Consider the following 56,783-nt stretch of genomic DNA (forward strand, 5'->3'; position numbering starts at 1 on the left):
CTCAGCGGGGGACTTGCCGTTATGCATCCATTCATTGGCAAAGTGCGCTACGAAGCAGTCCCCAGAACCTACCTTCCAGACATGACCGGTACGGAAGGCCGGTACTTGGGTTGTCCCAGTTGCAGTCCAGACAAACGCACCGTGAGGCCCCATCTTGACGACGACGACCTCAGCACCTTGCTGATGCGCCAGGGCCGGCGCCGTCATACTCGGATGCTCGCCAGGCATGCCCGCCATGTGACCGGCTTCCCACGAGTTCATGACCAACGCCAGATGGTTCGCTCTTGAGCCATTCGCCCCGAAAGGCTTGCCCTTACGAACATTTTGAGGGTCGTAAACAGCCCAGTCCGCATTAACAACCGCGTCGCCCTCCAGCATGCCGAAGCGCACAACCTTGTCTGCATCGACCTGAAGAGGCGGGTATTCGACGTCAGGTACGCCCGAAATGACTGGGACGTCCAAGTCATACAGGTATCGGAAGGCTACGATGCCGTCCACTTTCGTCGGCATCGTCGAAAAGCCCTCAAGCCATGCGGCGCGTTCCTCGAACACATCGATAGCGTGCTGCCCCATGTACGAATGCAAGACCACATCGGTTCCCATGTTCGCGATGGCCATTGCAGCGCGTCCAGCCGAACCATAGATGTCGTTCCAGCGCGGATGGACACAGTACTCACGGTAAACACCACCGACGACGTTGAGTGCCATTATTTGTGCTGGACGCGAACGCGCACTTGACCACCGTTCACGCTCACAACAATTGCGTTGTACGTGTGCCCTTGGTCGACGCAGTTGCGTAGTCGAGTTGCTTCCGGCCCCGTCAGCCCCCCAGCAACCTGTCCATCGCTAAGCACTTGAACGACGACTTGTCCACGCATATTCGTGACGACAACACTGAGAACATCGCCTTGGCTAAGCCTCCCCACAATAGCGGGTTGAGGGCTCGTTAATTGCGCATTGAACGCAAGCGTCTCACACGGCGAATCGTCTCGAGTACCGCCCCCACCGCTACCACCCCCACCACCAGACATAGGCCCCCCCTGTCTTTTATGCTGACGGCATGCATCAGAAAAATTCGGAATCTATTGACCTCACAATAGATTCAAATGGTCTCTTGTGCGCGCCTACCAAACAACATCCCTGAATGTGCTGTTTACCTCTCCAGCTTTGCGAACCAAGTGCCTTCGGTCAACTCGCTCACGTCGGCCAAACGAATGGGCCTTTGTGCGAAACGAGCACTGCGCTGCGAACAAGCGCCCAATAGGCCTTCGTCAGACATGTAAAGCACGAATATTTTTCAAACTCTAAGAGAGTAAGTGGCTTTTTCAAATGCCTGGACCAATTTGTCCACTGCAAAGCAGCATCTCCGCCCGCTGCGTCACTTAGCGTAGCAGCGGGCGCCTGGCTTTGAGTACGCAGTCCGGCAATACCCGGCACGAAGCATTTTTTGGGAATTCGACGCAGGGCAATTAGCACCAGGATATTGGCAGAGCCAACAACACATCGCGACTGCAAGACTCCATCGGAATTAAGCAAATAAGGCATTCGAAGACCTACTTTTTCGGTACTCGGAATAGCCGTCCGCACTGGCTTAGCAACCTACCGACTGCGCATCATCCTAAAAGACCCCGGCAATTTCTACATAGCAAATCGGGCATCTATAAAAACGCCATCTCCCGGTTCATCGGATGCTCCGATTGGCCAACCTTTTACGCCAACACATCTAAAATCTGATGTCTACCCGATTTCATTCACTTGGAGTCGGGTATGGAATGGGTCTGTGGATTTGCAATGGAGGCAGGGCGTCTTAAGGCTGTTGCAGTGAACGAAGACAGGCAGCGTACGACCATCAGCCTCGGGGAGCTGCATCGACAAGGCGTGCCGACGGCATCGCGTACCTCACGCGCCAAGGTGTGCGTGAACTTTCAGGCGTTTCGTGCGGGCTCAGGTCACGAGTACCGACAGTGCTTCGGTATCGAACTCCCGGAAGACATCCGCGACAATCATCAGGTATTCGAATTCAAGGAAAACAACAACATATATTTCGTGCCGGCGCTTGTGCTGATGCGCGCTCTATTTCAGCCAGCAATCCTCGTTCTGCCGGACATTTTTCTCAACAATGCACTTGAGCGGGCGTGCCATTTATCATGGAAATCCCATGATGTCGCGCCAGAACTCATAATTCATGCCTCTTGGGCTTATCCAAGCTATAAGCATCGCTATGCGAACTGGGAAAATCCCTTTCGATGGTTCATGGCTCATCCAAGCGCAACACATATGGTTGACAGTGTGCATCAGCATGCAATTGAAGCCAGATGCGCAATGGCACTACCCGAAGCAGAACTCGAAGCAAACATCAATTTTGTAGAATACGCAGGGCGACGGTTCGTCACGAACTTCAAAATTATCTCTATCACTCCACTTGACAAGCCCATCCATGAACTCAAGCAGCTTAAATCAGCTATTCGCTACCATGATGGCCACGACAATTGTGAACGCGCGCAACATCGACACGACCTGCCGACCATCCCTCGCCATGCCGACTCAAGTACGGATGTCAACGATGACGAATGGCAAATCATTGAACCGCTCATCACCAACCACTTAGGTCGACCCACAACAGACTTGCGACAACGGCTGAATAGCGTTATTGGAAAGCTAGCGACCGGCTTGAGCTGGAAAAGTTATCCATACACACGTGGTACATGGAACGACGCATCGCAGGCTTACAGACGCTGGAAAAAATGCGGGGACCTCGAACTCATTTTGTCGGTTATTAGGGAACGACGTACTGCCACCACCGAATAACATCGACCACTTCACCCGGCAAGTCGCGGTTCGAAAAGCGATTTAGTTGGCTTAGAGCCTGCTTGAATACTCCATTGGTCTTCAAAAGAAAATCTTGACACAGCTGCACACGCCGCTGGAATGCGGCTGGGTTGCCGCCGTTGGGTAACTGCTTTGGAGTTTTAGCCAAGCATCTAAAGAATGCCTGCAAAACCCATGTTTGAGCCTGCTGCCCCTCAATAAATTCAAAGATTTACGACGACAGGAACGGGGTTTTGCAGACTTTCCCTAAGAGTGTTGATACCCTTAAGCTGAGTCCAAGTGAGGCCCCTGCAAGCCCTTGCTGCTGCAACTCAGTTTCTTGACCAAACTCGACTTCTGTAGCCGTGAAGCGCCATGCTTCAGAGTTGGGACGAGCGAGGAAGGCTAGGCATCAATCCGGTCGTATGCCCGTGACACAAGCCATTTTGTCGGCTTGACCCGGTCGATGACGAGCAGAGTCATCCGCCAGACGAAACGGCATTCGCCCGGCTGCTTAGTGAATAAACGACAAAAATCGAATTTTCTTAGTGACTGGACGACAATTTGGCCTCGGGAATACCGATTTCTTAGTGACTTAGCACAATAAACAAGCCAGCCAATCATTCGAGTCTGGGTGTGCTAATCCAGCGCCCTGTACATTCTGAATCCGGAAGCTACCCCATTCAGAATCAGGTTCTCGCTCTTCAAGCGATGCTCAATGAGCTGACTAGACGGCGGGACGCACACGCCGTCCAGGAGTGGCGACATATCACTGCGCAGAGACTTACACACGCCGTATGACGATTGCCCGCTGCGAATCACGGAAATTAGAGCGTCGTCGAGCTGGATAAACGCGTCTTCCGCCACTATGGCGAATTCACGGGCTTACGAGTAGCTTCCCTGGCAATCGCCTCAGAAGCACTGAGCAGCCTAAGCAGGGAGAAAAGCAAGATGGCGGTTACGAATGAACTGGCTTTTCCAGAGACCGAAGACCAGTTTGAAGAGATGTGCTTTCACCTCTATCGCATGGAGTGGAAGGACCCAACATGCACTCGCTTGGGCGGGGTGGGCCAAGGTCAGTTTGGCTTAGACATCATCGGCACTCACGGGTCACAGCAGATTGGTATTCAGTGCAAGCACTACGTCAAGAAGCCATTCACGCTCGGCACGATTGAAGCTGATATTCAGAAGGCCGACGACGCGGGCTTGGTGATAGACCACGTCATATTCGCTACCTCGGCGCCCAACAAGTCCGACCTCGTACTAAAGATTCGCGCGCTGAGCAATGCTCGAAAGAACGCCGGTAAATTCACCGTCTCCGTTGCGTTCTGGCAGGAACTATCCGGAATGCTCAGGCTCAACAAAGAGGTGGCGCGCGAATACATCCCCGGCTTCCCGGGTGGGACCCTACTGGCGACTAAGGAAGCGGCCGAGCAAACACTAGCCATTGTTCGAAGCAGCGATGAACGCGACTCGGAATTTCAGGCCGACATGCGCTTACAGCTCACCGGCATCAACGACCGCGTGTCGAGCATGGCAACCGCAGGCAGCCTGCCTGAGTCGCGCGGCACGGAAGCCGAACCGCTAATTGCTAACAGCCTAGACTTTGTCCGCAGCAAACTACTGGAAGGTCGGCCGAAGGAAGCGTTTGAGCTTCTTGATTTATTGGGCAATCCGGACCGATTCACCGACACGTACTCGCAGTTTCGTTGGCACACCAATCGTGCCGCCGCACTCCTGCTCGAGGGCAAGAAGTCCGACGCCGCACGTGAGTATTTGGTCGCAGCCGCGATAGACCCTAAGTTGGAGAAGGCCTGGAGCAATCGGGTACACGGCTACCTTCTGCTCGACGACGCGAGCGCTGCGCTAGCCGCCGCACGTGAGGGACTAGCCGCCTTTCCCGAGAGCGCCACGCTTTGGGCGCTCCATGTGGCGGCCAAACAGCTTTCAGGTGATGCGGAACCCGAACGTGATGTGCCGAAGCACATCCGTGACACCGATGACGTCCGGTTTGCGCTTTCGAATGTTCGATACCAGCAGGGGCATCTGGAAGAGTCGCTCGACCTCATCCAGCTCTGTGCGAATGCGGTAACACCGTCGCTTGAAGTTCGGCGCTGCTACCTCGCAGCAGCAATCTCTTGGGCGGTCGTGGACCCTGTAGCCGCGCGCTACGACCAGTTGCTGCCGAAGCAGCGCGAGGCTCTGTCAGGCGCGCTCCGACTACTCGAGCCCCTAGAGGCGACCATTTCGGCACTTCAGCCGGACAGCCTTTCAGAGGAACTGAACAACAACGTGTGCGTGGCTCTCCTGCTAACGAATAACCGGCCCCGCGCACAGGCTATCGCAGCTACCGGCCTCACACGACACCCAAACTTGGACGGGCTGCTTGGAATCCGGGTGAACGAGTTGGCCGCCAAGGAGGACTTCATTGGCCTGCATCAGCTCACTGATGGGCGCTACGCCGAGCTGGCGACCTCCACGCTGGCCGCCTTGGCCGAAGTCTCCGCAAATAAGGGGGATTTGGACTGGCATCAGGCAGTGATGGCGGTTCTTGAAACACGTGTGCAAACTGCGCCGCAGACAGCGGAACTCCGTGCCCTGACCAGTCATGCGTACTGGGAAGCTGGGGATAAGGACGAGGCGTTTCGGCTCGCCAAGGACTTGCTGGCGGAACAGCCAAACCATGTCTTGACACACGTTATGTTGAGTAGGCAGCTGATGCACAAGGGCGAGCTTGTGCCCGCTGCACAGCAGGCAAACCTTGCAGTGCAAGCGCTACGGCCGGACAGCCCTACGGGCGATGTGCTCTACGTGGCGGACTTGTTGTTCGACCGAAACCTGTATCTCGAAGCTGCCGCCCTGTACGAACGCGTGGTGACTTCGCCAACAGGGAACGGGCTGACGCAACGTTTTCTCGTCTGCCTCATTGAAAGCAGTCAGCGCCGAAAGGTGCGCGCAATTCTTGATGCACTCGCCCCCGAGGTCCGAGACACGCCGGCCTTCCGTCGCATTGAATCGAACTTGGCGCGACGGATGGGAGACTGGCCGCGCATGCGCGACGTCCTCAAGCAGGAACTTGACCGCGTGCCGACCGACTCTGGCGTCGCTGTTGGCTATATCGGGGCGCTGCATCGCATACCGACCGAGAAAGAAACCTTAGCGGCATACCTTGCCAGTGACCCAACCTTCGACGGAAAACAGCCCTTCAACGAAGTTGAGGTCGCCAAGTATCAGCGGGAGCACGGGCTTCTGAACATGGCTCTCAAGCGGGTGTACAGGCTGTTCCGCTCACACCCGAACGACTCAGCCATCGGGGGCTACTTCCTGGCGCAGGTGCTGATTGGAACAGCGGTGCCTGAACTAGCGCATGTACCTACGGCGGTAACTGCTGGCGTTGCTGTGAGCTTGCGCGCGGGTGCCGAAGCTCGTGATATCGCGATTGACTTCGACGACGCCATTGAAGGCGCAACTTGGCCGGAGTTAGTAACGCCCGACTCCGACTTAGCCGGCAAGCTCCTAGGGAAGGTGATTGGCGACAAAGTTGCGCTTTCCCGAGGTATTGGCGACGTCGAGTACGAGGTTGTTGAACTGGTGTCTCTTTATGGGTTTGCAGCAACAAAGGTCCACAAGCTGCTTGCTGAAACCGCCAACCCCGGTGGCCCTATGTGGAGTGTCAACCTCGCAAAGGCAGATGGGTCGTTCGATTTCGAGCCGTTATTCGCAATGGCGCGGCACAAGTCCGCACGTGTCGCCGAGGCCTTAAGGAATTACACGCAGTTCCGCTTTCCTCTTGCGACGCTGGCGCAGCTTGTCGGCACTGAGTCCCTGACGTTGATGCTGGATTGGCCCTGTTCGAAGGCTTCCCTCTTCGTCAGCATTGGAACGCAGGAAGAGCGTGACGCTGCCTTGGGGTTGCTCGCGGCCGGCGGCAAACGGTTCGTGATTGACCTCCCAACCTTGGGTGAACTAGTCGCAACCGGTGTGCTTCGAAAGGTCGCTCCTTTGCTTGGCCGGCCGTTGGTGGCGCAAACCGCAAGGGAAGAGCTAACGAACATCATCCGGTCCCAGGAAGCCATTCCTTCGGGCATGTCGCTGCGGGAGGAAGACGGGCACTACATCCGGGAAGAGGCGACGGGAGAAGAGCTGGACCGTCGACTGACCTTGCTGCGAGAAATGCTGGACTGCATCGACGAACTTTGCGAAGTAACGCCCGTTCTTGGCCCAACAAACATCACTGACAACCACAGGACGCTGGAGCGCATTCTCAATGATGCGACATTGGACGCTGTCTACTTGGCTCTTGAACGTGACGCGGTACTGCTAAGCGACGACGGCGGCCTTCGGTTGGCCGTGCCCTCCGTTGGTCTGACCGAGGCCATCGCTGTTCAACCGCTGCTAATGTTTGCCCAAGAGAAAGGTGCGCTTGAGCATTCTCTCTACGTTGATGTGGTCATAGGGAAGGTCGCACGCAATCACAACTTCATCAGCTTTAGCGCCGAGGACTTGGTCGCCCTTGCTTGCCGGGATGCCGCCACGGTGGCAGCCGGCATCGTAAGTGCGTTTGACACCCTCCGAAGCCAAACCTTGGACCTCGCTTCAGGCGTGCGGGTTGGCGCGGAATTCTTGGCTAGCGTGGTACCCGTGTGCCCGCCGAGCATCACGGCGGAATACTTCAAAATTGCCTTGGAGGTGCTCCAACAAGGTCGCCCAGAACAGGCAGGGGCCGTTCATCGTGCTTTGGCTGCCGGGGTGACGCGCGGAATGACGAACCTCCCAAAGAAGCAAGTCAGTCAGCTTCGCCGCCAGATGGGTGCTCTTTTGAAACCTCCTGAACAAGAGGCGAGGCGCTTCCAGCTGACCCCCGTAGTGCGAGCAGTCAAGGAACTCATCTTGCGCATGCAGCGGTATGACGAGTGCACGCGGCAGGAATAAGCCGGCATTCTTCATTAACACCCCAGGACGTCGATAAGGAGTGCGGTGCCTTTAGACATCCCGCTCTTGCTCGGCGCAAAAACGTCTATTTCTCCGGCAAAACATCTACTTTTCTGCCGTCCATCAAAAAAACAGCTACAGCGCTAACGAATAGGACAAATAAGACCAATGTGCCGGCGCTCGCTCAAGTCATAGCTCAAAGCACATGCGCGCGACGCAGTTCTTAGCCGGTCAGGCTGTACTGCGACTGATTTTCCGAATGTTTTTGCGACGAGCCGGGGAGCAAGCCAAATGCGCGAATCTCTAGGTAAGCCGGAAGGTTCCATGCGGCAAACAGCCTTGTGCAGCGCAGCATGGCTGCCTTCAGTTCACGACATATTTGTCAATTTCTCTTTGCCTCAGAAATTTTCAGTTCACGAGTTATTTGTCAATTTCGAAGGGCCGCAAAGCCTTTGCCCTAGGGAAGTCAGTTCACGAGTTATTTGTCACTCTCCAGATGCCGCGCTGCTCGCCGGTGACGAGCGCGGCGATCACGCCCGCATGGCGCGCGCCGGCCAGCGCGCGGCCGATATGGGCGTCGATCGCATAGCGCAGGCGGTCGATGGTCAGGCCGGCGTAGTCGCCGCTGCCGGGCAGGCGGCGGTTGGCGCCGTCGGCGTTGCGCACGCTGCCGCTCGCGCGCAGGCCCTGTTCGAGCAGGCGGTAGTCGGCATCGGGGCCATGCGGGTTGAGCCGCGCATGCGGCCGGCGCAGTCGCGCGCGCAGCTGCCAGCGCTCGCCGGGTGCCAGCGCCGGCACCTCGCCCGACGCGCCCTTGCGCCGGCTGCCGTACCACGCAAGCGCGAGCCGGCGCGGCACCGTCACCGGCCGGCCGTCGAGCGCCGCCGTCTCGACGATGAACTCGAAGCGCAGCCCCTCCGCGCCGAAGCCCGCCGTCGCCAGCGGCAGGCCGGCGACCGTGCCGGTCAGGTCGAGATCGCGCAGTTCCAGCTCGGGCGGCAGCGCCTCGGCGAGCCGGCGCTCGGCGCGGAAATCGGCCCAGCCGTGGCCGAGCGCGAAGGCGACCGCCATCCATGCGGCGGCAAGCCCGACGCCGCGCGGTCCGTCGCGCCAGCCCGCGCGCCGCGCGAAACGCGGCCAGACCGTGATGCGCCCTCCCCCGCTGCCCGCCGGAGCACGAGTCCGGCCCCACGTGACGAGCAGCAGACCCAGCGCCGCCGCCACGCTCGCCGGCCAGAGCCAGTCGGGGCCGAGCGCGGCTTGCGCCTGCAGCAGCGCGACGCCCGCCGCGAAGGCGAGCGCAAGCGGCACGGTCATCGCGCGGCGACTCCATCGGGGCCGGCCAAGGCGTCCGGGCCGGCGCGATCGGCCGGCGCATCGACACGCCGAGCGGACGCCATGTCGGGCGTGGCCGTCGCCGCATCGGCCGCGTCCATCACCGCCGCCAGCCTCGGCAGCACCGCGCGCGCGTTCGCCGTCGTCGCGGCGGCGATCTCGTCCACGCCGATGCCGCGCAGCCCGGCCAGCACCGCGCCGATGCGCGCGGTCGCCGCCGGCACGTTGCGGCCGGGCCGGATCCAGCTCGGCGCGATGTCGGGCGCGTCGGTTTCGAGCACCAGGCTGTCGAGCGGCATCTCGGTGGCGATGCGGCGGATGCGCAGCGCGCGCTCGAAGGTGAGTTCGCCGCCCATGCCGAGCCGCATGCCCAGCTTCACGAACTCCGCCGCCTGCTGGAGGCTGCCGTTGAACGCATGCGCGATGCCCGCCGGCACCGGCACGCGCCTCAGCTCGCGCAGCACCGGGTCCTGGGCGCGGCGGATGTGCATCAGCACCGGCAGCCCGAATTCCGCCGCGATGCGCAGCTGGCCCCGGAAGACTTCCAGCTGCGTCTCCCAAGCCGCCTTGGCGCGCTCGTCGAACAGGTCGAGCCCGATCTCGCCGATGCCGACGAACAGGGGATCGGCCAGCGCCGCGCCCACCTGCTCGCGCAGCGCGTCGAGGTCGTCCGGCCCCGCGTCGGCCGCGAACAGCGGATGGATGCCGAGCGCGTACACAGCGCCCGGCGTGCGCGCGGCCAGCTCGCGCACGGTGGCGAAATTGACGCGCCCGATCGCCGGGATCACCTGCCAGCCCACGCCGGCCGCGCGCGCGGCGGCGGCGACCGAGTCGCGGTCGGGCGTGAACTCCGCCGCGTCGAGATGGCAGTGCGTGTCGATGAACATGCACGGATTATCAACACCGGCGCGGCACAATCGGCGCCCCTGTTTCCCCCCATCACCAGCGAGCCAGACCATGACCAAGCCAGCCACCGCCGTCCCGCCCCACCTCGCGCTGCCGGTGGTGGAACTCGTGGCCGCCGACGGCGCGCGCTGCACCATCGCCCAGCAGGGCGCGCACGTGCTGAGCTGGACGCCGGCCGGCGGCGCCGAGCGCCTGTTCCTGAGCCAGAAGGCCGAGTACGCGGCCGGCGTCGCGATCCGTGGCGGCATCCCGGTCATCTTTCCGCAGTTCGCGGGCGAAGGGCCGATGCCCAAGCACGGCTTCGCGCGCACCGCGCAATGGAAGTTCGAGCGCATCGAGCAGGCCGAGGATGGCGCCGGCATCGCGCATTTCTCGCTCACGCACGAGCAGGCGACGCATGCGCTCTGGCCGCATCACTATGCGGCGACGCTCACGGTGCGCGTGGGCGGCGAGCGGCTCGCGGTCACGCTCGGCGTGCGCAATACCGGGCCGAAGAGCTTCAGCTTCACCGCCGCGCTCCACACCTATCTGCGCGTGAGCGACATCGCGCTGGTGCAGGTCATGGGCCTCGACGGCCTGAGCTACCGCGACACCGCCGACGGCGGCGCGCTCAAGACCGCCGGCCTCGGCCCGGTGGAAATCAGCGGCGAGGTCGATCGCATCTACCTCAACGCGCCCTCGCCGCTCGTGCTGCGCGAACAGGGCGGCGACCTGCATGTGCACAGCGAGGGCTTTGCCGACGCGGTGGTGTGGAATCCGGGCGCGGTGAAGGGCGCGGCGCTGGCCGACCTCGACGCCGGCGGCTATGCGCGCTTCCTGTGCATCGAGTCGGCGGCGATCGGCAAGCCGGTCAAGCTCGCGGCCGGCGCGCGCTGGACCGGCACGCAGACGCTCGTGGCGCGCTGAGCGAAGGGGCGGGCTGCCCAGCCTGCTGACAGCCGCCGGCAGCAGCCCCCGCTAAGCTCGCGGCCATGTCCGCCGACCGCGTCATCGCCCACCTCGACATGGATGCCTTCTACGCATCCGTCGAACTGCTGCGCTATCCCGAGCTGCGCGGCCTGCCCGTCGTGGTGGGCGGCGGGCGCGACCATGCGCCGCGCGAAACCGTCCTGCCCGACGGCACGGTCAGGCGCGAATTCCGCCGCCTCGGCGGCTATGCCGGGCGCGGCGTCGTCACCACCGCCACCTACGAGGCCCGCGCGCTCGGCGTGAACTCGGCGCTCGGCATGATGAAGGCCGCCGCCCTCGCGCCCGACGCCATCCTGCTGCCGACCGACTTCGACCAGTACCGGCGCCATTCGCGGCTGTTCAAGGCCGCCGTCACCGCCATCGCGCCGCGCATGGAAGACCGCGGCATCGACGAGATCTACCTCGACCTCACCGACCTGACCGGCACCGGCCCAGACCGCTGGGACCGCGCCCGCGACCTCGGCCGCCAGCTCAAGCAGGCCGTGCGCGACGCGACGGGCGGCCTGACCTGCTCGGTCGGCCTCACGCCCAACAAGCTGCTCAGCAAGCTCGCGAGCGAGTTCGACAAGCCCGACGGCCTCACGGTGCTGACGACCGCCGAGATCGAGGCGCGCATCTGGCCGCTCGCGGCGCGCAAGCTCAACGGCATCGGCCCGAAGGCGGCAGCGAAGCTGGAAGCGATCGGCATCCGCACCCTCGGCGACCTCGCCCGGCGCGACCCGGCAGAACTCGTCGAGCGCTTCGGCCGCAGCTACGGCCTGTGGCTGCATCACAGCGCCCACGGCCGCGACGAGCGCCCCGTCGTGACCGAAAGCGAGCCCAAGTCGATCAGCCGCGAGACCACCTTCGAGCGCGACCTGCATCCGCGCGCCGACCGCGAACTGCTCGGCGCGATCTTCACCAGGCTGTGCGAACGCGTCGCCGACGACCTCGCGCGCAAGGGCTACGCCGGCCGCACCATCGGCCTCAAGCTGCGCTACGACGACTTCCGCACCGTGACGCGCGACGCCAGCCTGCCGCTGCCGGTGACCGACGCAAAGTCGATCCGCCGCGCCGCCGGCGAATGCCTCAAGCGCGTGCCGCTCGACCGCAAGCTGCGGCTGCTGGGCGTGCGCGTGTCGGCGCTGCTGCCGGCCGCCGAGGCCGCCGCGCTGCTGGAACAGGCGCAGGTGCAACGCGGCGTGACGCCCGATCTGTTCGCGCAGACCGACACCGCCGGCTGAACGCCGACCGCGGCCCGCGCCGCGTCATTGCGCCGGCCCCGCGCACCGACAGCGCATGAAACCCGCCGCCGCACCCGCCGCCTGACAACCGGTCACGCCCGGCAATCCAGCCGCAAGCCCGGAGCGGGTACAGTCGCGCCCTTCGCCTGAACCCCTTCCCCCGCCGCCGCCCATGCTCGCCTACCGCCACGCCTTTCACGCGGGCAATCACGCCGACGTCCTCAAGCATCTCGTGCTCGTCCAGGTCATGCAGTACCTGGCGCAGAAGGACACGCCCTACTGGCTCATCGACACCCACGCGGGCGCCGGCGCCTATTCGCTCGCGTCCAGCGAGGCGCAGAAGCACGGCGAATACAAGGACGGCATCGGCCGCCTGTGGGAACGCAGCGACCTGCCCGAACCCGTCGCCGACTATCTGCGCATCGTGCGCGACTTCAACAACGGCGGCGCCCTGCGCGACTACCCCGGCTCGCCGGCCTTCGCCCACATGCTGCTGCGCGACCAGGACCGTCTGCGCATGTACGAGCTGCACCCGACCGACTACCGCGCGCTCGCCGGCATGTTCAAGGGCCAGAAGCACACCGAGGTGCACAAGGCCGACGGCTTCGAAAGCCTCAAGAGCCAGCTCCCGCCGCCGAGCAAGCGCGCCTGCGTGCTGATCGACCCGCCCTACGAACTGCGCAAGGATTACGACGCCGTCGTCAGCACGCTCAAGGACGCGATGACGCGCTTCCCGATCGGCACCTACCTGGTCTGGTACCCCAAGCTCAAGCGGCGCGACACGGTGATGCTGCCCGACCGCCTCAAGCGCCTCGCGCCCAAGGGCTGGCTGCATGCCGAGCTGACGGTCGCGCCACCGGGCGAGGACGGCTACGGCCTGCTCGGCAGCGGCATGTTCGTCATCAACCCGCCGTGGACGCTGCATGCCCAGCTCCAGGCCACCCTGCCCTGGCTCAAGGCCACGCTCGCGCAATACCCGGGCGCGTCGTGGAAGCTGGACCAGCACGCGGTCTGACAGCGGCAGCAACGGCGAGGCAGGCCAGATGAGCGCCGTCTTCATCCCGCCCGGCGATCCCGATGCCGACGGCTGGAAGCGGCTCGGGCGCATCAATCCGCTCGGGCTCGGCATCGCGCTGTCGCTGCTGCTGCATGCGGGCGTGCTGCTCTGGGTGCAGACCCATCCGCCGCTGCACAACGAGGCGCATTCGGGCGCGAGCGCGCCGATCGCCATCCGCATCGCGCCGCGCACGCCGCCCCAGCCCGAGGCCGCCCGGCCGGAGCCGCGCCCGGCGCCGCCGCGTCCGGCGCCCGAACCGCGCCCCGCGCCCCGGCCCGCGCCGCGCCAGCCCGACGCGCCGCCGCGCGTGATCGCCGTGCCCGCGCCGCAGGCGCCGCTCGCCGCCGACCGCACCCGCGTGCCGCCACCCGCGCCGCGCCCGCTGCCGCCCCTGCCCCCGCTGCCGCCCGACACGCCCGAGGCCCCCGCGCCCAGGGACGACATGTTCAGCCAGCTCCAGGCCCGCCGCGCCCAGCGCGACAACCCGGCGCCGGCCGCCCCGGCCCAGCGCAGCGAAGCCGAGATCGCCAACGACAACGCGCGCCGCAACCTCGCCGGCATCACCGGGCGCGGGCCCGATCCGGTCGACCAGACCGGCGGCGTGTTCCAGGTCACGCGCGTCACCTCGCGCGAGGGCGAAATCCTGTTCAGGGGCTGGAACCAGAACTTCAAGCGCAACTGGAGCGAGAGCGTGCAGGTCACGCTCGGCGACGCGCCCGACATGCGTACCGCCATCGTGCGCAAGATGATCGAGATCATCCGGCGCTACGAGAAAGGCGACTTCACCTGGGAGAGCTACCGGCTCGGCAAGACGCTCAACCTGAGCGCCCGGCCCCAGGACCAGGCCGAACTCGAACGCTTCCTGCTGGCGGAGTTCTTCTCGCTGCGCTGAGGCAGCGCGCCGGACTCAGGCCCAGCCGCGCAGCAGATCGTCCACGTCGACCTCGGCCTCGACCCGGGCGTCGAGCACATAGCCCACGCCGCGCACCGTGCGGATGAGCGTCTGCGCATCGTCGTCGCCGAGCTTCTGGCGCAGCCGCGACACCAGCGCGTCGATGCTGCGCGCCACGCCCAGTCCGGCACGCCCGCGCGACTCGGCGAGCAGCTGCTCGCGGCTCACGATGCGGCGCGGCCGGCGCACGAAGATCGCCAGCAAGGTGAGCTCCGCCTTCGACAGGGCCACGCCACGCCCGTCCGGGCCGGTCACGCGGCGATGGTCGGGGTCGAACTCCCAGTGGCCGAAGCGCAGCGTGCGCGCCGGCCCCGCCGCCGGCTCGACGGGCCGCCGACGCAGCACGGCGCGGATGCGCGCCACCAGCTCGCGCCGATCGACCGGCCGGCGCAGATAGTCGTCGGCACCCATCTCCAGCCCGACCACGCAATCGACCACCTCGCTCGGCTCGGCGATGACGATGACCGGCAGGCCGTGCTCCTCGTTGAGCCGGCGCGTGATGCCGAGCAGCTCGACATCGGCGCAGGCGGCCGACAGCAGCACCAGGTCATGCCGGCGCTCGTCCACCGCCCGCCACAGCGCCGCCATGTCGCCGGCGATGCGGCCGTCGAGCCCGAAACGCGCGAAGTAGCGCCCCAGTTCCAGCGCCTGCGCCATGTCGGGCTCGACGATCAGCACGCGCGCCGCGCGGCGCGTTCCGGCGGCGGTAATGGCTGATTGGGTCATTTCGCTCGAAAAGGAAACCAAATCGGCGATTGTTTCGAGACAGATTTCCACAATGTTCCCGCGCTGTTTCCCGGATCGAAAAGCCACATTCACCGCGATCACCAGACCGAGAAATAATTGGTCAGATAACGCTGGACCCAGTTGCGCGAGGCCGAATCCTGCAAGTCGCCCTTGCCGCCCACATCGAATTTCGCATTGATCACATTGGCCGAAGCCACGATGTTGCCGCTCTGGATATCGCCCGGATTCACCACGCCGGCAAATCGCAGCACGCTCGCATTGCCGCCCATGCTGATCGACTTCTCGCCCGCCACCACCAGATTCCCGTTCGGCAGCACATTGATGACCGACACCGCCAGCTTGCCGGTGAAGCTGCTCGAATCGCCGGCCGCGCCGCTGCCCTTGAAGCTGTCGCTGCCCGAGGCCGAGGCATTCAGGTTGAGGATGCGATCGAAGATGCCGACGCCCGAACCCGAACCGCCCGGCCCCTTCTGGCTCATCGCGTTCTCGCGGCTCGTGTCGGTCGTGACCTTGCGCGTCGCGGCCAGGTTCTCGGCGATGTCGACCTTGAGCGTGTCGCCGATGTAGCGCGGCTTGCGCTCGCTCGTGAACAGCGAATTCGATTGCAGCCCGGCCTGGTAGATCGCGCCGTTGTTCGGCCGCTCGATCTGGTCGGGCAGGCCGGACGGCCGGATCGCGTAGGGCGGCGGCGCGGTCAGCATGGGCGTCTGGGCGCAGCCGGCCATCAGCGCGGCGGCCAAGGCGATCAGCAGCAGGTTGAGCAGCAACAGCATCGGGCTGCGGCGGTCGGCGGGGACGCGGAGCGGCGCTCTCATGTCGGTTCTCCTGGCGAGGCGTGGGTTCATTTCTCGAAGCCGGTGATGAGCACCTTCACCGCGGGACCGAGCTTGGCGTAGGTATCGGCCCACTTGCCGTTGCCGAACGCGCCTTCCGCGGCGTAGGTGCTGGATGCGAGCAGGCTGCCGTCGCGCGCGTAGAGCGAGAGCGTGGCCAGATACAGATAGGGCTGGTACTGCCGACCGAGCGGCGGCACGTCCCAGTCGAGCTGGGTGCGGTAGCGCAGCCAGCCTTCGCACTGGTCGGCGCGCGTCGCCGGGTCGTAGATGCGGCTGCGCACCTGGTTGTCGGCCAGCGCGCGTTGCAGCGCGGGCAGGAAGTCGCGCGCCTGGTTCTGGTCGTTGAACTCGATGCACACGCTGCCCAGCGGCGCATGCGAGTGGTAGACGACGTCGCTGGCGCTGGCCGGCCCCTGGGACAGCGCGCTGCCCGCCAGGGTGCCGCCGGCCTTCGTCAACTCCCACAGCGGCATGGGACTGAAGACGCTGCAAGCGTTTGCAAGCAGGCAGACGGGCAGCAAGGCGAGGGGCAGGCGCATCGCGGTCTCCGGGGCCGGGGCATCAGACGGCGGTGTTGACGAGCTGGCCCACCGCCGAGGTCGCGGCGGCGGCGTAGCCGGCGATGTCGCTCGTCACCGACTTGACGCCGTCGTAGAAGTCGGACGTTGCCTCCTCGATGCCATCGACACCCGCGTCGATCCAGTCCTCGACCGTGCTCTCGGCCGACTTGAGCGCATTGCCGACCTCCTCGACGGCATGGCCGATGCCGGTGGCGACCTCGTTCACGCTGCTCGCCACCGAGTCGTAGAAACGCGTGCTCTCGCCCGCGAGCTTGCTGATCGCCTCCTTGCTGAGCGTGAGGCTGGAACTGGCGGCATCGCCGATCGCGTCGCCGATGCCGATCACGGTGGCGACCGCCGGACCGTATTGACCTGAATTGAATTCGAAAGGACTCAAGTTCTGGCGCTGCGGCGCCGAAATCTGGCCTGAATAGGGCGAATAGCCGCCGGACGGGATCGTGGTCATGGATTGGGCTCCTGGTTGAGACGGAAGCCATCCTAGAAATTCATCCCGCCAGCCCTCCGCCGATAAATCGCCCACGCCGCGCGCATATCGCCGGCTGATTGCAGCCATTCGCCGCCGGGCTGTCATTCATTCCGATATTCCGTACACGTAACGCGGAAATGGAAAACCTGCCGGCAATGCCGGCAGAAAATGCGAAACATTTTCCTGTGCGCATTCCGGGATGGCCACCGGGGCTTTCAGCCCTCAATCAGCTTTCAAGGGAAAGCGCGAAGCCGTCCGGCCGACGGGCAGGCACCGGCGCGCGGCATAGTCGCGCCCGGACAGCGACCGGGCGCCGTCCATTTCCCCCAATGAATCCGGGCCGCCAGCCGGCCCGGGCACGCCCCGATCGAGGGCGAGGAGACGACATGTCAGCTTCACAGCAGGCGGCCAGCGCGCCGCTGCATCACGGCGACGCCGGCTTCCTGAGCAAGGAACGCATCATCGCCAGCCCGGGCTTCAACCGCTGGCTCGTGCCGCCGGCGGCACTTGCCATCCATCTGTGCATCGGCATGGCCTACGGCTTCTCGGTTTTCTGGCTGCCGCTGTCGAAGGCGCTCGGCGGCAGCAAGCCGATCGACTGCGGGCCGGACGCAAGCTTCTTCACCGAGCTGTTCACCACGAGCTGCGACTGGAAGGTCTCCACGCTCGGCTGGATCTACACGCTGTTCTTCGTGCTGCTGGGCAGCTCGGCCGCGATCTGGGGCGGCTGGCTGGAGCGCGTCGGGCCGCGCCGCGCGGGCGTGGTCAGCGCCTGCTGCTGGTGCGGCGGCATGGTGGTGTCGGCGCTGGGCGTCCACTGGCACCAGTTCTGGCTGATGCTGCTCGGCTCGGGCGTGATCGGCGGCATCGGCCTGGGGCTGGGCTACATCTCGCCCGTGAGCACGCTCATCAAGTGGTTTCCGGACCGGCGCGGCATGGCGACGGGCATGGCGATCATGGGCTTCGGCGGCGGCGCGATGATCGGCTCGCCGCTCGCGGCCGATCTCATGAAAGCGTTTGCAACGCCCGACGATCCGGGCGTGTTCCAGACCTTCCTGGTCATGGCCGCCGTGTACTTCGTGTTCATGATGGCCGGCGCCCTCGGCTACCGCGTGCCGCCCTCGGGCTGGACGCCGGCCGGCTGGACGCCGCCCGCCCCCGGCGCGCAGAAGAAGCTCGTCACCCACGGCCATGTGCATGTGCGCAAGGTGTGGGGCATCCCGCAGTTCTGGCTCGTGTGGATGGTGCTGTGCATGAACGTGTCGGCCGGCATCGGCGTGATCGGCATGGCCAGCCCGATGCTTCAGGAAGTGTTCGGCGGCAGCCTGATCGGCGTGCCGGCGAAGTTCGGCGAACTCGACAAGGGCCAGCTCACGGCGATCGCGGGCGTGGCGGCGGGCTTCACCGCGCTGCTGAGCCTGTTCAACATCGGCGGGCGCTTCTTCTGGGCCAGCCTGTCGGACAAGCTGGGCCGCAAGCTGACCTACATCGTGTTCTTCGTGCTGGGCGGGCTGCTGTACGCGAGCGTGCCGGGCAGCGCCGGCGCGGGCAGCAAGCTGCTGTTCGTCGGCGCCTTCTGCGTGATTTTGAGCATGTACGGCGGCGGCTTTGCGACGGTGCCGGCCTACCTGGCCGACTTGTTCGGCACGCAGATGGTGGGCGCCATCCACGGCCGGCTGCTCACCGCCTGGGCCACGGCCGGCATCCTCGGGCCGGTGGTCGTCAACTACATGCGCGACTGGCAGCTCGGCATGGGCATCCCGCGCGAGCAGGTCTACAACCAGACGATGTTCATCCTCGTGGGAATGCTGATGGTCGGCCTCGTGTGCAACCTGCTCGTGCGGCCGGTGGCGGACAAGCACTTCATGACCGACGCCGAACTGGCCGAGGAAAAGCGCCTCGCGCATGACAAGGCGGCGGCGAACGAAGCCGGCGCGGTGACGATGAGCTTTCACCGGAGCAATCCGGCGGGGGCGGTGCTGGCGTGGGTGGCGGTGGGCATCCCGCTCGGCTGGGGCGTGTACCGCACGTTTGTGAGTGCGGCGAAGTTCTTCAACTGATCGCGCGCTCCCGTCGGGCGATGTCCGACGGGCCTGGAAAGGTCGTGGTTTGCAAGGGTTTGCAAGCCACGGCCTTGCAAAGCAGGCCTCAGCCAGCCACGAGTGCGCGCGTCGCCACCCTGATCTCCTCCAGCACCCCCGCATCCTCGATCGTCGCCGGCACCGCCACTTCCTTTCCGTCGGCAATCCCCGCCATCGTCGCGCGCAGGATCTTTCCCGAGCGCGTCTTGGGCAGGCGCTCGACCACCAGCGCCTGACGGAAGGCCGCGACCGGCCCGATGCGATCGCGCACCGCCGCCACCACTTCGGCCGCGACCGCCGCATGCGCACGCGCGACGCCCTTCTTCAGCACCACGAAGCCCACCGGCACCTGGCCCTTGAGCGCGTCGGCCATGCCGATCACCGCGCACTCGGCCACGTCGGGATGGGCGGCGAGCACTTCCTCGATCGCGCCGGTCGAGAGGCGGTGGCCGGCCACGTTGATGACGTCGTCCACCCGGCTCATCACGAAGATGTAGCCGTCGGCGTCGATGCAGCCGGCGTCGCCGGTCTTGTACCAGCCGGGCAGGTCGCGGAAGTAGGCGCGCTCGAAGCGCTCGTCGGCGTTCCAGATGGTCGTGGCGGCGCCGGGCGGCAGCGGCAGGCGCACCGCGAGCAGGCCGGTTTCGCCGGGCGCGACTTCGCGGCCGTCGGCGTCGAGGGCGTGGATGTCCCAGCCGGGCACGGCGCGCGTGGGCGAGCCGTGCTTGACCGGCAGGCGCTCGATACCGAGCGGGTCGGCGGCGATGGGCCAGCCGGTTTCGGTCTGCCACCAGTGATCGACCACGGGCACGCGCAGATGGGTCTCGGCCCAGCGCAGGGTGTCGGCGTCGCTGCGCTCGCCGGCGAGGAAGAGCGCGCGGAAGTCGGGCAGGTCGAGGCCGCGCAGCAGGGCGCCGTCGGGGTCTTCGCGGCGGATGGCGCGAATGGCGGTGGGCGCGGTGAGCAGCACCTTGACGCGGTGCTCGCGCAGCACGCGCCAGAAGGCGCCGGCGTCGGGCGTGCCGACCGGCTTGCCCTCGTAGAGCAGCGCGGTCGCGCCGGCGAGCAGCGGGCCGTAGGTGATGTAGCTGTGGCCGACCTGCCAGCCGATGTCCGACGCGGCCCAGAACACGTCGCCGGGGTCGATGTCGTACACGGCCTTGACGCTCCAGAGCAGCGCGACGGCGTGGCCGCCGTTGTCGCGCACGATGCCCTTGGGCTGGCCGGTGGTGCCCGAGGTGTAGAGGATGTAGAGCGGGTCGGTGGCCTCGACGGGCACGCAGTCGGCGGGCGTGGCGCGGGCGTCGAGCGCCTGCCAGTCGTGGTCGCGGCCGGGCGTCATCGCGGCGGCGCATTGCGGGCGCTGGAGCACGACGACGGCGGGCACGGCATGGCGCGCGCGGGCGAGCGCGGCGTCGAGCAGCGGCTTGTATTCGACGACGCGGCCGGGCTCGATGCCGCAGGACGCGGTGACGACGGCCTTCGGCGTGCAGTCGTCGATGCGCGTGGCCAGCTCGGGCGCCGCGAAGCCGCCGAACACCACCGAATGCACGGCGCCGAGGCGGGCGCAGGCGAGCATCGCCACCACCGCCTCGACCACCATCGGCATGTAGATGACGACGCGGTCGCCGCGCCCGACGCCGAGGTCGCGCAGCACGCCGGCGAAGCGCGCGGTGCGGGCGAGCAGCTCGGCGTAGCTCACGCGCGTGGCGCGGCCGTCGTAGGCGCTGTCGTGGATGAGCGCGGTGCGCGCGCCGTGGCCGGCGAGCACATGGCGGTCGAGCGCGTTGAAGCAGGTGTTGAGCTGGCCGCCGGGGAACCAGCGGTTGAAGGGTGCGCGGCTGGCGTCGAGCGCCGCGTCCCAGGGGCGCAGCCAGTCGATCGCGGCGGCGCGCTCGGCCCAGAAGGCGGCGGGGTTGGCGCGGGCGGCGTGCTGGAGGCGGTCGAGCGCGCCGGTGTTCGGGGCGGCGGCGGGCGCGGGCGGCACAGGCGTGGCGTCGGCGGCGGGCGTTTCGCGGGCGCGAGCGGGGGCCGCTGCCTCGGTGGACAGTTCCATGGTCGTCTCCTCTGGTGCTGCGGTGTGGGTGTCGCGCCGGTCTGCCGCCGGCGTCGGTGGCCGTCGCGGACGGGCCGCGACGACGGGGAGCCGGGGCGCCGCCCGGCCAGCGGAGGTCAGCCGATGTCGCGGCCGAGTTCGCGCGCGATCAGCATTCGCTGGATCTCGCTCGTGCCTTCGTAGATCTGCGTAATGCGCGCGTCGCGGTAGTAGCGCTCGACGGCGTAGTCGGCGAGGTAGCCGTAGCCGCCGTGGATCTGCACCGCCGCCGAGCACACGCGCTCGGCCATCTCCGACGCGAACAGCTTGGCCTGCGAGGCTTCGGACAGGCAGGGCAGGCCGGCCTGCTTGAGCCGCGCCGCGTGCAGCACGAGCAGGCGCGCGGCGTTGATCTGCACCTTCATGTCGGCGAGCTTCTCGGCGATAGGCGCGTGCTCGTGGATCGGCCGGCCGAACTGCACCCGCTCACGCGAATAGCGCAGCGCCGCCTCGAAGGCCGCGCGCGCGATGCCGAGCGCCTGCGCGCCGATGCCGATGCGCCCGCCCTCCAGGTTGGACAGCGCGATCGACAGCCCGCGGTTGCGCTCGCCGAGCAGATTGGCCGCCGGCACGCGCACGCCGTCGAGCGCGACCGCGCAGGTGTCCGATGCGCGGATCCCCATCTTGTGTTCGACGCGCTGGATGGCGAAGCCGGGCGTGTCGGTCGGCACGAGGAAGGCCGACAACCCCTTCTTGCCCAGCTCCGGATCGGTCACCGCGAAGACGATGGCGAGCTTCGCCCGCTTGGCGTTGCTGACGAACTGCTTGGCGCCGTCGATCACCCAGTCGCCGTTGCGCAGCACGGCGCGGGTGCGCAGGTTGTGCGCCTCCGAGCCGGCCTGCGGCTCGGTCAGGCAGAAGCAGCCGATGGCCTCGCCGCGCGCGAGCTGCGGCAGCCAGGCGCGGCGCTGCTCGTCGTTGCCATGGGCGAGCAGCGGCCCGCAGCCGACCGAGTTGTGGATGCTCATGAGCGCGCCGAGCGCGCCGTCGCCGGCCGAGATTTCCTCGACCGCGAGCGCGTAGGACACGTAGTCGGTGCCGGCGCCGCCCCAGTGCTCGGGCACGACCATGCCGAGCAGGCCCAGCCCGCCCATGCGCGCGACGGTGTTGCCGTCGATCCAGCCGTCGCGCTCCCAGGCCTCGGCGCGCGGCGCGACCTCGTTGCGCGCGAAGTCGCGCGCCATGTCGCGCACCATGCGCTGCTCGTCGGTGAGTTCGATGTCATGCATGCGGCACCTCGGCGGTGGCGGGTTGGAAGAAGGCCGCGACCTCGGCATCGGTCACGTCCTCGATGCGGGCGTGGCGCCAGCGCGGCGCGTTGTCCTTGTCCACGAGCAGCGCGCGCACGCCCTCGATGAAATCGCCGTGATCGAGCCAGCGGTCTGTCAGCGCGAGTTCCATCGCGAAGCAGTCGGCGATCGGCAGCGTCCGGCCGCGCCGCAGCTGCTCGAAGGTGACGCGCACCGCGAGCGGGGAGCGGTCGCGCAGCAGGGCGAGGGTGTCGCGGGACCAGGTGGCTTCGGCTTCGGTGACGGCGGGCGTGGTGGCCGCGCCCTCGCCGCTCGCGGACGCGGTGGTTTCCGGGGCACCGACCCGCGCGGCGGCCGCCAGCGAGGCGAGGATGCCGGCCACGTCGGAGCGGCCGAAGTGCCGGTCGATCGCATCGCGCAGCGCGGGCAGTTGCGCGCCGTCGGGCGGCGGCGCCTCGTCGAGCGCGATCGCGCGCGCGGTCGGCCCGAGGCGTTCGGCCAGCTCGCGCAACAGGAGGGCGTCGGGCACGGCGCCCCAGGGCTGGGTCGCGAGCAGCGTGACGAGCGCGTCGCCGTCGATGTCGCCGGCGAGGCAGTCCGCGAGGCCGGCGACGATCGCATCCGCGCCGCCCACCGCGCGCCCCGTCAGGCCGAGGTAGAGCCCGAGCGCCCCCGGCAGTCGCGGCAGGAACCAGCTCCCGCCCACATCCGGAAAGAAGCCGATGCCCACCTCCGGCATCGCGATGCGCGTGCGCGGCGTGGCAATGCGCAGCCGCGCGCCCTGCGCCAGCCCCATGCCGCCGCCCATGACGATGCCGTCCATCCAGCACACGACGGGCTTGGCGAAGCGGTGGATCGCGAGGTCGAGCCGGTACTCGCGCGCGAAGAACAGCTGCGGCTCGTCGCCGCCCGCGAGATGCGCCGCCCGCAGCGCGCGCACGTCGCCGCCCGCGCAGAAGGCCTTGCCGCCCGCGCCGCGCATCAGCACGGCCTTGACCGACGCATCCGCCGCGAAGCCGTCGAACGCCGTCTGCAACGCCCGCACCATGCCGAGCGTGAGCGCATTGAGCGCCGCCGGCCGGTCGAGCGTGACGATGCCGAGCGGCCCGTGGCGCTCGACGCGCACCGCCGGGTCGAGGGCGGTGGTCATGCCTCGCCCCCGCGCCGGTAGTTGCGCACGATGGCCGAGAAGTCGAGCCCGCCATGCCCCGCATGGCTGAAGCCCTGATAGAGCTGCTGCGCGAGCGCGCCGAGCGGCACCGGCTGGCGCGCAAGCTTCGCGGCCTCGGTGGCGAGGCCCAGGTCCTTGAGCATGAGGTCGGTGCCGAAGCCGCCGCTGTAGCCGCGCGCGGCCGGCGCGGTCGGCACCACGCCCGGCCAGGGGTTGTAAACCTCGCTGCTCCAGCAGCGCCCGCTCGACGTGTTGATGATGCCGGCGAGCGTGACCGGGTCCATGCCCAGCGACACACCCAGCGCCATCGCCTCGGCCACGCCGGCCATCGTGATGCCAAGCAGCATGTTGTTGGCGATCTTGGCGACCTGGCCGTTGCCGCCCGCGCCGCAATGCACGAGGTTGCGGCCCATCGCCGCGAGCACCGGCTTGGCCCGCGCGAAGTCCTCCTCGGCGCCGCCGACCATGAAGGTGAGCGTGCCCGCCTCCGCGCCGCCGGTGCCGCCCGATACCGGCGCGTCCAGCATCGCGTGGCCGGCGCGCGCCGCCTCGGCGGCGACGGCGCGCGCGCTGTGCGGATCGATCGTCGAGCTGTCGATGAACAGCCGGCCGCGCGGCGCGCGCGCCAGCAGCCCGTCGGCGCCGAGGTACACCTCGCGCACCTGCGCGGCGGCCGGCAGCATCGTGATGATGATGTCGGCGCCCGACGTTGCAATCGCTTGCAAGCCGCTCACCGCCTCGCCGCCCGCCTGCGCGAAAGCCTCGCGCGCGGCGGGCGCCGGGTCGAAGCCGATCACCTCGTGGCCGGCCTTCAGCAGGTTGCGCGCCATCGGGCCGCCCATGTTGCCGAGGCCCAGGAATCCGATCTTCATCGCGTGCTCCTCCGCCGCTTCACTTGAGGCTGATGGTGGTGTTGACGCCGGTGGTCGTGTCGTCGTCGAACCAGCGCTGCGTGACCGTCTTGGTCTGCGTGTAGAACAGGATCACCTGCTTGCCGTAGGGGCCGAGATCGCCCAGCTTCGACGCGCGCGAACCGCTGAACGAGAACAGCGGCACCGGCACCGGAATCGGCACGTTGATGCCCACCTGCCCCACGTCGATCTCCTCCTGAAAGCGCCTTGCCGCCGCGCCCGATTGCGTGAACACCGCCGTGCCGTTGCCGTTGGGATTGGCGTTGATGAAAGCGATTGCATCGTCGAGCGTGTCGGCCTCGGCCAGCAGCAGCACCGGGCCGAAGATTTCCTGGTCGTAGATCGCCATGCCCGGCTTCACGCCCGAGAAGATCGTCGGGCCGACGAAGTTGCCCGCCGCGTCGCCGGCCACCTCGGGCGAGCGGCCGTCGAGTTCGAGCGTCGCGCCCTCGGCCAAGCCCTGCTCGATCAGCCCGAGCACGCGCGCCTTGGCCGCGCGCGACACCAGCGGCCCCACGTCGATGCCGGGCCGGTCGCCCGCGCCCACGCGCAGCGTGCGGGCCTTGGCCACGAGGTCGGGAATCCAGTTGCGCGCCGCGCCCACGAGCACCACGGTGGTCAGCGCCATGCAGCGCTGGCCCGCCGCGCCGAAGGCCGCGCCGGCGATGGCGTTGAGCGTCTGCTCGCGATGGGCGTCGGGCAGCACGACGCCGTGGTTCTTCGCGCCCATCATGCATTGCACGCGCTTGCCGGCGAGGCTCGCGCGGTGGTGCACATGGGTGCCGACGCCCGTCGAGCCGACGAAGGAAACGGCCTTGATGTCGGGGTGGTCGCAGATGGCGTTGACGGCGTCCTCGCCGCCGTGGATGACGTTGAGCACGCCGGGCGGAATGCCGGCTTCGAGCGCGAGTTCGGCCAGGCGCATCGTCACCATCGGGTCCTGCTCCGAGGGCTTGAGCACGAAGGTGTTGCCGCAGGCGATCGCCATCGGAAACATCCACAGCGGGATCATCGCGGGGAAGTTGAACGGCGTGATGCCGGCGCACACGCCGATCGGCTGGAGCAGCGTGTAGGTATCGACGCCGCCCGCGACGTTGTTGGCCAGCTCGCCGAGTTGCAGGTTGCCGATCGACGCCGCGTGCTCCACCACCTCCAGGCCGCGGAACACGTCGCCCTCGGCGTCGGGCAGCGTCTTGCCCTGCTCGGCGGTGAGGATCGCGGCCAGCTCCTTCATGTGCTCGCGGATGAGCTGCTGGTACTTGAGGAAGATGCGCGCCCGGGCGCCGATGGCGGTCGCGCGCCAGGTCTTGAACGCGGTCTTCGCGCTCTCGACGGCAAGGGCGATCTCGTCGGCGGTGGCGTAGGGCACGCGGGCGAGCACCTGCTGGGTCGCGGGGTTGACCACGTCGCGCCAGACGGTCGTCTTCGATTCGACGAAGCGGCCGCCGATCAGCAGCTTGACGGTGGGCACGGCCGCCTCGGCGGCGCTGGCGGCGCGCTCGGGCGCGGCGAGTTCGTTGGGCATCGCGGTCTCCTCGTTGATGGTGACGGCCATGCTAGGTGGGCAAATTTCCAGACACAACGCGGCCCGATGCAGGTCTGATCTGCAAAAATCCACAGCCGATTCGGCCATTCACGAGGGAAAGCGCGCATGGACTGGGACAACCTCCGCTACTTCCTGGAGCTGTCGCGCAGCGGCCGGCTCGCGGTGGCCGCGCGCCGGCTCGGCGTCGATCACACGACCGTCTCGCGCCGCGTGCAGGCGCTGGAGACGGCCGTCGGCCAGCCGCTGTTCGTGCGTGAGGCCGGCGGCCATGTGCTGACCGAGGCCGGCCGGCGCCTGCTGCCCCAGGCCGAGGTGATGGAAAGCGCCTGCCTCGCGATCGAGCCGCAGCCGGGCGCGGCGGCGCTCGACGACCGGCTGTCGGGGCTGGTGCGCATCGGCGCGACCGAGGGCTTCGGCACGCGGGTGCTGGCGCCGGCGCTCGCCGCCTTCGGGCAACGCCATCCGCATGTGGCGGTGGACCTGCTCGCGGTGCCGCGCCTCGTGAGCCTGTCGCGCCGCGAGGCCGACATCGTCGTCACGCTCGAACGCCCGGCGCGCGGCCCCTATGTGCTCACCCGCCTGACCGACTACGCGCTGCGCGCCTATGCCTCGCCCGGCTATCTGGCCGCGCACGCGCCCATCAAGGGGGTGGACGACCTGCGCCGCCACGCCTTCGTAGGCTATGTGGACGACCTGCTGTTCAGCCGCGAGCTGCACTTTCTCGACGACCTGTGCCGGCCCGAGCGCTTCGCGCTGCGCAGCACCAGCGTGCTCGCCCAGCACGAGGCGGCGGCCAATGGCGCGGGCGTCGCGATCCTTCCCGCCTTCCTCGCCGACGGCGACGCCCGCCTCGTGCCCGTGCTGCCCGCGCAAACACGAGTGATCCGCACCTTCTGGATGACGATGCCGGAGGAAATCCGGCATCTCGCGCGGATGCGGGCGGTGTGGGAGTTTTTGAAGGGGACGGTGGAGGGGCAGCGGGGGCGGTTGCTGGCGGAGGGGTGATCACCTTCCGACCCGCACGGCAAACTCGCTCCTTGAATATGCCGTCGGACTCGCAAGCACAAAGTCGGCACCAACCTTCCGACGAGTTCAAAGGAATTTGCTCGATCAATCAGGCACGCGGCATGAACGACGCCCGGATTCATTCGGCGCGATTCATTCGAACCGCTCACAAGGCCGGAAGCTGTCGCCCGAACCCTTCAGAGCACTTTTTCCGAACGACTGTGAAATTGCCCGACCTTCCGATTGAATGAAAATTCACCCGATCGAATCTAGAGCACTCTCCACTTCAGCTTCCAAGCCGCGTCGAGAAAACGCTCTTCACATCATCAGGAAGTACCGACCAATCATCGGAGTTTCCGTAAAACCGTGATGACACGCGCTCTTTCGAGCGATTGAACAACGCTACCCAGAGTCTCCCATCGGGCTCGCTGAACACGAGAACGGCAAAATCGGCAGAACACTCGTGCGGCCTGCATTTCTCGACGATCAGATACCCACCCGTCCTCCGCACCGGGGTTTCGACATCGAATTCCGAAAGAGTCTTGAGTTCGTGCCGAGGCAGCAATTGACCGAGCGCAGCCTTGATCTCGGGAATCGACAACATGGTTCTCCCGGAAGGCGCAATGCGGTCCGAGGGGTACTTTCCGATCCAATCGGATAAATCAGGCAAGGCGAGAACAGCATGCGATGGCAGCCACGCTCCGCTCAGCGCAAGAAAAATAAAGGACGAGGCAATCTTCTTCATGAGGATCACATGTGAATCTTGTGAAGAGCCACCATCGGATGTTCGGAGTCATTTTTCAGGCAGTCTTCGCAAACTGTTATTGATTTCGTGTAGCCCTTTCCGGTTCCGAAACTGACGTCAACGCCACCAAGCCTGTTTTTGGCAATGTCAAGATAATACGTACCACATTGAATTGCCTTGGCAGCGTCGGTCATCTCCGCATGCTCGAAGTGAACTCCCGCCGGGGTGTTCTTGTTGACCATATCCACCGCGCCTATCGTCATCTGCATGAGACCCGTGGCGGAGGTTTTTGAATTCCTTGCTTCAGAATTAAAATTGGTCTCTTTCCAGATCAGGCAAATGACAAATTCATCAGAAAACTCCTTTGACCGGTTGTTTTCTGCCACCAGCGCCTTGATGTCGTCGTAGATCATTTTCGAGAAAAGCGTCTTTCTTGTTGAGAACCTCAAAGCAAGACTGCATTTCCAGATTACCTGCTCACGCGTATCTGTCGACACTGTCATGTCAGTCCATTGTTGACATCGACAGAGGCCGGTTTCAGGAGATATCCCGGCTTCCGAGATTCACCAGCCGATCCGCCCGTCGCGCCAGCTCCCGGTCATGCGTGACGAACACGAGGCTGCTTCCCAACCGCGCATTGAGCGACACCATCAGCTCGAACACGCCCTCGGCCGTCTCGCGGTCGAGGTTGCCGGTCGGCTCGTCGGCCAGCACGCAGGCCGGATCGGTGACGAGCGCCCGCGCGATCGCGGCGCGCTGGCGTTCCCCGCCTGACAGCTCGCCGGGCGTGTGGCCGGTGCGATGCCCGAGTCCGGCCGCCTGGAGCATCGCCGCCGCCTTCTCGCGCGCCTGCGCCTTGGGCATGCGGCGGATGAACAGCGGCATCGCCACGTTGTCGAGCGCGCTGAACTCGGGCAGCAAGTGATGGAACTGGTACACGAAGCCGAGCGAGCGGTTGCGCAGCTCGCCCAGCTTCACCTCGTCGAGGCCGGCATAGGGCCGGCCGAGCAGGCTGACGCTGCCGGTCGTGGGCCGGTCGAGCCCGCCGAGGATGTGCAGCAGCGTGCTCTTGCCGCTGCCGCTCGCGCCGACGATGGCGACGCTCTCGCCCGCCTTCACGCCGAAGTCCACGCCGCGCAGCACTTCCACCGCGTCCGGCCCGCTGCGATAGACCTTGCCCACGCCGCGCGCGACGAGCACCTCGGTGCCGGGCGCGATGCCGCCGGCGCGCACCTCGGCACCGGCAGCGATTCCACCGGCCCGGGCGCCCTCGCCCGCCCCCGCGTTCCGCTGGAGATCATTCATAGCGCAGCGCCTCCGCCGGTTGCACGCGCGACGCGCTCCAGCTCGGGTAGAGCGTGGCCACGAGGCTGAGCGCGATCGACACCGCGCCGATGGTGAGGATGTCGCTCGCCTGCGGATCGCTCGGCAGGCTGCTGATGAAGTACACGTCCTTGGGCAGGAACTGCACGCCCAGCGCATGCTCGATGACGGGCACGACGGTCTCGATGTTGTAGGCGACGAGCGCGCCCAGCGCCACGCCGAGGAAGGCGCCCGACAGCCCGATCAGCGCGCCCTGCACCACGAAGATCTTCATGATCGAGCGCGGCGACGCGCCGAGCGTGCGCAGGATGGCGATGTCGGCCTGCTTGTCGGTCACGGTCATCACGAGCGTGCTCACGAGGTTGAAGGCGGCCACCGCCACGATGAGCGCGAGGATGATGAACATCATGCGTTTCTCGGTCTTCACGGCCGCGAACCAGGTCTTGTTCTGGCGCGTCCAGTCGAGGATGTAGAGGTGCTCGGTGAGCGTCTGGGCGAGGTCCTGCGCCACCTCGGGCGCGAGCTGCATGTCGTCAAGCTTGAGCCGCACGCCGCTCGGGCCACCGGTGCGGAACAGCTTGGCCGCGTCGTCGAGCGCGACGAGCGCGAGCGTGGCGTCGTACTCGTAATGCCCGCTATCGAAGATGCCCGCGACCGTGAACTGCTTGAGCCTCGGCACCACGCCCGCCGGCGTGACGCTGCCTTCCGGCGCGATGAGCGCGACCTTGTCGCCGACGGTCACGCCCAGCTCGCCCGCGAGGCCCTTGCCGAGCACGATGTTGAACTGGCCCGGCCCCAGGTCGGCGAGGTTGCCGACGCGCACTTCCATCGCGAGGTCGGACACGCCGGGCTCCAGCGCCGGATCGATGCCGCGGATGAGCGCGCCCTTGAAGGTGTCGCCGCGGGCCATCATGGCCTGGCCCTGCACGTAGGGCGCGGCGGCGATCACATGCTTGTTGCGGCGGGCTTCGTCGGCGGTCTTCTGCCAGTCGGGCAGGCCGCCCTCGGGCGCGAACACCTCGACGTGGGACAGCACCGAGAGCATCCGGTCGCGCACTTCCTTCTGGAAGCCGTTCATGACCGACAGAACGATGATGAGCGCGGCGACGCCGAGCGCGATGCCGGCCATCGAGATGCCGGAGATGAAGGAAATGAAGCGGTTGCGTCGCGCACCGCGCCGCGCGCGGGTGTAGCGCAGCCCGATCATCCACTCGAAGGATTGGAGGAAGGACACTGGCGGGGGGCTTGGGAAGGAGGGAAGCCGTCGGGGCCAGGCCCCGGGGCGCGGGCGAGTCTGCCATAGAATCCCCGGCCCACCCGGACGCCCTCATGCAACTGCTTGTACCCGACCTGCTCGTGCCGCGCGCCGTCGCGCCCGAGGTTCTCGCCGACCTTCAACTGCCCGCGCTGCAGGCGCTCATGGCCCAGACCCGCCCGCTCGCGCGCGAGAGCGCCGACGAGGTGAAGGCGGCCGGCGGCCCGGTGCAGTTCAGCCGGCCGGCGTCGCGCTGGCTGGCGCGGCGCTTCGGCATCGCGCGGCCGGAAGGCATCGACGGGCCGATCGACGAAGGCGCGGCGCTCGCGGCGCGCGCCGCCGCCGCGCACCGTGGGGGGCGCGGCATCGCGCGCGGGCCGATCGTGCCGAGCGCCCTCCCCGAGGCGGCGCTGCGGCTCGCGGCGCTGGGCGTCGATCCCGGCGGCAAGGCCTGGTGGTGCGTCGAGCCCTGCGCCTACACCGCCGCGACCGACCATGTGGTGCTGTCGCTGCTGCGGCCGGGCCTGACGGCCGACGAGGCCGCCGCGCTGCTCGACGCGATCCGGCCCTCGCTCGAACCGCTCGGCATCGAGCTGCTCCAGCCGACGCCGGACGAATGGTTCCTGCACTGGCCCGCGCTCGACCCGCTGCGCACCGCCGAGCCGCTGCGCGCCCTCGGCCGCAACATCGACCTCTGGGGCGCGCGCGGCCCGAGCGGCGAATACGACCCGGTCGCGCGCCACTGGCGCCGGCTGCACAACGAGATCCAGATGAGCTGGCACGAGCATCCGGTGCTGGCGGCGCGCAAGGCGCGCGGCGCGGCCGAGATGAACGGGCTGTGGGTGCATGGCGGCGGGGCGCTGGGGTGGGTCGGCGCGGCGGGCGGAGTGGGCCTCGCGGCCGGCGCGCACGGCAAGCCTGACGTGGCGTCGGCTGCCGCCGCCAACGCCTTGCCCGCCGCCCTCGCCCCGCGCCCCGACCAGCTCGCCCTGCGCGCCCTCGCCCGCCTGACCTGCGCCGCCGAAGCCCCGCGCCGCCCCGACGCCGACGCCCTCGTCCTGCTCGACGAACTCGAAATCCCCGCCGCCCGCGAGCAATGGGCCGACTGGCGCGCCGCCATCGAGGCGCTGGAGCGCGACTGGTTCGCGCCGCTGCTCGCCTCGGGCCGGCGCGTCGAGCTGATCGCCTGCAGCGAGCACGACTGGCGCGCCTTCGGCATCGGCGCGGTCGCGCGCTGGAAGTTCTGGGCGCGCAAGGGGCTGCTCGACACGCTGGCGGTCGAACCGCCGCAGGAAGACTGATGACCGACACCTCCGCCCCGCCGCGCTTCGTCGTGCGCCCACGCGATCCGCGCAAGGAAGACGCGCTCGTGCGCGCCGGCATGCATCCGCTGCTCGCGCGCCTGTATGCCCAGCGCGGCTGCTCGACGCCGCCGGTCACGGGCATCGGCAAGTTGCTGCCGCCGACCGACATGCTCGGCCTGCCCGACGCCGCCGAGCGCCTCGCCGACGCGATCGAGGATGGCGAGAAGCTGCTCGTCGTCGCCGACTACGACTGCGACGGCGCCACCGCCTGCGCCGTAGCCGTGCGCGGCCTGCGCCAGCTCGGCGCCGAGGTGGACTACCTCGTGCCCAACCGCTTCGAGACCGGCTACGGCCTGTCGCCGCAGGTGGTGGACCTCGCCCTGCCGCGCCGCCCCGATCTGATCGTGACGGTGGACAACGGCATCGCCAGCCACGAGGGCGTGGACTACGCCAACGCCCACGGCATCGAGGTGATCGTGACCGACCACCACGCGGTCGGCGCCACGCTGCCCGACGCGCGCGCGATCGTGAACCCGAACCAGCCGGGCTGCGGCTTCGCGTCGCGGGCACTCGCGGGCGTGGGCGTGATGTTCTACGTGCTGATCGCGCTGCGCGCCGAGCTGCGCCGGCGCGGCCGCTTCACGGCCGAGACCCAGCCGCGCCTCGACCGGCTGCTCGACCTCGTGGCGGTCGGCACCGTGGCCGACCTCGTCAGGCTCGACGAGAACAACCGGCTGCTGGTCAAGCTCGGGCTGGAGCGGCTGCGCTCCGGCCAGGCCAATCCGGGCATCTCGGCGCTCGCGCGCGTGGCCGGGCGCGAGCTGCGCAAGCTTTCGACGGCCGACATCGGCTTCGGCATCGGGCCGCGCATCAACGCCGCCGGCCGGCTCGCCGACATGTCGATCGGCATCGAATGCCTGCTCACGGACGACCCGGCGCGCGCCTTCGACCTCGCGGGCGAACTCGACCGCATGAACGCCGAGCGCCGCCTGGTGCAGGACGCGATGCTCGACCGCAGCGCCGACCTGCCGGTCGCGCCCGACGCCCCCGCGATCGTGCTGACCGACCCGAGCTTCCACGCCGGCGTCACCGGTCTCGTCGCCACCAAGCTGAAGGACCGCCATCACCGGCCGGCGATCGTGTTCGCGCCGAGCGCGGACGGCGCGACGCTCACCGGCTCGGGCCGGTCCATTGCGGGCCTGCATCTGCGCGATGCGATCGACCTCGTGACCAAGCGCGCGCCGGGCCTCGTCGAGCGCTTCGGCGGGCATGCGATGGCGGCGGGGCTGACGATCGGCGCGGGCGCGCTCGACACCTTCCGCGAGCAGTTCGTGCAGGTGGTGATCGAGCAGCTCGGCAGCGCGCCGCAGGAGCGCATCGTCACGGTGGACGGCCCGCTGGAGACGGCGTGGATGAAGGCCGAGATCGCCCAGATGCTCGGCGCCGAGATCTGGGGCCAGGCCTTCGACGCGCCGCTGTTCGCGGACGAGTTCGAGGTGATCCAGCAGCGCATCGTGGGCGAGCGCCATGTGAAGGCGTCACTGCGGCTGAACGGCCAGCGCTTCGACGCAATCGGCTTCAACCGCCAGAAGCTGCCGGCGCGCGGCGTGTTCGCCTACCGGGTGGATGCGAACGAGTTCAACGGGCACATCAACACCCAGCTCGTGATCGAGCATGTGACCGAGGCCTGAGAGCCGCCGTGCCGCTCAATCGTCGAGCGGCACCGCGCCTTCCTGGGGATAGCGGGTTTCTTCCAGCGCTTCGAGGATGCTGCTGAAGGCGCGGTCGATGATGGCTCCGCGGTCGATGATGCGCAGCTTGCCGATGCGCAGCCGGTCGGCCAGATGGGTGCCGCTGACGATCAGCGGCGCACTGTTGTAGCGGTTGGTCAGCAGGAAGCGCGTGCGCTGCCCGCTGATCCAGCCCACCTTGTAGACGAAGCGCGCGCCGTCGTCCTTGGTCATTTCGAGGATGGCGCCAGGCACCAGCTCGTCGATCGCGCGGGTGGCCTCGTCGGGCTCCGGCGTGGCCAGTTCCGGCGGCAGGGGCGGCGGGTCGACGGCGGCGGTGCTTTGCAGCAGTGGCTCGCCGATCACCGCGCCGGCCCAGCGATCGTCCAGCGCCGCGAAGAAGGCCGTCAGGTCCGCCGGGGTCATGCGCACCGCGTTGGCGCCGCTGCGCAGCTGGCGCTCGAGATTGGCCATCATCACGAGCAGCAGGCGGCGCTCCTCGGGCACGAACTTGGGCTGGACCGACCAGAGCAGATCGTCGGCGGTCTCGAAGGCGTTCTTGAGGAATTCATGGCCGCTGCCGTGAAGCAGCAGCAACTCGCCGATGTACTCGCACCACTGCACGCGCAGGAAGTCGGCGACGAACTCGCAGGTCGCGTTGTTGCGCAGGCGATCCTCGATGGCGGCGCGCGAGGCGCGCATCGCATAGACGCGGTCTTCCTCGGTGCGAGCGGTGGTCTGCGCGGCCTGGACCTGCTCGGCGGCGGCGGCGCGGGTCTCTTCCTCGGTCTTGCGGATGAACTCGGCAACCTCGTCGGCCAGCTCGCCGAACAGGCCGACGTCCTCGGTGAAGTCGCGCAGCACGCGCGCGACCGTGCGGTCGATGACCTCGTAGAGCGGATCCTCGCGGCCGTCGTACTCCTCCCAGCCGAGGCCGGCCTCGGCCAGCACGTTCACGAGGCGACGCGCCGGGTGGTAGTCGAGTTCGAAGAACTCGGGGTCGATCATCGCCGCCTTCAGCACCGGAATCTGGAGCCGCGACAGCAGCACCTTGATCGCGTCGGGCAGATTCTCGTCGTCGAACACGAAATCGAACAGCCGCGCGACGAGCTCGATGACCATCGAGTCCATCTGCGACGCGCTCTTGCCGATCTCGCTCTCGGCGATGCTGCGGATGACGTTGACGAAGCGACCCGGCGAGCGCAGCGCTACCTCGGCCGGCGACAGCGGGTCGAGATAGGCCGAGGTGTCACCCGCGTTCTCGGCGGCGGCGGGGCTTCCCGGCAGGGCCAGCGCGGTCGCGAAATCGGTGAACGCGCCGACCTGCGCCTGTTGCAGCCGGCCGAGGGCGCTGACCGTGTGGGCGATCTCGTCGCCCGGCACGACGCGGCTCATGGCGGCGTGGGCAACCTGCGCGAACCCGCTCAGGTCGATGTCGCCGACGACCTCCTGCTGCCCGGCCACTCCCGGCGGCAGCCCGATCGACGGCGCCGACTGGCCCGGATCGAAGCCCGGCATGAGCGGATCGCCCTGCACCGGCATCTGCCCTGCGCCGCCCGGCATCGTGCCGGGCTGAGGAAAAGTCTGGGCAGTCATGCCGCCCTGGGCGCCCGGCATCGTCGGCACGCCCTGCCAGGCTGCCGCCTGCTGCTGCGGCATGCCGGTCGGCGGAAAGCATCGGTGGCTCGACAGGCGGCACGGCCTTCGCGCTGCCGAGCTGACGCGTCAGCAACTGCTGCACGCGCTTGAAGAAGCCCGGCTTGTCGGCCGGCGCCGGCGCCGTCTCGGCGGACGGTTCATCCGGCGGCAGCTCGCTCTCCTGCGGATTGATGGTGGTGCCGGCCGGACGGTTGAGCGCGGTCGCGACGCCGAACTTGGCCGGCCCGATCCCGAAGCGCTGGAAGGCTTCGTTGGCCGCCCTCAGCAGCGCGCCGTAATCTCCGAGGATCTGCGGCGTCGAGCGCTCGATGAGGACGCGGTCGTGGTTGGGATCGGTGCGCGTGTCGGTCCAGGCCTCCTCGATCGCTTGGAGCAGGAACTCGGCGCGGAAGGGGTTGGACGAAGGATTGATGTCCTGCATCCCGACCAGGGCCGCGAGTCGCGCGTTGAGCTCGTTGAACGGCTCGTAGTGCGCGCTTTCGATGCGCTTGGCGAGATTGCTCACCACCACCATGCGATCCATGTCGCTCGTCTCGACCAGCGACAACTCGTCGAGACTGACCTTCTTGGGCGTGGTGACGATACCCGGCGTGGTCTGGCGGTTGTTGAGGAAGTCGTCGATCGTCTGGTTGAGCGACGACTGGATCTTGCTTTCGAGCAGTCGCGCGAACGGGATGCGGTGCTCGTACAGCACGCCGTAGGCTGACAGCACCCGGCGCGAATCCTCGGCCGAGGTGGTGCTTTCGGCATACCGGAACATGGCGTCGAGCAGCCGCTCGACCATGCCCTGGATCTGGTTCGCGTAGGCGCCACGGACGGCCCGGGCGGCGCTCTCGAGAACGCGCAGCTGCTGGCTGTGGCTCCCGGAACGGCTGGAGGGCGAGATCAGATCTTTGAAGTTGGATGCCATAGGGATATCAAGAGCGCGCGCATTGTGGGCGACGAGCGATCACTGTGCCAATAGGAAGCGGCCTTAAATCCCATCGGGCGCATCGAAGTGCCGTTGTTATACTCCGCGCCCCTTTTTGCGATACGCAGCCATGGAAGCAGAACGCCTGAATGCCATCGCCGCCCGGCTCGCCGACTTGCGCCAACGCGAGTCCGAGCTGCGGAGGTATCTTTGACTACGACACCAAGCGCACCCGCCTGAGTGAAGTCGTACGCCTGACCGAAGACCCGACCCTCTGGAACGACCCCAAGCGTGCCCAGGACGTGGGCCGGGAACGCAAGTCGCTGGAAGACGTGGTCCTCCAGCTCGATTCCATCGACCAGTCCCTCAACGACAGCAGCGACCTGTTCGAGCTGGCCCGTGCCGAGGAAGACGACTCGACGCTTGAAGCGGTCGAGGCCGATCTCGGCGGCATCGCCGGGTCGGTCGAGAAGATGGAATTCCGCCGGATGTTCAACAACCCGGCCGACCCCAACAGCGCCTTCCTCGACATCCAGGCCGGTGCCGGCGGCACCGAGGCCCAGGACTGGGCCAGCATGCTGCTGCGCCAGTACCTGCGGTACGCCGAGCGCAAGGGCTTCAAGGCGGAGGTGCTCGAAGAGTCGCCGGGGGAAGTCGCGGGCATCAAGAGCGCGACCATCAAGGTCGAGGGCGAATACGCCTACGGCTATCTGCGCACCGAAACCGGCGTGCACCGCCTCGTGCGCAAGAGCCCGTTCGACTCGGCAGGCGGCCGCCACACCTCGTTCGCGAGTGTGTTCGTGTCGCCCGAGGTCGATGATTCCTTCGACATCGAGATAAACCCGGCCGACCTGCGCGTGGATACCTTCCGCGCGAGCGGCGCCGGCGGTCAGCACATCAACAAGACCGATTCGGCGGTGCGGATCACGCACGTGCCGTCGGGCATTGTTGTGCAGTGCCAGAACGACCGTTCGCAGCACCGCAACCGTGCCGAAGCGATGGCGATGCTGAAGTCGCGGCTGTACGAAGCCGAGATGCGCAAGCGCATGGCCCAGCAGCAGCAGCTCGAGGACAGCAAGACCGATGTGGGCTGGGGCCACCAGATCCGCAGCTACGTGCTGGACCAGAGCCGCATCAAGGACCTGCGCACGAACGTCGAGATCGGCAACACCAAGTCGGTGCTCGACGGCGACCTCGACGAGTTCATCTCGGCAAGCCTGAAGCAGGGCGTCTGACGAGGGGCGCGGGCCACGCGCCCGCGCCTCAGCCGGCAAGCACCGCAGGCTGGCTGGTCATCGCTTCCGACACCGCATGCACGCGGGTCGTCATCTCCTCCAGAAAGATCTGCGCCACCTCCGGGCCGACGAAGCGCTCCAGCACCTGGGCCGCGCGTTGCAGCTCGATGCGCAGTTCGCCGAGCCGGCGGCTCGTGTGGATGCGGCCGATCAGATTGGCGGCCGCTTCGCCGGCGAGGCCGCGCAACTGGGCAATCGCCGCCTCGCGCAATTCTTCAAGTGGCGTGCGCTCGGCGGCGATGGTGTCGTTAGCGGCGGTGATGGTCATCGCGACCGTGACCGGCGCGCGCTGGATCGGCAGCGGCACGGCGCTTGCGGGCGCCTCGGCCGGCAGCTCTTCCACATAGCCCGTGGCGACCAGTGCCGCGAGCGTGCCGAACACCGGCAGGATCGGCAGCATCGACTCGATCTCGGCCACGCTGCGTCGACCGTTGACGAGGATGAGCACGCCCCTGACCTTCTGCGGAAGCGAACGCACGCGCTGGCTGAATTCCGCCTCGCCGCGCGGCGTCTTGGTCAACACATCCGACGGCCGCAGCGTGGCCAGCGCGCTCTTGAGTTGGTTCATGACGGGCTTCCGGCGAGAACGCCACAGTTTGAGAAGCCCTTGCTTGTAGGCAGGTGATTTTCCCGCTCCGTGACACCGCCACACTCCTAGTGAACTAGTTCACGCTTTTTGCCCTCCGGCCGAGCGTCACGGCCGAGCGTTCATACTCCCCACCCTTTCCAGCACCGCACGCACAACAACATGTCGGACACGCAAGCCCCCGCCGCCGCCCCGCAGGACGAGAACCAGCTCATCGCCGAGCGCCGCGAGAAGCTCGCCGCGCTGCGCGCCGCCGGCCCCGCCTTCCCCAATGATTTCAAGCCCTCGCACAAGGCCGCCGAGCTGCACGCGGCGCATGACGACAAGGAAGGCCCGGCGCTCGAAGCCGAGGCGGTGGAGGTGGCCGTCGCGGGCCGGCTGATGCTCAAGCGCGTGATGGGCAAGGCCAGCTTCGCGACCGTGCAGGACGGCTCGGTCGGCTTCGGTGGCAATGGCCGCCTGCAACTGTTCGTGAGCGACGACGGCGTCGGCCGCGAGGCTCACCAGGCCTTCAAGAAGTTCGACATCGGCGACATCGTTGCCGCGCGCGGCACGCTGTTCAAGACCAAGACCGGCGAGCTGTCGGTCAAGTGCTCGGAAATCCGCCTGCTCGCCAAGGCACTACGCCCGCTGCCCGACAAGTTCCACGGCCTCGCCGACCAGGAGATGAAGTACCGCCAGCGCTATGTCGATCTGATCATCGACGGCGAGACGCGTGGCACCTTCATCGCGCGCAGCAGGATCGTCGCGGCGATCCGCGCCTTCATGAACGGCAACGACTTCCTCGAAGTCGAGACGCCGATGCTCCACCCGATCCCGGGCGGCGCGGCGGCCAAGCCCTTCATCACGCATCACAACGCGCTCGACATGCAGATGTTCCTGCGCATCGCGCCGGAGCTTTACCTCAAGCGCCTGATCGTCGGCGGCTTCGAGCGCGTCTACGAGATCAACCGGAATTTCCGCAACGAGGGCGTGAGCGTTCGCCACAACCCCGAGTTCACGATGATGGAGTTCTACGCCGCGTACACCGACTACACGTGGCTGATGGACTTCACCGAGGAATGCATCCGCGCCGCCGCGATCGCCGCGCGCGGCACCGCGGTGCTCGAATACCAGGGCAAGCCGCTCGACCTGAGCCAGCCCTTCCAGCGCCTGACGATCACCGGCGCCATCCTCAAGTACGCACCGCACTACACGCCCGAGCAGCTCGACGACATCGCTTTCCTGCGCGCGGAACTCAAGAAGTTCGGCGTCGCGGTGGACAAGGCGCCGCTCGCCCAGGCCGGCCTCGGCGCACTGCAGCTCGCGCTGTTCGAGGAAACCGCCGAGAGCCAGCTCTGGGAGCCGACCTACATCATCGACTATCCCATAGAGGTGTCGCCGCTCGCGCGCGCGTCGGACACGCGCCCGGGCATCACCGAGCGATTCGAGCTGTTCGTCACGGGCCGCGAGATCGCCAACGGCTTCTCCGAGCTGAACGACGCCGAAGACCAGGCCGCGCGCTTTCAGGCTCAGGTTGCGGCCAAGGAAGCCGGTGACGACGAGGCGATGTATTACGACGCCGACTACATCCGCGCGCTGGAGCACGGCATGCCGCCGACCGGCGGCTGCGGCATCGGCATCGACCGCCTCGTGATGCTGCTGACCGACAGCCCGAGCATCCGCGACGTGCTGCTCTTCCCGCACATGCGCAAGGAAGGCTGACCGGGCCGCAAACGCGTGCGGCCGACGGAACGATCTGTCGATCACGGCCAACAGTTGTGACACGAATAACACGCAACTGTTGCCAACCTGATTCGATCCACATATAGTTGCGGTCTTCGCTGCTGACGCAAAGCGGCAGCGAAACGAATCAAGGAGTGGTAGTTCAGTTGGTCAGAATACCGGCCTGTCACGCCGGGGGTCGCGGGTTCGAGCCCCGTCCACTCCGCCAAATTGAAGGGCGAATCGTTCAGGCGATTCGCCCTTTTTTCTTTTCCGGGGGCCGGAAAGTTGTCGGACTTAGCCCCGGAAGCCGGACGATTTGCGGCAATGCAACTTCTCGTCTCTCCTGAAGGCATGACGACATCGTTCAGGACGTTCGCCACCCCGCGCTCGCAAGCATCGCGCTGATCACGGCGAGCACTGCCTCGATGGCAGACCTGCCGCTTGACACCGACGGTGCCACCACCGACGGGCGCTTCTTCGCACGCCTGCACTGCTGGTCCTCCGCGGGCGGTGTCGCAACCTGGCTGCGGCACGCCGTCCTCGGTGACTCGGTCTGGACCGACGCCGGCCCTGTTACCGATCCGGTCCGTCGCTGGCTTGCCCGTCCGGGCACCGATGGCCGCCCCGCCTGTCTCGTCGATCAGCTCTCCGGATTGGCTTGGGCAACGGGCGTGCCCACGGCCAGTGATCGCGCGAGCTGGGCCATCGCGACGGACGGCGCCGGCGATCGACACGACCGCATCTCCGTCGCAGACCACGCGGCAGCAGTGCGTGCCAGCCGCCCTTGCGGCCATGACGACTGGCACATGCCCAGCCGCGACGAACTGCTCACTCAGGCCGATTTCAGCCGCGAAGCCGATGCAGCGCGCCGGCGCTTCTGGGATCCGTTCCAGGCTGGAGCAGCCAGCTCTACGACAACGACGCCTCACATGACGCGGTCTGGATGGTCGATGCGGTGGTGGGCGAGCTCACGAACGCCGCGCCGACACACAAGGCGCGGGTGCGACTCGTGCGCGGCCGGTAACGAACCGGCCGCCGGCACGGCTCAATCCATCTCGTCGATCCAGGTCATCTGGATCGCCTCCAGGATCTTCTCGTTCGACTTCTCGGGGTCGTCGCTGAAGCCGTCCAGCTCGCAGATCCAGCGGTGGAGGTCGGTGAAGCGCACATAGCGCGGATCGACATCGCCGAACTTGTCGGCCAGCGCGATGGCGATGTCGCGGGTATCGGACCACTTCATGGCTCGGCTCCTGTTGCTGATGTCAGTCCGGCTTGCTGGCGCCGGCGTGGCGGATGACTGGTAGGTGGCTGCTGCGACGACGGTTCGCGCCGGCTTGGCCAGGGACACAGCCCCACCCGCCACGCCGTCAGTGATGCTCGCGCGCGTGGTTGATGGTGTAGCGCGGAATCTCGACGACCAGATCGACCTCGCCCACCTTCGCCTGGCAGCTCAGGCGCGATTGCGCCGTGAGGCCCCAGGCCTTGTCGAGCAGGTCTTCCTCGTTGTCGGTCGCCTCGTTCAGCGACGAGAAGCCCTCGCGCACGATCACATGGCAGGTGGTGCAGGCGCAGCTGAGCTCGCAGGCGTGCTCGATCTCGATTTCCTGGTCGAGCAGCGCGCGGCAGATGTTGACGCCGGGCTTGGCGACGAATTCGGCGCCTTCGGGGCAAAGCTCGGGATGGGGCAGGACCTTGATCTTGGGCATGACTTGGGGGGTTCAGGAAGAGAGTTCGTCGAGCGACTTGCCGGCGAGGGCGCGCTGGATGGAGCGGTTCATGCGGCGGGCGGCGAACTCGTCCGTGCCCTTGGCGAGCGCGTCGTTCGCGGCCTTGACCGCATTGGAATCGGTGGCGGTGGTGGCGGTGTCGCGCAGCGCGGCGACGAGGGCATCGACCTGCGCACGCTCGGCGGCATTCAGCAGATCGCCGTCGGCGGCGAGCGCGACGGCGGTCGCATCGAGCATGCGTTCGGCCTCGACCTGCTGCTCGCGCAGCATGCGGGCCTGGGCGTCGGCGCCGGCCGAACTCATGCTCTCGGCCAGCATGCGGGCGATGTCGTCATCGCTCAGGCCGTAGCTCGGCTTGACGGTGATCGACGCGTTCACGCCCGAGATCGTCTCGCGCGCGCTCACGTCGAGCAGGCCGTCGGCATCGACCTGGAAGGTCACGCGGATGCGCGCGACGCCGGCCGCCATCGGCGGGATGCCGCGCAGATCGAAGCGCGCGAGGCTGCGGCAGTCGGCCACCAGTTCGCGCTCGCCCTGCACCACATGGATGGCGATGGCGCCCTGCCCGTCCCGGCTCGTGGTGAATTCCTGAGCCCGCGCGACGGGAATGGTGCTGTTGCGCGGGATGATCTTCTCGGCCAGGCCTCCGAGCGTCTCGATGCCGAGCGACAGCGGGATCACGTCGAGCAGCAACCAGTCGTCGGCGTCGGCCGCGCGGTTGCCGGCGAGCTTGTCGGCCTGGATCGCGGCGCCGATCGCGACCACCTTGTCGGGGTCGATCTCGACGTGCGGCGGCTTGCCGAAGAACTGCTCGACCGCCGCGCGCACATGCGGCATGCGGGTCGCGCCGCCCACCATCACCACCTCGCGCACCTCGTCGGTGGCGACGCCCGCGTCGCGCAACGCGGCGCGCGCGGCGTTGAGCGTCTTCTTGACCAGATGCTGGGTGAGCGTGGCGAAGGTCTCGGCGGTGATCGTGACGTTGATCCAGCGCGACCGGCCGGCCGGATCGTTGACGGGCGGGCCGACCTTGGCCTGGATGGTCGCGGTCGGATTGCTGGTGAGCGCCTCCTTGGCGGCGCGCGCCTTGGCCAGCAGCAGGCTGGTGTCGGCCTCGCTCAGCAGCGACAGGCCGGCCTGCTCCAGCACCCAGCAGAACAGGCGGTGGTCGAAATCGTCGCCGCCGAGCGCCGAATCGCCGCCCGTCGCGAGCACCTCGAACACGCCCTTCGACAGCCGCAGCACCGACACGTCGAAGGTGCCGCCGCCGAGGTCGTAGATCGCGTAGATGCCCTCGGCCGCATTGTCGAGGCCATAGGCGATGGCCGCCGCCGTCGGCTCGTTGAGCAGGCGCAGCACCTCCAGCCCGGCGAGCCGCGCCGCGTCCTTCGTGGCCTGGCGCTGGGCGTCGTCAAAGTACGCCGGCACCGTGATGACCGCGCCCACCAGATCGCCGCCCAGCGCATCCTCGGCGCGCTGGCGCAGCTTGGCGAGGATCTGCGCCGAGGTCTCGACCGGCGACTTCACGCCCTGCACGGTGCGGATCTGCACCATGCCCGGCGCATCGACGAACTGGTAAGGCAGGTTCTCGATGTGCGGGATGTCGGCCTGGCCGCGCCCCATGAAGCGCTTGACCGAGACGATCGTATTGCGCGGATCGGTCGAGCGCGCGTCGAGCGCCGGCTTGCCGATCACCACGTCGCCGCCCGGCAGGTAGCGCACCACCGACGGCAGCAGCGCGCGGCCCTCCTCGTCGGCGATCACCTCGGCTACCGACGACTTCACGGTCGCGACGAGGGAATTGGTGGTCCCGAGGTCGATGCCCACCGCCAGCCGATGCTGGTGCGGTGCGGTCGCCATGCCGGGTTCGGCGATTTGGAGCAGAGCCATGGTGTGTGTTGCGGATTCGTGGGAGCGCGGGGTCTGCCCGCCGGGACCGACGGGCGCGGCAGCGCCATGCTGCCGCCATCAGGCCACGGGCCGCCGCGCTCCGCGCGGCCAGCGGCGACGACGATCAGGCGTCGAGCGCCTCGACCGCGTTGGCGACTTCCTCGCCGAACTTCTCGATGAACATGAGCTGGCGCACATGGCGCGCGGCGGCGGCGAAATCCTTCTGCTCGTCGATGAGCTTGCCGATGGTGGCCAGCTCGGCGGCGCGCGCCTTCTTGAGCTCGCCTTCGAGCTTGAGCAGCGCCGGCTCGCTGGCCGCGCCCTTCGCGTCGTCGAGCGCGTCACGCCAGTCCATCTGCTGCATCAGGAAGGCCGGCGCCATCGCCGTGTTGGTCTCGATCTGGAGATCGACACCGTTGAGTTCGCACAGGTAGCGCGCGCGCTTGAGCGGCGCCTTGAGCGCCTGGTAGGCCTCGTTGGCCAGCGTCGCCCATTGCATCGCCACGCGGCGCTCGGTCTCGCCCGCATGCGCGAACTTGTCGGGATGGACCTCGCCCTGCACGCGCCGGTAGGCGCTGTCGAGCGCGGCCGAATCGAGCGCGAAGCCGACGGGCAGGCCGAAGAGTTCGAAATAGTTTTGGTTCATTGCCTGCTCCCTGTGCCCCGGTCGGCGGAGGGGGTTCCGACCGTCGCAAAAAAGGCGGCCCGCAAGCCGCCTGCTTTCAAGGCTCCCGGCGCCGGGCGCGCCGTCAGGCGCGATCAGACGCGGAAGGACTCACCGCAGCCGCATTCGTCGCGCATGTTCGGGTTCTGGAACTTGAACCCTTCGTTGAGGCCTTCGCGCACGAAGTCGAGTTCGGTGCCGTCGATATACACCAGGCTCTTCGGATCGACGAATACCTTCACGCCATGGCTCTCATAGCTGACGTCTTCCGGCCTCGGCTCATCGACGTATTCGAGCATGTAGGCCATGCCCGAGCAGCCCGTCGTGCGCACGCCGAAGCGCAGACCCAGCCCCTTGCCGCGCCGCGCCAGATAGCGCGTGACGTGGGCGGCGGCGCGCTCGGTGAGCGTCACGCCCTTGGCGCTCGCGACGATCTCGTCGACCTTGGCGGCGCTGGCCTCGAAGCTCGCCTGCGCGGCGGCCTGGGCATCGATGTCGGGATGGCAGACGCTGTCTTCCATGGCGGCTCTTTCAGTTGGCGGGCGTGCAGATGGCGGCTTCGGTCTGGCTGGCGCCGTGGCGCTGCTTGTAGTCGGCGACGGCGGCCTTGATCGCATCCTCGGCGAGGATCGAGCAGTGGATCTTCACCGGCGGCAGCGCCAGCTCCTCGGCGATCTGCGTGTTCTTGATCGACAGCGCCTCGTCCAGCGTCTTGCCCTTGACCCACTCGGTCACAAGCGAGCTGGAAGCGATGGCCGAGCCGCAGCCGTAGGTCTTGAACTTGGCGTCCTCGATCACGCCGGACTCGTTCACCTTGATCTGCAGGCGCATCACGTCGCCGCAGGCGGGCGCGCCCACCATGCCGGTGCCGACCGAGTCGTCGGCCTTGTCGAAGGTGCCGACGTTGCGCGGGTTTTCGTAGTGCTCAACAACCTTGTCGCTGTATGCCATGTTGGTTCTCCTGCTTAGTGCGCTGCCCACTGGATGGTGCTGAGGTCGATGCCTTCCTTGTGCATCTCCCACAGCGGCGAGAGTTCGCGCAGCTTGGCGACCTTCTCGCGCACCAGCGCGACGGCGTGATCGATCTCTTCCACCTTGGTGAAGCGACCGATCGTGAATCGGATCGAGCTGTGCGCCAGCTCGTCGCTGCGGCCGAGGGCGCGCAGCACATAGGACGGCTCGAGGCTGGCCGAAGTGCAGGCCGAACCCGACGACACCGCCAGATCCTTGAGCGCCATGATCAGCGACTCGCCCTCGACGAAGTTGAAGCTCGCATTGAGGTTGTGCGGCACGCGGTGCGAGAGGTCGCCGTTGACGTACACCTCCTCCAGCGTGACGAGGCCGGCGAGCAGGCGGTCGCGCAGGCCGCGCACGCGCTCCATCTCGCTGCCCATTTCCTCGCGGGCGAGGCGGAAGGCTTCGCCCATGCCGACGATCTGGTGCGTCGCGAGCGTGCCCGAGCGCATGCCGCGCTCATGGCCACCGCCATGCATCTGCGCCTCGATGCGCACGCGCGGCTTGCGGCGCACGTACAGCGCGCCGATGCCCTTCGGGCCGTAGGTCTTGTGCGCGGTGAAGGTGGCCAGATCGACCTTGAGCTTGCCTAGATCGATCTCGACCTTGCCGGTCGCCTGCGCCGCGTCGGTGTGGAAGACGATGCCGCGCTCGCGACACAGCTCGCCGATCGTGGCGATGTCCTGGATCACGCCGATCTCGTTGTTCACGAGCATGACCGACACCAGGATCGTGTCCTTGCGCATCGCGGCGACGAGCTTGTTCAGGTCGAGCAGGCCGTTCTCTTCCACCGGCAGATAGGTGACTTCGAAACCCTTGCGCTCAAGCTCGCGGCAGGTGTCGAGCACCGCCTTGTGCTCGGTCTGCACGGTGATGATGTGCTTGCCCTTGTCCTTGTAGAACTCGGCCGCGCCCTTGATGGCGAGGTTGTTCGACTCAGTCGCGCCCGAGGTCCAGACGATCTCGCGCGGATCGGCACCGATCAGCGCGCCCACGTCGGCACGCGCTTTCTCGACCGCCTCCTCCGCGCGCCAGCCGTAGGCGTGGCTGCGCGACGCCGGATTGCCCCAGTCTTCGGACAGGTAGGGAATCATGCGTTCGACCACACGCGGATCGACCGGCGTGGTCGCCGAGTAGTCCATGTAGATCGGAAGGTGGAGGCTGCTCATGGTGATGTGCTTGTGTTTGTGGGATTGCGGGTCAGGCCGTCGCGGTCTGGCTGCCGGCGCTCATCACCGGCTTGCCCTGGATGACGGTCAGGCTGCCGCCTTCCTGGATCATGCGGGCGCGCTGCTGTTCGACAAGGTCGCCGAGCGAAACCGAGTCGAGGTACTCGACCATCTTGGCGTTGAGCGTCGACCACAGCTCGTGCGTCATGCAGCGGTTGCCGTCAGGCTGGCCGCCCGAGCCGCAATGCTCGCGACCGCCGCAGCCGGTGGCATCCAGCGGCTCGTCCACCGCGTAGATGATGTCCGCCACGGTGATGTCCTTCATCTGCCGACCGAGGCTGTAGCCGCCACCCGGGCCGCGCGTCGATTCGACGATCTCGTGCCGGCGCAGCTTGCCGAACAGCTGCTCCAGGTAGGACAGCGAGATGTTCTGGCGCGAAGAGATCGCCGCCAGCGTCACCGGGCCGCCTTCATGGCGCAGGCCGAGGTCGATCATGGCGGTGACGGCAAAACGGCCTTTGGTAGTCAGTCTCATGTGTATGTCCGCTGGGAATCGCGCGACTGACGATGGGTGGACCATCGCCGCTGCGTCGCACCGGTCGGGAAAACAAACTTAACCCGACTTGTTTGCTCAAGTATAAGGAAGGGGAAGCGCCCGGTCAAACCCGTTGAAGACAGCAAACGGGGGAGCCATGAAGCACAAAGCCCGCAACATGGCGGGCTTTGTGAATGCGGACGGCAATCTGGATCAAGGACCGGAGATACCCGAGGGAATCTCCCGGGGATAAGGCTCAGGCGGCGTACTGGAGCGCGCGCTTGCGCACGACATCGACAAGCCCGTGGCAGGCGTCGGATACGTAGGAGATGACGCGCTCGAAGCCGTCAGCCCCGCCGTAGTAGGGATCGGGGACAGTCGCCTCTTCGTTGTCGGTGGCAAAACGCATCATGAGCATGAGCTTGTGTGCGTACTGCTTGGGAGCGACATGCTGAAGCGCCGCGAGATTTTCCCAGTCCATCGCAAGGATGAGATCGAAATCTCGGAAGTCCTCCTTCGTGATCTGGCGCGCGCGCAGCATCGACAGGTCGACCGAATGCTTGCGAGCAGCAGCCTGGGCACGCGGATCGGGCGCTTCACCGACGTGATAGGCGTGGGTGCCGGCCGAATCGATTCTCACGAGATGCTCAAGATTGGCCTCCTGAATCATCGCCCGGAAGATGCCTTCTGCCGTGGGGGAACGGCAGATGTTGCCCATGCAAACGAAAAGAACCTTGGTCATGACTCGACTTTCAGGGCTTGACTGACCCTGCGCTAACCAAATTAGGGAAGAGCGGCGGATTGTAGCGGCGCGATGCCCAAAGATTAAGCACTTTTTGTGAGGCTTTGTTCTCAGATCGCGCAGGAATCAATACAAGTCATTGATTTCAAATGACTTTGTAGGCACCAAAATGGTGCGATTGCGCATCATGAACAGAAATCCTTCTGCCGAATCAGGCGTGAGAAATGCGCTTGAAAACTTCACGCCCTTGCGCCCTGTGCGCCACTGGCACCGAACACCTGCTCTTTCAGAGCCGCGAGCTGATCCCGATATCGCGCGGCCTTTTCGAATTCGAGATTGCGGGCGTGCTCGATCATCAGCTTTTCGAGCCGCTTGATTTCCTTCGACAGATCGCGCTCGGGAAGTTCTTCATATCGCGGCTTTTCCTTCGACTTGCCACGTCCGGGCGAGGCGTCGTGGTCGTACACGCCGTCGATGAGTTCGCGCACTTCCTTGCGCACGCTGCGCGGAGTGATGCCCATCGCCTCGTTGTGCGCGATCTGCTTGGCGCGGCGGCGCTCGGTCTCGCCGATCGCGCGCTTCATCGATTCGGTCATCACGTCGGCATAGAGGATGGCCGTTCCGTTGAGGTTGCGCGCCGCGCGGCCGATGGTCTGCACCAGCGAGCGCTCGGCTCGCAGGAAGCCTTCCTTGTCCGCATCGAGGATTGCGACGAGCGACACCTCCGGAATGTCCAGCCCCTCGCGCAGCAGGTTGATGCCGACCAGCACGTCGAAAGTGCCGAGCCGCAGGTCGCGGATGATTTCCACCCGCTCGACCGTGTCGATGTCGGAGTGGAGGTAGCGCACCTTCACGTCGTGCTCGCTCAGGTATTCGGTGAGCTGCTCGGCCATGCGCTTGGTAAGCGTGGTGACGAGCACCCGGTCGCCGGCACCGACGCGCTCGCGGATCTCGCCGAGCAGGTCGTCCACCTGGGTGGACGCGGGCCGCACATGGATGACCGGATCGAGCAGCCCGGTCGGCCGCACGACCTGCTCGACGATGCTGCCGCCGCTGTTCTTCTCGTAATCGCCCGGCGTGGCCGACACGAACACGACCTGGCGCATCTTCTTCTCGAACTCGGGGAACTTGAGCGGCCGGTTGTCGAGCGCGCTCGGCAGGCGAAAGCCGTAATCGACCAGCGTCTGCTTGCGCGCGCGGTCGCCGTTGTACATGCCGTTGAGCTGGCCGATCAGCACATGCGACTCGTCGAGGAACATGAGCGCGTCGGACGGCAGGTAATCCACCAGCGTCGCGGGCGGCTCACCGGGCGCGGCGCCGCTCAGATGGCGCGTGTAGTTCTCGATGCCCTTGCAATGGCCGATCTCGGTGAGCATCTCGATGTCGAAGCGGGTGCGCTGCTCGATGCGCTGCGCCTCGACGAGCTTGCCGTCGGCGTAGAACTGCTCCAGCCGTTCCTTGAGTTCGGCCTTGATCGTCTCGATCGCGCGCAGCACGGTCGCGCGCGGCGTCACGTAGTGCGACGACGGATAGATCGTGAAGCGCGGGATTTTCTGCCGCACCTGGCCGGTGAGCGGGTCGAACAGCTGGAGCGAGTCGATTTCGTCATCGAACAGCTCGATGCGCACCGCCAGCTCGGCATGCTCGGCTGGGAAGACGTCGATCGTGTCGCCGCGCACGCGGAAGGTTCCGCGCGCAAATTCCGCCTCGTTGCGCTTGTACTGCATGCCGATCAGGCGCTGGATCACGTTGCGCTGACCGATGCGGTCGTTCACGCGCAGGCTCAGCACCATCTGGTGATAGTCGCCCGGGTTGCCGATGCCGTAGATGGCCGACACGGTCGCCACGATCACCACGTCACGCCGCTCGAGCAGGCTCTTGGTCGCCGACAGCCGCATCTGCTCGATGTGCTCGTTGATCGAGCTGTCCTTCTCGATGTAGAGGTCGCGCTGCGGGACGTAGGCCTCGGGCTGGTAGTAGTCGTAGTAGCTGACGAAGTACTCGACCGCGTTGCGCGGGAAGAACTCGCGGAACTCGCTGTAGAGCTGGGCCGCGAGCGTCTTGTTGGGCGCGAACACGATGGCCGGCCGCCCGAGCCGCGCGATGGTGTTGGCCATCGTGTAGGTCTTGCCCGAGCCAGTCACGCCCAGCAGGGTCTGGAACACCTCGCCGCTCTCGACGTTCTCGACCAGGCCGGCGATGGCCGTGGGCTGGTCGCCCGCCGGCGGATAGGGCTGGTAGAGCCTGAAGGGCGAACCTTCAAACGAAATGAACTTCGATTCATCGAGGCCGGCATCGGCTTCGGAGGGCTTGCTCATCGTCGGTATCTCCGCCGGATGTCGGCGCGGGCCGCAAGCCCGCCCGACACCCTGCGCTAAACTTCGCGCCCGGCCCTGCGGGGCCAGACCAATCGACCATTGTACGAACCGCCCCGGGGCGGTCACACCTCATTGCAGCGGCCATCCGTCGGCCCTGCTCCAGACCGCGAGGCCGCACGAGCCCGCGCGGCGCCACGAACGCCGAACCTGCCCCTGCTCTTACGGAGAAACCAAGCCATGTCCGCATCCTTGTTCGCTGCCATCGACCTCGCCCCGCGCGACCCGATCCTGGGCCTCAACGAGGCGTTTGCCGCCGACAAGCGCGATACCAAGGTCAACCTCGGTGTCGGCGTGTACTACGACGATGCGGGCAAGATTCCGCTGCTGGCCGCCGTGCGCGAAGCCGAGAAGCTGCGCTTCGAGCAGGCCGCCGCCCGCGGCTATCTGCCGATCGAAGGCATCGCCGCCTATGACGCCGCCGTCGGCAAGCTGCTGTTCGGCGCCGAATCGCCGATCGTGACCGAAGGCCGCCTCGTCACCGCCCAGGCCCTCGGCGGCACGGGCGCCCTCAAGATCGGCGCCGACTTCCTCAAGCGCTACTTCCCGGCCAGCAAGGTGCTCATCTCGAACCCGAGCTGGGAAAACCACCGCGCGCTGTTCGAGTCGGCCGGCTTCGAAGTCGGCACCTATGCCTACTACGTCTCGCCGACCGACGGCGCCAACGTCGCCGGCATGCTGGCCGACCTGAAGGCCGCCGCGCCGCAGACCATCGTCGTGCTGCACGCCTGCTGCCACAACCCGACCGGCGTCGATCTCACGGCCGACGACTGGAAGCAGGTGGTCGAAGTGGTCAAGGAACGCAACCTCATCGCCTTCCTCGACATCGCCTACCAGGGCTTCGGTGACGGCATCGACGCCGACGCCGTGGCGGTGCGCCTGTTCGCCGACGCCGGCATCAGCTTCCTCGTCAGCAGCTCGTTCTCGAAGTCGTTCTCGCTGTACGGCGAGCGCGTCGGCGCGCTGACCGTGGTGGACGGCAGCAAGGACGAATCGGCCCGCGTGCTGAGCCAGCTCAAGCGCGTGATCCGCACCAACTACTCCAACCCGCCGACCCACGGCGGCACGGTCGTCGCCTCGGTGCTCAACACGCCCGAACTGCGCAAGCTGTGGGAAGACGAACTCGCCGGCATGCGCGACCGCATCAAGACGATGCGCGCGGGCCTGGCCGAAGGTCTGGGCGAGAAGTTCGCCTTCGTGACGCGCCAGCGCGGCATGTTCTCGTACACCGGCCTGAGCGCGGCGCAGGTCGAGCGCCTGAAGGAAGAGTTCGGCATCTACGCGGTGAGCAGCGGCCGGATCTGCGTCGCGGCGCTGAACAGCAAGAACCTCGGCTATGTGGTGGATGCGATCGGCAAGGTGGTTGCGTAAGCAGCCCAGTCGCGGCGGCGTCTGCCGCTGTGGACTGAAATGAAAAAGCCGCCGAGCCCTCACGGGCCGGCGGCTTTTTCATGGCTGGCGCCCCCGGCTAACTCGCGGAAACGGCCGGTATCTCAAATGGGCCGAGGAACGGCAGGCGCCCGCACGGGCACCTGCGCCTCTCTAAACCATCACTGCACGACCGACGCCCCGCGCAGCAGCGCCGACTTCTCGCCCCTGCGCGTCGTCCGGCATTGCGCCGGATCGAGCACCCGCCCGTCCCGATCGCGGATCGCATTCCACAGCCCGCCCGAGTTCTCCAGCCGCTCGGCGGCCTCATCCCGCAGGCTGTTGGCGGCAAGCCACCGCCCGCGCGTGAACGCGACCTTGCCGCTGCGATAGCCCAGGCCCAGCGGATCAACCCGCCGGCCGGCTTCCGCCAGTTGCTGCGCCGCCCTCACCTTCGCGCTCGCCACCGTGACGGGCGAGCCGACGCGCAGGATGGCCATCATCCCGTTGTCCTCGTGTTCGAGGATGTGGCAGTGGTAGACGAAGTTGCCGCGGATGTCCGACTCGTTGAAGTACATGCGCAGCGTCACCGCCGGATAGGGGCCGGAGCCGCTCCACGCGGGCAGCTCGATCGTGTCGCGCAGCGCCATGCGGTCCATTTCCTGGGTCTGGGCGTCGGCCACGGGCAGGCGCGCGAGCACGCGGAAGCGGATCTGGTGGATGTGGAACACATGCGCCTCGGTCGCGCGGTTCTCGATGCGCCATTGCTGCACGGCGCCCGGCGGCACCACGATCGACGGACCGTCACGCATGCCGAAGGCCTTTTCCGGACCCGGATCGGGATCGGTGCTGGCGTCCTCGGTGATGTAGAACTCGCCCGCGTCATCGTTCTGCGAGAAGTAGAGCGCGTGATGGCTCTTCGCCGCCGGTACGAGCGACGCCGTATCGACGAAGCGCGTGCGGCTCTGGCCGAGCGTGGTGCCGAAGGTGAGGCTGGTGGTGAGCAGGCTCAGCAGGCTCGGCGCCTGCACCCAGGCGAGCGTGCGCTGCGGGTTGGAGTCGGCGGCGGTCTCGTAGGCGAGGCTCACGACTTCGGCGGTCTGGCCGATGAGCGGCGCGTCGATCACGAACTCGGCGCGGCCGCCCGGCGGCAGCAGCAGCTCGGTGCGCGGCAGCAGCTTGTCCGGCGATTCACCCAGACCAAGCAGCACGCCGAGCGGATTGAGCGGGTCGAACAGATAGCTGCCGCCCGCGCCCGCGAGCGGCACGCCGTCCATCGACGCGACCCAGAAGGTCTTGGGCGTGCCCGAGTAGCGCACCTGCAAGCGCACATAGCTGTCGGCCGAGGCATTGGCCACGCGCCAGAACTCGCGCCGGCCTTCCATCTTGATGACGCCCGGCGCGGCATAGCCGGCCACGCCGGCCGCCGTCGGCTGGAAGCGCGGCGACACCCAGTTGACCGACAGGTCCTTCCACGGCGGCACGACGGCCGGCCGCACCGACTTGCCGCCGTCCTGCGTGACGAGCAGCGTGCCGCCGGCGAGCAGCTTGTCGAGTTCGGCGTCGGTCGCGGGCTGGTTGAGCGCGTTGAAGATCGAGCGCTGGGTGCGCGGCAGGGCGCGGTCGGCCAGCACGTCGGGGCGCTCGATGTAGCTCACGCCCGAGGGCGCGGGGGCGCGGTCCTGATCGCGGATGATGAGCACGCGCTCGCGCAGGTTGCGCACGACGTTGGGCAGCTGCGCGGGGTTGTCCACGATGACCGCGCCGGTCATGCCGCCGAGCATCTGGTCCTGCGCGAGCGTGTGGATGTGCGGGTGGTACCAGTCCATGCCCGGCGGGCTGTTGGACGGGAAGCGCATGTCGTAGGTCCAGCTGCCGCCGGGCTGGACGACGGTGGTGATCACCTCGTCGGAGCCGCAGCCGGGCATGGCGCTGGTGCCGTGCATGTGCAGGTTGAACGCGAAGCTGCGCATCACCGCCTCAGGCGTGCAGGGCGTGCCGAGCGCCGGGTTCCAGGCGTGGGCCGCCGTGATGGGCGTGGACGGCATGTGGTTCTCGGCCGTGAAGCCGATGCGCTCGCCCGGCTTGAGCCGGATGACCGGCGCCTCGCGCGTGCGCCCGTACACGTCGGTGTGCAGCAGGCAGTAGCGGCCGGTGATGTTGCCGCCCGACGGATCGCCGTCGAACCAGGCGGCGAGCTTGCCGCCGACCACGCCGTTGCTGGCGTAGATCATGGGCGGATCGTTGATGACACTGCCAGCCGCGGGCTTGGCCGGGCATTGCCCGGCGCTGGCTAGCGAGGAGGCGACTGCCAGCCCGAGGCCGGCGAGCCACCGCAAGGCGGTCTGTTGCTTCATTTTTTCCCTGATATCTGCGGTTTGTTACTAAGAAAAACCTGCAGACGATCAGGGGAAAGACGATGAAGAACTAGATGGACTTCCTAGAAAAGACAGCCATCCGGACCGACGGACGCTTGCGCATCACGAGCGGCCATCAGTCCGGGGCATCAGGCGTAGCTGTAGAAGCCCTTGCCCGTCTTGCGGCCCAGATAGCCGGCCGCGACCATTTCCTTGAGCAGCGGCGCCGGGCGGTACTTGGGATCGTTCAGGCCGTTGTAGAAGACCTCCATGATCGCCAGCAGGGTGTCGAGGCCGATCAGGTCGGCCAGCGCCAGCGGGCCCATCGGCTGGCCGCAGCCGAGCTTCATGCCGGTGTCGATTTCCTCGGCGCTCGCCAGGCCCTCGCTCAGCACGAAGATCGCCTCGTTGATCATCGGGCAGAGGATGCGGTTGACGACGAAGCCGGGGTGGTTCTTGACCGAGATCGGCGTCTTGCCGACGGCCTTGGCATAGGCCTCGGCCACGGCGAAGGTCGCGTCGGTGGTTTGCAGGCCGCGGATCAGCTCGACCAGCGCCATCAGCGGCACCGGGTTGAAGAAGTGCACGCCGATGAAGCGCTCGGGCTTGGCGAGCGTGGCGGCCAGCTTGGTGATCGAGATCGACGAGGTGTTGGTGGCGATGACGGTCTCGGGGCCGACGGCATCCTCGATCATCTTGAGGATCTTGACCTTGAGGCCTTCGTTCTCGGTCGCGGCCTCGACCACCATGTCCACGCCCGCGAGGTCGGCATAGCTCGTCGTGCCCTTGATGCGCGCGACGGCGGCGGCGGCGGCCTCGGCGGTGAGCTTTTCCTTCTTGACGAGCTTGTCGAGGCTGCCCGACAGCGTCTTGATGCCGCGCGCGACGGCCTCGTCGGAGATGTCGACGAGCACCACGTCGATGCCGGCAAGCGCCGTCACCTGCGCGATGCCGTTGCCCATGGTGCCGGCGCCAATCACGCCCAGTTTGCTGATCGTCATGCGAGTTCTCCTGTTGTGAATCCGAATCCGGGTTAGAGACAGAACGCTATTGTGCAATGCATCCAGACGCCACCGTATTGATGCGTGATGGCGGTTTGCCTGGCTTCCCTTGCGCGGTGTCGGGCCAGGACCGAGCGGTGACCGCGTCGGCCATCAACCAGCCTTGCCGCGCCGCATTGCCGGCGCAAGCCATGCCTCCGCCGCCGCCGACACCTCGCCCGCGCCCTCGGCGTCATAACCCGCGAGCGCGTCGGTCGCCACGCGGAAAGCCGGACTGCGCAGCACATCCAGCACCCTGACAACGGCCGGTGACTCCAGCGTTGCGGCATCGCAAAGAAGAAAGTAGCGCTCGTTGTGCAGCGGGATGAAGTCGAGCCCGAAGCGCCGCGCCGGCGTCTCGACGCCGAAGGCCGCGTCGGCCATGCCGCTCGCCACATAGGCCGCGACGGCCGCATGCGTGAATTCGCTCTGCTGGTAGCCGTCGATGCGCCGCGCCTGCACCTTCGCCTGCTTGAGCAGCAGGTCGAGCAGCAGCCGCGTGCCCGAGCCGGGCTGGCGGTTGACGAAGCGCACGCCGTTGCGCGCGAGGTCGGCCAGCTCGTAGATCTTGCGCGGATTGCCGGGCGCCACCATCAGCCCCTGGCGCCGCGTCGCCACATGCACGAGCCGCTGGCGCTCGCCGCCGAGCGCCGAGCCGTAATGCCGCCGCGCCGCCGCCTCCTGCTCGCCGATCGGCAGATGCATGCCCGCCAGCTCGCAATGCCCGTTGCGCAGCGCGCCCAGCGCCTCCTCGGCCGAGCAGTACTTGAGCTCGACCGCGATGTCGGCGGCGGTCGCCTGCGCATGCAGCACCTCCATCGCGAAACCGTGGCTCGCATGGATGCGCAGCCCCGACGGCTGGGCCGACAGCGTGCGCCGCAGCTCGACCTCGATTTCGGAGCCGAGCATGTCGAGCGCCGGCGACAGCCGCGCGTCGATGCGGCGATCGGCCCAGACCAGCCGCTCGCCCAGCGCGGTGAGCGTCGAGCCCTTGCCGCGCTCCATGAGCACGAGCGGCGCGCCGAGGCCGGCCTCGGCCTCGCGCAGCAGGCCCCAGGCGTGGCGGTAGCTGAGGCCGATCGCCTCGCAGCCGGCGAGCAGGCTGCCGCGCTCGTGCACGGCGCCGAGCAGCTCGATCAGGCGTTGCGGCAGCTCGGTGCCGTCGGTGCGCCGGATCGTCCAGCGCGGGCGGATGAGAATCTTGAACATGGCCCGCATCATATGCTTTCGACAGCCTATAAATGCGCTCACATCCGCTTATTGCGACCACGGCAGGCGCTGACTACAGTCCGGCCCGGAGACACCGGCCAATATGAAGCCGGCAACACATGACGCTCCGCAGCAAATGCGCGGGCGCCCGGGAGCCATTGCCATGAAGCTCGACCTCGACGCACTGCGCGCGCTCATCGCGACGCATGCCGACACCCCCGGCGGCCTGATGCCCGCCCTCCATGCCGTCCAGGCCGCCATCGGCCACGTCCCGCCGGAAGTCGTGCCGCTGCTGGCCGACACCTTCAACCTTTCGCGGGCCGAGGTGCATGGGGTCGTCACCTTCTATCACCACTTCCGCCAGACGCCGCCGGGCCTGCACCAGATCGAGGTGTGCCGCGCCGAGTCCTGCCAGGCGATGGGCTCCGACGCGCTCGAAGCGCATGTCGAGCACAAGCTCGGCTGCAAGCACCACGACAAGTCGGCCGACGGCCGCTGGTCGCTGGAGCCGGTGTACTGCCTCGGCCTGTGCGCGATGTCGCCGGCGATCGCCATCGACGGCCAGCCGCATGCGCGCATGACGCCCGAGAAGTTCGACCGCCTCGTCGCCGCGCTCGGCGACGGCGCGCAGTGACGCCGGGCCGGCACGCGGCAATCGCCGCCGGCGCCGCCCACGCCCGCCGCCGCATCCGCACCGAATTCCAGGAGCCGTCATGAGCATCCATCACCACGATCCCCTCGCCGCGCCCGTCGTGTACGTGCCGCGCGATTCCGCCGCGCTCGCCGTCGGCGCCGACGCGGTCGCCAAGGCCATCGCCGACGAGGCCCACAAGCGCGGCCTTGAAGTGCGCATCGTGCGCAACGGCTCGCGCGGGCTGTTCTGGCTTGAAACCCTTGTCGAGGTGCTAACCGCCGAGGGCCGCGTGGCCTACGGCCCGGTCGACGCGCTCGACGTGCCGTCGCTGTTCGACGCCGGCTTCCTCAAGGGCGGCGCGCATGCGCTCGGCCACGGCCTCACCGAGCAGATCCCGTATCTGGCGAAGCAGGAACGCCTGACCTTCGCGCGCATGGGCATCACCGATCCGCTGTCGATCGCCGATTACGAAGCCCACGGCGGCATGGCCGGCCTGCGCCGCGCCATCACCCTCACGCCCGAAGAAATCGTGAAGGAAGTGACCGACTCCGGTCTGCGCGGTCGGGGCGGCGCGGCCTTCCCGGCCGGCATCAAGTGGAACACCGTGCTCAAGGCCCAGGCCGACCAGAAGTACGTCGTCTGCAATGCCGACGAGGGCGATTCCGGCACCTTCA

47 protein-coding genes and 1 tRNA gene (2 of these 48 cut by a window edge) are annotated in these 56,783 nt (G+C 67.2%); 16 read left to right on the forward strand and 32 right to left on the reverse strand.

The genetic code is table 11. The features are described 5' to 3' along the window. On the reverse strand, positions 1-708 hold the 5' portion of the coding sequence (locus H566_RS26715; RefSeq protein WP_034412305.1) for a PfkB family carbohydrate kinase. The gene continues 510 nt to the left of window position 1, outside the view; the window shows 708 of its 1,218 coding nt (coding positions 1-708); it begins with the start codon at positions 706-708; its stop codon lies off the left edge, out of view. 1,059 nt (positions 709-1,767) lie between these two features. On the opposite strand from H566_RS26715, the gene H566_RS28645 reads away from it, so the two are divergent. Together H566_RS28645 and H566_RS0120415 are read left to right on the forward strand one after the other, a co-directional pair. Then, positions 1,768-2,808 carry a transposase gene (locus H566_RS28645; RefSeq protein ID WP_084545333.1) on the forward strand — a complete coding sequence of 347 codons (1,041 nt, stop codon included), beginning with the start codon at positions 1,768-1,770 and terminating at the stop codon, positions 2,806-2,808. Positions 2,809-3,759: 951 nt separating this feature from the next. Next, positions 3,760-7,740 (forward strand): PIN domain-containing protein, encoded by a 3,981-nt coding sequence (locus tag H566_RS0120415; protein WP_156924526.1) that lies wholly within the window; start codon positions 3,760-3,762, stop codon positions 7,738-7,740. A gap of 471 nt (positions 7,741-8,211) precedes the next feature. On the opposite strand, the gene H566_RS0120420 is transcribed toward H566_RS0120415, so the two are convergent. Continuing rightward, on the reverse strand, positions 8,212-9,057 hold the full coding sequence (locus tag H566_RS0120420; RefSeq protein ID WP_028312890.1) for a ComEC/Rec2 family competence protein: 846 nt from the start codon (positions 9,055-9,057) through the stop codon (positions 8,212-8,214). Then, positions 9,054-9,962 carry a TatD family hydrolase gene (locus tag H566_RS26720; RefSeq protein WP_084545334.1) on the reverse strand — a complete coding sequence of 303 codons (909 nt, stop codon included), beginning with the start codon at positions 9,960-9,962 and terminating at the stop codon, positions 9,054-9,056. Before H566_RS26720 ends, H566_RS0120420 begins: the two co-directional genes overlap by 4 nt. Before the next feature lie 70 nt (positions 9,963-10,032). On the opposite strand from H566_RS26720, the gene H566_RS0120430 reads away from it, so the two are divergent. The 4 genes from H566_RS0120430 (at position 10,033) to H566_RS30445 (ending at position 14,122) form a co-directional block, all read left to right on the forward strand. Further along, positions 10,033-10,887, forward strand: a complete 855-nt coding sequence (locus tag H566_RS0120430) for a D-hexose-6-phosphate mutarotase (RefSeq protein WP_051379071.1) — start codon at positions 10,033-10,035, stop codon at positions 10,885-10,887. Between the two features lie 65 nt (positions 10,888-10,952). Then, positions 10,953-12,173, forward strand: coding sequence for a DNA polymerase Y family protein (locus H566_RS0120435; RefSeq protein ID WP_028312892.1), 1,221 nt, complete (start codon positions 10,953-10,955; stop codon positions 12,171-12,173). Between the two features lie 172 nt (positions 12,174-12,345). Continuing rightward, complete coding sequence (locus H566_RS0120440; RefSeq protein WP_028312893.1) at positions 12,346-13,188, forward strand: 23S rRNA (adenine(2030)-N(6))-methyltransferase RlmJ; 843 nt, start codon at positions 12,346-12,348, stop codon at positions 13,186-13,188. A gap of 28 nt (positions 13,189-13,216) precedes the next feature. Further along, on the forward strand, positions 13,217-14,122 hold the full coding sequence (locus H566_RS30445; RefSeq protein ID WP_051379072.1) for a hypothetical protein: 906 nt from the start codon (positions 13,217-13,219) through the stop codon (positions 14,120-14,122). 15 nt (positions 14,123-14,137) lie between these two features. Here the strand turns inward: H566_RS30445 and H566_RS26730 are convergent, their stop codons facing one another. The 4 genes from H566_RS26730 to H566_RS0120465 form a co-directional block, all read right to left on the reverse strand. Beyond that, complete coding sequence (locus tag H566_RS26730) at positions 14,138-14,908, reverse strand: winged helix-turn-helix domain-containing protein (RefSeq protein WP_051379073.1); 771 nt, start codon at positions 14,906-14,908, stop codon at positions 14,138-14,140. Between the two features lie 98 nt (positions 14,909-15,006). Then, positions 15,007-15,744, reverse strand: coding sequence for a flagellar basal body L-ring protein FlgH (locus H566_RS0120455; protein WP_245591417.1), 738 nt, complete (start codon positions 15,742-15,744; stop codon positions 15,007-15,009). Positions 15,745-15,770: 26 nt separating this feature from the next. Then, positions 15,771-16,304 (reverse strand): hypothetical protein, encoded by a 534-nt coding sequence (locus tag H566_RS26735; protein ID WP_156924527.1) that lies wholly within the window; start codon positions 16,302-16,304, stop codon positions 15,771-15,773. 22 nt (positions 16,305-16,326) lie between these two features. Next, positions 16,327-16,791, reverse strand: a complete 465-nt coding sequence (locus H566_RS0120465) for a hypothetical protein (RefSeq protein ID WP_028312895.1) — start codon at positions 16,789-16,791, stop codon at positions 16,327-16,329. 407 nt (positions 16,792-17,198) lie between these two features. Here H566_RS0120465 and H566_RS0120470 point away from each other — a divergent pair, with 407 nt between their 5' ends. Then, positions 17,199-18,872 carry an OFA family MFS transporter gene (locus H566_RS0120470; protein ID WP_051379075.1) on the forward strand — a complete coding sequence of 558 codons (1,674 nt, stop codon included), beginning with the start codon at positions 17,199-17,201 and terminating at the stop codon, positions 18,870-18,872. A gap of 88 nt (positions 18,873-18,960) precedes the next feature. Here H566_RS0120470 and H566_RS0120475 read toward each other — a convergent pair whose 3' ends face one another. The 5 genes from H566_RS0120475 to H566_RS0120495 form a co-directional block, all read right to left on the reverse strand. After that, complete coding sequence (locus tag H566_RS0120475) at positions 18,961-20,949, reverse strand: AMP-binding protein (protein WP_084545335.1); 1,989 nt, start codon at positions 20,947-20,949, stop codon at positions 18,961-18,963. Between the two features lie 116 nt (positions 20,950-21,065). After that, on the reverse strand, positions 21,066-22,217 hold the full coding sequence (locus H566_RS0120480; RefSeq protein WP_028312898.1) for an acyl-CoA dehydrogenase family protein: 1,152 nt from the start codon (positions 22,215-22,217) through the stop codon (positions 21,066-21,068). Then, complete coding sequence (locus H566_RS0120485) at positions 22,210-23,388, reverse strand: enoyl-CoA hydratase/isomerase family protein (RefSeq protein WP_028312899.1); 1,179 nt, start codon at positions 23,386-23,388, stop codon at positions 22,210-22,212. The genes H566_RS0120480 and H566_RS0120485 overlap by 8 nt, the downstream gene beginning before the upstream one ends. Next, a complete protein-coding gene (mmsB, locus tag H566_RS0120490) occupies positions 23,385-24,281 on the reverse strand; it encodes a 3-hydroxyisobutyrate dehydrogenase (protein ID WP_028312900.1) in 897 nt (298 codons plus the stop codon). The genes H566_RS0120485 and mmsB overlap by 4 nt, the downstream gene beginning before the upstream one ends. Positions 24,282-24,300: 19 nt before the next feature. Continuing rightward, positions 24,301-25,845: a CoA-acylating methylmalonate-semialdehyde dehydrogenase gene (locus H566_RS0120495; protein ID WP_034412654.1), complete on the reverse strand. Its 1,545-nt coding sequence runs from the start codon at positions 25,843-25,845 to the stop codon at positions 24,301-24,303. Positions 25,846-25,971: 126 nt separating this feature from the next. Here H566_RS0120495 and H566_RS0120500 point away from each other — a divergent pair, with 126 nt between their 5' ends. Next, positions 25,972-26,871, forward strand: coding sequence for a LysR family transcriptional regulator (locus H566_RS0120500; RefSeq protein ID WP_028312902.1), 900 nt, complete (start codon positions 25,972-25,974; stop codon positions 26,869-26,871). Positions 26,872-27,157: 286 nt separating this feature from the next. Here H566_RS0120500 and H566_RS29275 read toward each other — a convergent pair whose 3' ends face one another. The 4 genes from H566_RS29275 to H566_RS0120510 form a co-directional block, all read right to left on the reverse strand. Next, a complete protein-coding gene (locus H566_RS29275; protein WP_156924528.1) occupies positions 27,158-27,616 on the reverse strand; it encodes a hypothetical protein in 459 nt (152 codons plus the stop codon). 5 nt (positions 27,617-27,621) lie between these two features. Beyond that, positions 27,622-28,029, reverse strand: coding sequence for a transglycosylase SLT domain-containing protein (locus H566_RS28650; RefSeq protein ID WP_169732562.1), 408 nt, complete (start codon positions 28,027-28,029; stop codon positions 27,622-27,624). A 124-nt stretch (positions 28,030-28,153) separates the two neighbouring features. Next, positions 28,154-28,921: an ABC transporter ATP-binding protein gene (locus H566_RS0120505; RefSeq protein ID WP_084545337.1), complete on the reverse strand. Its 768-nt coding sequence runs from the start codon at positions 28,919-28,921 to the stop codon at positions 28,154-28,156. Then, entirely contained in the window at positions 28,914-30,146 is a 1,233-nt protein-coding gene (locus tag H566_RS0120510; protein WP_034412309.1) for a lipoprotein-releasing ABC transporter permease subunit, read from the reverse strand. Before H566_RS0120510 ends, H566_RS0120505 begins: the two co-directional genes overlap by 8 nt. Positions 30,147-30,268: 122 nt before the next feature. On the opposite strand from H566_RS0120510, the gene H566_RS27820 reads away from it, so the two are divergent. Together H566_RS27820 and recJ are read left to right on the forward strand one after the other, a co-directional pair. Then, positions 30,269-31,495, forward strand: coding sequence for a hypothetical protein (locus tag H566_RS27820; RefSeq protein ID WP_051379076.1), 1,227 nt, complete (start codon positions 30,269-30,271; stop codon positions 31,493-31,495). Next, entirely contained in the window at positions 31,495-33,189 is a 1,695-nt protein-coding gene (gene recJ / locus H566_RS0120520; RefSeq protein WP_034412311.1) for a single-stranded-DNA-specific exonuclease RecJ, read from the forward strand. The genes H566_RS27820 and recJ overlap by 1 nt, the downstream gene beginning before the upstream one ends. A gap of 15 nt (positions 33,190-33,204) precedes the next feature. On the opposite strand, the gene H566_RS0120525 is transcribed toward recJ, so the two are convergent. Both H566_RS0120525 and H566_RS30260 read right to left on the reverse strand, forming a co-directional pair. Beyond that, positions 33,205-34,596, reverse strand: coding sequence for a DUF1631 family protein (locus H566_RS0120525; protein WP_245591432.1), 1,392 nt, complete (start codon positions 34,594-34,596; stop codon positions 33,205-33,207). Then, positions 34,478-35,797 (reverse strand): DUF1631 family protein, encoded by a 1,320-nt coding sequence (locus tag H566_RS30260; protein WP_084545338.1) that lies wholly within the window; start codon positions 35,795-35,797, stop codon positions 34,478-34,480. The genes H566_RS0120525 and H566_RS30260 overlap by 119 nt, the downstream gene beginning before the upstream one ends. Before the next feature lie 130 nt (positions 35,798-35,927). Between H566_RS30260 and prfB the strand changes: the two genes are divergently transcribed. Next, positions 35,928-37,032 (forward strand): peptide chain release factor 2 gene (prfB, locus tag H566_RS26745; protein ID WP_156924530.1). Its coding sequence is split into 2 segments (ribosomal slippage): positions 35,928-36,008 and positions 36,010-37,032, totalling 1,104 coding nucleotides; the frame shifts between segments, so codons are not numbered across the junction. A gap of 28 nt (positions 37,033-37,060) precedes the next feature. Here the strand turns inward: prfB and H566_RS0120540 are convergent. Continuing rightward, positions 37,061-37,660 (reverse strand): hypothetical protein, encoded by a 600-nt coding sequence (locus H566_RS0120540; protein WP_028312909.1) that lies wholly within the window; start codon positions 37,658-37,660, stop codon positions 37,061-37,063. Between the two features lie 180 nt (positions 37,661-37,840). Between H566_RS0120540 and lysS the strand changes: the two genes are divergently transcribed. Further along, positions 37,841-39,382, forward strand: a complete 1,542-nt coding sequence (lysS, locus tag H566_RS0120545) for a lysine--tRNA ligase (RefSeq protein WP_028312910.1) — start codon at positions 37,841-37,843, stop codon at positions 39,380-39,382. A 152-nt stretch (positions 39,383-39,534) separates the two neighbouring features. Next, a tRNA-Asp gene (locus H566_RS0120550) sits at positions 39,535-39,611 on the forward strand. 819 nt (positions 39,612-40,430) lie between these two features. Here the strand turns inward: H566_RS0120550 and iscX are convergent. The 10 genes from iscX to uvrB all read right to left on the reverse strand — a co-directional run bounded on the left by iscX (position 40,431) and on the right by uvrB (position 49,444). Then, the gene (gene iscX, locus H566_RS26750; RefSeq protein WP_034412315.1) at positions 40,431-40,625 is read right to left on the reverse strand and encodes a Fe-S cluster assembly protein IscX; all 195 of its coding nucleotides are present in this window, start codon (positions 40,623-40,625) and stop codon (positions 40,431-40,433) included. A gap of 127 nt (positions 40,626-40,752) precedes the next feature. Further along, positions 40,753-41,091, reverse strand: a complete 339-nt coding sequence (gene fdx / locus H566_RS0120560; protein WP_028312911.1) for an ISC system 2Fe-2S type ferredoxin — start codon at positions 41,089-41,091, stop codon at positions 40,753-40,755. A 12-nt stretch (positions 41,092-41,103) separates the two neighbouring features. Next, on the reverse strand, positions 41,104-43,002 hold the full coding sequence (hscA, locus tag H566_RS0120565; RefSeq protein WP_028312912.1) for a Fe-S protein assembly chaperone HscA: 1,899 nt from the start codon (positions 43,000-43,002) through the stop codon (positions 41,104-41,106). Between the two features lie 124 nt (positions 43,003-43,126). Next, positions 43,127-43,648, reverse strand: a complete 522-nt coding sequence (gene hscB / locus H566_RS0120570; protein WP_028312913.1) for a Fe-S protein assembly co-chaperone HscB — start codon at positions 43,646-43,648, stop codon at positions 43,127-43,129. 113 nt (positions 43,649-43,761) lie between these two features. Further along, the gene (iscA, locus tag H566_RS0120575; RefSeq protein WP_028312914.1) at positions 43,762-44,079 is read right to left on the reverse strand and encodes an iron-sulfur cluster assembly protein IscA; all 318 of its coding nucleotides are present in this window, start codon (positions 44,077-44,079) and stop codon (positions 43,762-43,764) included. 118 nt (positions 44,080-44,197) lie between these two features. Further along, entirely contained in the window at positions 44,198-44,617 is a 420-nt protein-coding gene (gene iscU / locus H566_RS0120580) for a Fe-S cluster assembly scaffold IscU (protein WP_028312915.1), read from the reverse strand. A gap of 14 nt (positions 44,618-44,631) precedes the next feature. Further along, entirely contained in the window at positions 44,632-45,849 is a 1,218-nt protein-coding gene (locus H566_RS0120585; protein ID WP_034412317.1) for an IscS subfamily cysteine desulfurase, read from the reverse strand. Between the two features lie 31 nt (positions 45,850-45,880). Next, the gene (locus tag H566_RS0120590) at positions 45,881-46,384 is read right to left on the reverse strand and encodes a Fe-S cluster assembly transcription factor (protein WP_028312917.1); all 504 of its coding nucleotides are present in this window, start codon (positions 46,382-46,384) and stop codon (positions 45,881-45,883) included. Positions 46,385-46,640: 256 nt separating this feature from the next. Continuing rightward, positions 46,641-47,126 (reverse strand): low molecular weight protein-tyrosine-phosphatase, encoded by a 486-nt coding sequence (locus H566_RS0120595; RefSeq protein WP_028312918.1) that lies wholly within the window; start codon positions 47,124-47,126, stop codon positions 46,641-46,643. Between the two features lie 239 nt (positions 47,127-47,365). Beyond that, on the reverse strand, positions 47,366-49,444 hold the full coding sequence (gene uvrB / locus H566_RS0120600) for an excinuclease ABC subunit UvrB (protein ID WP_028312919.1): 2,079 nt from the start codon (positions 49,442-49,444) through the stop codon (positions 47,366-47,368). A gap of 237 nt (positions 49,445-49,681) precedes the next feature. On the opposite strand from uvrB, the gene H566_RS0120605 reads away from it, so the two are divergent. Further along, positions 49,682-50,872, forward strand: a complete 1,191-nt coding sequence (locus tag H566_RS0120605) for an amino acid aminotransferase (RefSeq protein ID WP_028312920.1) — start codon at positions 49,682-49,684, stop codon at positions 50,870-50,872. Positions 50,873-51,051: 179 nt separating this feature from the next. On the opposite strand, the gene H566_RS0120610 is transcribed toward H566_RS0120605, so the two are convergent. From H566_RS0120610 to H566_RS0120620, 3 genes are all read right to left on the reverse strand, one after another. Then, positions 51,052-53,103, reverse strand: coding sequence for a multicopper oxidase family protein (locus H566_RS0120610; protein ID WP_028312921.1), 2,052 nt, complete (start codon positions 53,101-53,103; stop codon positions 51,052-51,054). A 272-nt stretch (positions 53,104-53,375) separates the two neighbouring features. Then, complete coding sequence (locus H566_RS0120615; protein ID WP_028312922.1) at positions 53,376-54,227, reverse strand: 3-hydroxybutyryl-CoA dehydrogenase; 852 nt, start codon at positions 54,225-54,227, stop codon at positions 53,376-53,378. Positions 54,228-54,380: 153 nt separating this feature from the next. After that, positions 54,381-55,475, reverse strand: a complete 1,095-nt coding sequence (locus H566_RS0120620; protein WP_028312923.1) for a substrate-binding domain-containing protein — start codon at positions 55,473-55,475, stop codon at positions 54,381-54,383. Positions 55,476-55,638: 163 nt separating this feature from the next. On the opposite strand from H566_RS0120620, the gene H566_RS0120625 reads away from it, so the two are divergent. Together H566_RS0120625 and H566_RS0120630 are read left to right on the forward strand one after the other, a co-directional pair. Then, positions 55,639-56,109 (forward strand): formate dehydrogenase subunit gamma, encoded by a 471-nt coding sequence (locus H566_RS0120625; protein ID WP_028312924.1) that lies wholly within the window; start codon positions 55,639-55,641, stop codon positions 56,107-56,109. A gap of 79 nt (positions 56,110-56,188) precedes the next feature. Next, positions 56,189-56,783 carry the 5' end (the start) of a formate dehydrogenase beta subunit gene (locus H566_RS0120630; RefSeq protein WP_034412323.1) on the forward strand. Its footprint extends 1,001 nt past the window's final position, so 595 of the gene's 1,596 nt are visible here — the first part of the coding sequence; its start codon is at positions 56,189-56,191; the stop codon falls past the right edge of the window.

It is taken from the genome of Derxia gummosa DSM 723 (genome assembly GCF_000482785.1).
Taxonomy (GTDB): Bacteria; Pseudomonadota; Gammaproteobacteria; order Burkholderiales; family Burkholderiaceae_E; genus Derxia; species Derxia gummosa.

What these genes read in the sequence shown, in the direction of transcription:
- H566_RS28645 (WP_084545333.1), top strand. Translation starts at nt 1,768, where the DNA reads ATGGAATGGGTCTGTGGATTTGCAATGGAGGCAGGGCGTCTTAAGGCT.
- H566_RS0120415 (WP_156924526.1), top strand. Translation starts at nt 3,760, where the DNA reads ATGGCGGTTACGAATGAACTGGCTTTTCCAGAGACCGAAGACCAGTTT.
- H566_RS0120420 (WP_028312890.1), bottom strand. Translation starts at nt 9,057, where the DNA reads ATGACCGTGCCGCTTGCGCTCGCCTTCGCGGCGGGCGTCGCGCTGCTG.
- H566_RS26720 (WP_084545334.1), bottom strand. Translation starts at nt 9,962, where the DNA reads ATGTTCATCGACACGCACTGCCATCTCGACGCGGCGGAGTTCACGCCC.
- H566_RS0120430 (WP_051379071.1), top strand. Translation starts at nt 10,033, where the DNA reads ATGACCAAGCCAGCCACCGCCGTCCCGCCCCACCTCGCGCTGCCGGTG.
- H566_RS0120435 (WP_028312892.1), top strand. Translation starts at nt 10,953, where the DNA reads ATGTCCGCCGACCGCGTCATCGCCCACCTCGACATGGATGCCTTCTAC.
- H566_RS0120440 (WP_028312893.1), top strand. Translation starts at nt 12,346, where the DNA reads ATGCTCGCCTACCGCCACGCCTTTCACGCGGGCAATCACGCCGACGTC.
- H566_RS30445 (WP_051379072.1), top strand. Translation starts at nt 13,217, where the DNA reads ATGAGCGCCGTCTTCATCCCGCCCGGCGATCCCGATGCCGACGGCTGG.
- H566_RS26730 (WP_051379073.1), bottom strand. Translation starts at nt 14,908, where the DNA reads ATGACCCAATCAGCCATTACCGCCGCCGGAACGCGCCGCGCGGCGCGC.
- H566_RS0120455 (WP_245591417.1), bottom strand. Translation starts at nt 15,744, where the DNA reads ATGAGAGCGCCGCTCCGCGTCCCCGCCGACCGCCGCAGCCCGATGCTG.
- H566_RS26735 (WP_156924527.1), bottom strand. Translation starts at nt 16,304, where the DNA reads ATGCGCCTGCCCCTCGCCTTGCTGCCCGTCTGCCTGCTTGCAAACGCT.
- H566_RS0120465 (WP_028312895.1), bottom strand. Translation starts at nt 16,791, where the DNA reads ATGACCACGATCCCGTCCGGCGGCTATTCGCCCTATTCAGGCCAGATT.
- H566_RS0120470 (WP_051379075.1), top strand. Translation starts at nt 17,199, where the DNA reads ATGTCAGCTTCACAGCAGGCGGCCAGCGCGCCGCTGCATCACGGCGAC.
- H566_RS0120475 (WP_084545335.1), bottom strand. Translation starts at nt 20,949, where the DNA reads ATGGAACTGTCCACCGAGGCAGCGGCCCCCGCTCGCGCCCGCGAAACG.
- H566_RS0120480 (WP_028312898.1), bottom strand. Translation starts at nt 22,217, where the DNA reads ATGCATGACATCGAACTCACCGACGAGCAGCGCATGGTGCGCGACATG.
- H566_RS0120485 (WP_028312899.1), bottom strand. Translation starts at nt 23,388, where the DNA reads ATGACCACCGCCCTCGACCCGGCGGTGCGCGTCGAGCGCCACGGGCCG.
- mmsB (WP_028312900.1), bottom strand. Translation starts at nt 24,281, where the DNA reads ATGAAGATCGGATTCCTGGGCCTCGGCAACATGGGCGGCCCGATGGCG.
- H566_RS0120495 (WP_034412654.1), bottom strand. Translation starts at nt 25,845, where the DNA reads ATGCCCAACGAACTCGCCGCGCCCGAGCGCGCCGCCAGCGCCGCCGAG.
- H566_RS0120500 (WP_028312902.1), top strand. Translation starts at nt 25,972, where the DNA reads ATGGACTGGGACAACCTCCGCTACTTCCTGGAGCTGTCGCGCAGCGGC.
- H566_RS29275 (WP_156924528.1), bottom strand. Translation starts at nt 27,616, where the DNA reads ATGAAGAAGATTGCCTCGTCCTTTATTTTTCTTGCGCTGAGCGGAGCG.
- H566_RS28650 (WP_169732562.1), bottom strand. Translation starts at nt 28,029, where the DNA reads ATGATCTACGACGACATCAAGGCGCTGGTGGCAGAAAACAACCGGTCA.
- H566_RS0120505 (WP_084545337.1), bottom strand. Translation starts at nt 28,921, where the DNA reads ATGAATGATCTCCAGCGGAACGCGGGGGCGGGCGAGGGCGCCCGGGCC.
- H566_RS0120510 (WP_034412309.1), bottom strand. Translation starts at nt 30,146, where the DNA reads ATGATCGGGCTGCGCTACACCCGCGCGCGGCGCGGTGCGCGACGCAAC.
- H566_RS27820 (WP_051379076.1), top strand. Translation starts at nt 30,269, where the DNA reads ATGCAACTGCTTGTACCCGACCTGCTCGTGCCGCGCGCCGTCGCGCCC.
- recJ (WP_034412311.1), top strand. Translation starts at nt 31,495, where the DNA reads ATGACCGACACCTCCGCCCCGCCGCGCTTCGTCGTGCGCCCACGCGAT.
- H566_RS30260 (WP_084545338.1), bottom strand. Translation starts at nt 35,797, where the DNA reads ATGGCATCCAACTTCAAAGATCTGATCTCGCCCTCCAGCCGTTCCGGG.
- H566_RS0120540 (WP_028312909.1), bottom strand. Translation starts at nt 37,660, where the DNA reads ATGAACCAACTCAAGAGCGCGCTGGCCACGCTGCGGCCGTCGGATGTG.
- lysS (WP_028312910.1), top strand. Translation starts at nt 37,841, where the DNA reads ATGTCGGACACGCAAGCCCCCGCCGCCGCCCCGCAGGACGAGAACCAG.
- iscX (WP_034412315.1), bottom strand. Translation starts at nt 40,625, where the DNA reads ATGAAGTGGTCCGATACCCGCGACATCGCCATCGCGCTGGCCGACAAG.
- fdx (WP_028312911.1), bottom strand. Translation starts at nt 41,091, where the DNA reads ATGCCCAAGATCAAGGTCCTGCCCCATCCCGAGCTTTGCCCCGAAGGC.
- hscA (WP_028312912.1), bottom strand. Translation starts at nt 43,002, where the DNA reads ATGGCTCTGCTCCAAATCGCCGAACCCGGCATGGCGACCGCACCGCAC.
- hscB (WP_028312913.1), bottom strand. Translation starts at nt 43,648, where the DNA reads ATGAACCAAAACTATTTCGAACTCTTCGGCCTGCCCGTCGGCTTCGCG.
- iscU (WP_028312915.1), bottom strand. Translation starts at nt 44,617, where the DNA reads ATGGCATACAGCGACAAGGTTGTTGAGCACTACGAAAACCCGCGCAAC.
- H566_RS0120585 (WP_034412317.1), bottom strand. Translation starts at nt 45,849, where the DNA reads ATGAGCAGCCTCCACCTTCCGATCTACATGGACTACTCGGCGACCACG.
- H566_RS0120590 (WP_028312917.1), bottom strand. Translation starts at nt 46,384, where the DNA reads ATGAGACTGACTACCAAAGGCCGTTTTGCCGTCACCGCCATGATCGAC.
- H566_RS0120595 (WP_028312918.1), bottom strand. Translation starts at nt 47,126, where the DNA reads ATGACCAAGGTTCTTTTCGTTTGCATGGGCAACATCTGCCGTTCCCCC.
- uvrB (WP_028312919.1), bottom strand. Translation starts at nt 49,444, where the DNA reads ATGAGCAAGCCCTCCGAAGCCGATGCCGGCCTCGATGAATCGAAGTTC.
- H566_RS0120605 (WP_028312920.1), top strand. Translation starts at nt 49,682, where the DNA reads ATGTCCGCATCCTTGTTCGCTGCCATCGACCTCGCCCCGCGCGACCCG.
- H566_RS0120610 (WP_028312921.1), bottom strand. Translation starts at nt 53,103, where the DNA reads ATGATCTACGCCAGCAACGGCGTGGTCGGCGGCAAGCTCGCCGCCTGG.
- H566_RS0120615 (WP_028312922.1), bottom strand. Translation starts at nt 54,227, where the DNA reads ATGACGATCAGCAAACTGGGCGTGATTGGCGCCGGCACCATGGGCAAC.
- H566_RS0120620 (WP_028312923.1), bottom strand. Translation starts at nt 55,475, where the DNA reads ATGTTCAAGATTCTCATCCGCCCGCGCTGGACGATCCGGCGCACCGAC.
- H566_RS0120625 (WP_028312924.1), top strand. Translation starts at nt 55,639, where the DNA reads ATGAAGCTCGACCTCGACGCACTGCGCGCGCTCATCGCGACGCATGCC.